This window comes from Mariniluteicoccus endophyticus (genome assembly GCF_054780035.1).
The window spans coordinates 342,483-397,719 of record NZ_BAAGXC010000016.1 but is presented as its reverse complement, the minus strand read 5'-3'; the positions used below and the strand labels follow the sequence as shown (position 1 = coordinate 397,719).

Below are 55,237 nucleotides of genomic sequence, written 5' to 3'. Positions count from 1 at the left end.
GGCGCTGGGCCGGGTCGGGGATGTGCATGTACTCGATGCCGACCTGACGGCAGTACGAGTCGCGCAGCAGACCGAGGATGTCGCGCAGCTTCATGAACGGGGCGGAGCCGCCGAACGAGCCGGTGGCGAACTCGCGGTCGAGGTCCCACAGCGACAGGCCGTAGGTCGCGACGTCGAGGTCGGGGTGCTGGCGCTGGACGTACTCCAGAGGGTCGGTGTCGGCCATGAAGTGGCCCGACGTGCGGTAGGCGTTGATCAGCTCGTGGACGCGTGCCTGCTTGCCGACCTGGGCCTCGTGGGACACCGAGCGGTCGATCGCCCAGCGGATCGGCTGGTAGGGGATGCGCAGCGAGCGGAAGATGTCGTCCCAGAACTCGTCCGAGAGGAGCAGCTCGTGGATGACCTTCAGGAACTCGCCCGACACAGCACCCTGGATGACCCGGTGGTCGTAGGTCGAGGTGAACGTCATCTGCTTCGAGACGCCGAGCTCGTTGAGGCGCTCGGGATCGGTGCCCTGGTATTCCGGCGCGTAGTCGATGTTGCCGATGCCGATGATGCAGCCCTGGCCGTTCATCAGGCGCGGGATCGAGTGGTTGGTGCCGATGCCGCCGGGGTTGGTGAGCGTGATCGTCGTTCCCTGGAAGTCGGAGACCTCGAGCTTGCCGTCGCGGGCCTTCTTCACCAGCGCCTCGTACGCGGCCCAGAACTGGGCGAAGTCGAGGTCCTCGGCGTTCTTGATCGACGGGACGACCAGCGAGCGGTTGCCGTCCTTGCCGGGGAGGTCGATCGCGAGGCCGAATCCCACGGAGTTGGGCACCACGAGGTTCGGCTTTCCGTCGACGACCTCGTAGGAGTTGTTCATCGCAGGCACGGTCTTGAGTGCCTGGACCATGGCGTAGCCGATGAGGTGGGTGTAGGAGACCTTGCCGCCACGGGCGCGCTTGAGGTGGTTGTTGATGACCACGCGCTGGTCGATGACGAGCTTCATCGGGACGGTGCGCACCGAGGTGGCCGTCGGAATCGTCAGCGACAGGTCCATGTTCTTCGCGGTACGCATGGGGGCACCGCGCATGACCGTCTTGGAGGGCTCGCCCTTGTCGGCGGACTCGCGGACCGTCGGGTTGGGCGGGTCGGCCGGCAGGCCGCCCGGGTTGCCGGGCTTCTGCGGGCGGAGGTCCTTGACCTCGTTCGGCTGCTCGACCGTGGCGCGAGGAGCGTTGGCCGGCTTGTCGGCCTTCTTGGGCTCGGCTTTCTTCGCCTCCGCGGGCTTCGACTCGGCCTTCTTGGGCTCGGTCTTCTTCGCCTCCGCGGGCTTGGCGGCCTCGGGCTTCTTCGACTCGGCCTTCGGCTTGTCCTCGGCACTGGCGGCCTCGGGCTTGTTGGGCCCGGCCTTCGGGGCGGCCGCGGCATCGCCGGCGATCCAGCCCTTCTCCTTGAAGTATGTCACCCAGCTGGCGTCCACGGAGGACGGGTCCTGCTGGTAACGATCGAACATGTCTTCGAGGAGCCAGTCGTTGGCGCCGAATTCTGACTGATCTTGGTCGGGCGCGGGGGCCACAATCGCCTTCTTCCGGGTCGGTTCTGTCAAGCCGTGCAGCAGCGGCATCGCTGCCACTGGGAAGAGTACCGAAAAATGCATACCAGCGGGATGTGTGGTCTCAAAGAGTCGTGAGTTTCCCGCCCTGCGGCACACTCAGTGCTCGCGCTGCGGCGCCGAGGCCTGAGAGGCGGGGGAGAGCGGCGGCGGCGTGAGGGCGCTGCGGGCGGGCTGGGCGGGGCGACGTACGCCCAGCGCGGCCCAGGCCGCACGCGCGGTGTCGATGGTCAGCCACACCAGCAGGATGTTGCGCACCACCAGGCACCACGTGCCCGCCACCTTGGCCACGGGGTTGTCCTCGTAGCCGATCACGCCGCCGTACAGCCACGGGTAGAGCGCGTGCGACAGGAGCGCGACGGCCAGCACGCCCACCAGCCAGGTGCGGACCGAGCCGGGGCGGATCGAGTGCCGGGCGGGACCCGAGAGCCCCACCCGGGCGACCAGCGCCGCGAGCGGGGCGCCGAGCCATGCGATGTACTGCGGGCTGAGGGTCTTGTTGGTGACGATGATGATGCAGACAGCGGCGAGCATCGTCACGGCCAGCGCGGGGCCGTCTGGACGGGCGACGGTGGCGACGCGCCACACGAGCGCGAGGCAGACGAGGCCGCCGACGATCGTGGCGGCGGTCGCCAGGGCCAGCCACAGCGGAACCCCCGGCCCGAAAACCTCGTACGCCTGCCAGCGCGAGTAGCTCAGATACCAGGTGTCGGGGGCCGACAACCGGCCCAGCATCAGTGGCGTGGCCCAGATCGACTCCACCTGCAGCCCTCGGTCGCCCTGCCACTGCAACGGGCTGAGCAGCCGCTGCGGTCCGCCGGCCACGAGCGAAAGCACCAGGAGGACGGCGCCGGTGAGCAGGAAGCCCGCGAACGCCGAGAGGCGCGTACGCCGGTGTACCAGGAATGCGACGAGGCTGCCGGGCCACACCTTGATCGCCGCGCCGACGGCCAGGAGTGCGCCCGCGAGCTCCGGGCGGGTCGTGGCGAACACCGCCGCCGCCCCGACCAGGACGGCCGGGACCATGTCGAACCTCAGCCACAGAAGTGGTCCCACGCACATCAGGAACACCGACCAGGTGATGATCGCGGCGGCGCGGTGGCGGCCGCCGCGGGCCCACAGGACCGCGCAGAACGCGAGGTCGAAGCCGATCATCAGCGCGGCGAAGGCGCCCAGGTAGGCGCCGTGGTCGGTGCCGGCCCACCGGGGCACCTGCAGGAGCCACACCACGGGGACGGGGTATTCGGTCATCGTCGCCCGCAGGCCGGCGGCGGGCAGCTCGGCGACCTTGGTCACGTAGTAGTAGGTGTCGCCCATCTCCCAGCCGCGGATGCGCCAGACGACGGCGGTCGCCAGCCGGGTCAGCAGCATGATGCCGAGGACCGCGAGGCCGCCCGGCGCCCATCCCCGGCGACTCGGCGTGGGGGAGTGGCTCCCCTGTGCGGCGGTCGGGATCAGGGGCGTGGACACGTCGGCTTTCCGGTCGAGGATCTGGCGATCGTGGGATCAGGCGTGCGAGGAGTGTTCGGGCGCCCCCAGCAGGATTCGAACCTGCGCTCCCGCCTCCGGAGGGCGGTGCTCTATCCCCTGAGCTATGGGGGCCCGGCCGCACAGTCGGCCACGAGCCACAGTAGCAGGCTGTTCGCGTCGCCACAGAATCCACGCGGTGGACGTGGGCGCGGCCCGCCGTTGTCGGTGGCCTCTGGCAAGGTGTCCGCCATGACGCACATGCACGTGGCTGGTTCCATCCATGCCGACGCCGTCACCCCGGGACCCAAGTGGCTCCAGGTCCCCGACGACGTGAACGACCTCCTTCCCAAGCTGTGGCCCTCGGGTGTCGAGCGTGGCGACGACGGCGTCCTGCGCGTCGCCGGGCTGGCCGTCAACGAGATCGCCGAGCGGCTCGGGACGCCGGTGTACGTGTTCGACGAGGTCGACTTCCGGGCGCGGGCGCGCGCGTTCGCCGAGGCGTTCGCCGGCTGGGACGTGTTCTATGCCGGCAAGTCGTTCCTGTGCACCACGTCGGTGCGCTGGGCGACCGAGGAGGGTCTGGGCATCGACACCTGCTCGCTGGGCGAGCTGATGGTCGCCCTGGCCGGGGGGGCCGATCCCGCCCGCATCGGTCTGCACGGCAACAACAAGTCGCGCGAGGAGCTCGAGCTCGCCGTGACGTCGGGCGTGGGACGCGTCATCGTCGACTCGTTCACCGAGATCGAGCGGCTCGAGGAGATCGCCGCTGCCCACGACCGGCGCGTGGGCGTCATGGTCCGCGTGACCGCGGGCGTGGAGGCCCACACCCACGAATACATCTCAACGGCTCACGAGGACCAGAAGTTCGGGCTGTCGATCGCCGGAGGCCAGGCGCTGGCGGCGCTGCAGGCCTGTCACCGCTCGCCCCACCTCGACCTGCGTGGCATCCACTCCCACATCGGCTCCCAGATCTTCGAGTCGGCGGGCTTCGAGGTCGCCGTGCGGCGCACGCTCGACCTCCACACGCGGTTCACCGCCGACACCGGTGCCACGATGCCCGAGCTCGACCTCGGCGGCGGCTTCGGCATCGCCTACACGTCGGTCGACCGGCCCATCCCTCCGGCCGAGCTCGCGGCCTCGCTGCGCGCGATCGTCGACCGGGAGTGCCGCGGGCTCGAGATCGAGCCGCCCCACCTGTCGATCGAGCCCGGCCGCGCCATCTCGGGCCCGGCCGCGTTCGCGCTCTACACCGTCGGCACGGTGAAGCCCGTCCAGGTCGACGACCGCAGCGTCCGCACCTACGTGTCGGTCGACGGGGGCATGAGCGACAACATCCGACCCGCTCTCTACGGTGCCGAATACTCGGCGACCCTGGCTTCGCGGCGCTCCGACGCGCCGCCGACGCTGGCCCGCATCGTCGGGAAGCACTGCGAGTCGGGCGACATCCTCGTCCGTGACGAGTTCCTGCCGTCCGACATCACCCCCGGTGACCTGGTCGCCGTGCCGGCGTCGGGGGCCTACAGCCGCTCGATGGCCAACAACTACAACCACGCGCTGCGTCCCCCGGTGGTTTCGGTGCGTGACGGCGAACTGACTACGCTCGTCCGCAGGGAGACCATGGACGACCTGCTGGGGCTCGACGTGGGTTACGCCCGCACCGCCCACGACCACGAGGAGAACTGAATGTCACGCCCTGACGTGTCCGCCGACGAACGGCCGCTGAAGGTGGCGTTGCTGGGCTGCGGCGTCGTGGGTTCGGCCGTCGCCCGCCAGCTGACGGCCCAGGCCGACGACCTCGAGGCCCGGATCGGCCGCCGGCTCGAGATCGCCGGCATCGCGGTGCGCCGCCTGGGCGTCGAGCGCGAGGGCATCGATCCCGCCCTGCTCACCACCGACGCCGAGGCCCTGGTCGCCCGTGACGACGTCGACCTCGTCGTCGAGGTCGTCGGCGGCATCGAGCCGGCCCGGTCGTTGATCCTGCGCGCGATGGAGCACGGTGCGTCGGTGGTGACCGCCAACAAGGCCCTGTTGGCCGATGACGGCGCCACGCTGTTCGCAGCTGCCGAGGACGCCGACGTCGACCTGTACTTCGAGGCGGCCGTAGCCGGAGCCATTCCCATCATCCGGCCGCTGCGCGAGTCGCTGGCCGGTGACGAGATCACCGCCGTCATGGGCATCGTCAACGGCACCACCAATTTCATCCTCGACAAGATGCACACCGAGGGCTCGTCCTTCGACGACGTGCTCGCCGAGGCCCAGGCGCTCGGCTACGCCGAGGCCGACCCGACGGCCGACGTCGAGGGCTTCGACGCCGCCGCCAAGGCGGCCATCCTCGCCGGCATCGCGTTCCACAGCCGCGTCAACGCCGAGGACGTCCACCGCGAGGGCATCACCGAGGTGACCCGCGCCGACATCGCCGCCGCAGAGAAGATGGGCTGCGTCGTGAAGCTGCTGGCCATCTGCGAGCTCAACGAGGGTCCCGAGGGCCAGAGTGTGTCGGCCCGCGTTCACCCGGCGATGATCCCCACGAGCCATCCGCTCGCCTCGGTGGGCGGTGCCTACAACGCGGTGTTCGTCGAGTCGCGCAACGCCGGCCAGCTGATGTTCTACGGTCCGGGCGCCGGTGGCGACCCGACGGCCAGCGCCGTGATGGGTGACCTGGTGACGATCGCGCGCAACCGCGTCGCGGGTGCCGCCGGGCCGGGCGAGTCCACCTACGCCGCCCGGCCGGTCGCGCCGGTGGCCGACGCGCTGACGCGCTACTTCATCGCCCTCGACGTCCACGACCAGCCCGGCGTGCTGGCCAACGTGGCCCGCTGCTTCGCCGAGCGGGGGGTGTCCGTACGCACGCTGCGCCAAGAGATCGGCCCGCGCCCCGATTCCGGCGCCCGTCTCGTCGTCGTGACCCACGAGGCCCGCGACGGCGACCTGAGCGCGACCGTCGAGGCGCTGCGCGCGCTGCCCGACGTCTCCGAAGTGGTGTCTGTGATGCGAGTGGAAGGCGAAGAATGACCAACGACAACCAGCCCGTCCAGCAGGGCTTGATCGAGCGCTACCGCCCGTGGCTTCCGATCGACGAGGGCGACCCCGTCGTCAGCCTCGGCGAGGGCTCGACCCCGCTGGTGCACGCCCCGGTGCTGTCGGCCGAGCTCGCCTGCGACGTGTGGGTCAAGGTCGAGGGCGCCAACCCGACGGGCTCGTTCAAGGACCGTGGCATGACGATGGCGGTGTCGAAGGCGAAGGCCGAGGGGGCTGCGGCGGTCGTCTGCGCCTCCACCGGCAACACCTCGGCCTCGGCGGCGGCGTACGCGGTCCGCGCCGGGATGAAGCCCATCGTGCTGCTGCCGCAGGGCAAGATCGCGCGCGGCAAGCTGGCCCAAGCCATCGTCTACGGTGCACAGATCGTCCAGGTCGACGGCAACTTCGACCAGTGCCTCACCGCAGCGCGAAAGCTGTCGGAGTCCTACCCGGTGGCGCTGGTGAACTCCGTCAACCCCCATCGCCTCGAGGGCCAGAAGACCGCCGCGTTCGAGATCGTCGACGCCCTGGGCGACGCCCCCGACCTCCACGTGATGCCGATCGGCAACGCGGGCAACATGCCTGCCTACTGGCGCGGCTTCAAGCAGTACGCCGAGGCCGGCAACGCCACGCACCGTCCGCGCATGTGGGCCGTCCAGGCCGAGGGCGCGGCCCCGCTGGTGCTGGGCCACCCCGTGCTGGAGCCCGAGACCATCGCGACGGCTATCCGCATCGGCAACCCGGCATCGGCCGACCTCGCCAACGCGGCCCGCGACGAGTCCGGTGGTCGCTTCATGGCCGTCTCCGACGACGAGATCCTCGCGGCCCAGCGCTGGCTGGCCAGCCACGAGGGCATCTTCGTCGAGCCGGCCTCGGCATCCGGCATCGCCGGGCTGTTCAAGTCGCGCGACGCCCGCGAGCTCGACACGGGCCTGCGCATCACCGTGACGGTGACCGGCAACGGCCTGAAGGACATCGATACCGCCCTGTCCGGGATCGACGTGTCGACGACGGTCGTCGACCCCGAGGCCAGCGCGGTGGCCCAGGCGGTCGGCCTGTCGTGACGCCCGCCATGGGGGAAGGGGCGCTCCAGCCGGGGCGCATCGCCCGGGTACGCGTACCCGCCACCAGCGCCAACCTCGGGCCGGGCTTCGACCACCTCGGGCTGGGGCTGGCCTGGTATGACGAGTGCGAGGTCGAGGTCCTGGCCGACGGCGTCCAGATCGAGGTGACGGGGGAGGGCGCCGGCTCCGTGCCGCGCGATCGCAGCCACCTGCTGGTGCAGTGCCTCGACCGGGGGCTCGCCGACCTGGGCCTCGAGGCGCCCGGCGTACGCCTCCGCGCCCACAACACCATCCCGCACAGCCGCGGGCTCGGGTCGTCGTCAGCCGCCACAGTCGCCGGCCTGGCGGCGGCCTGGGCGCTCTCCCACCCGGGGGAGCCGCTCGACCGCGAGTGGACGCTGCGCCTGGCGAACCAGATCGAGGGCCACGCCGACAACGTCGCGCCCGCGATCCATGGCGGTTTCGCCATCACCTACGTTCGCGGCGACGAGGGAGAGCGTGGGATCCGCAGCGCCGCCGGCCGGGTCCACCCCGACATCGCGGCGGTCGCCCTCGTCCCGCAGCGCCACGTCCCGACGCGTTCTGCGCGCGCCGTGCTGCCCGACGACGTGCCCCGACGTGACGCCGTGGCCGGTTCAGGTCGTGCCGCGTTGCTGGTCCACGCGATGGCCGTCGATCCTGCCGCGCTGCTCGACGCGACCCGTGACTGGCTCCATCAGCCCTACCGGGCGAACCTCATGCCCGAGTCCACCGCGCTGATCGCGCGGCTGCGGTCCCAGGGACACGGCGCGTTCGTATCCGGGGCCGGCCCGACGGTCCTGGTCCTCGGCCGCCGCGACCACCTCGCAGGGCTCGACGAGGTGGAAGGCTTCACGCTCCGCCGCCTCGAGATCGGTCACGGCGCCGAACTGTTCTGAGCGTCGGTTTGCCGTGGTCGCGCGGGCCGGTGCTATCCTTGCTCAGCAGGAGCGGCGCCCAGGCGCCTCCAGACCCCTCGCAGGTCGGGGTGGTCGGTCCCGTGCCCGCCGCGACAACTGTCGTCCGGAGCCCCCGGGTCGCCCGAGATGTTCTCCATCGTCAGCCTGCTGGTCAGACTTTCCTTGACCTTCCCAGTCGAGCGCGCCCACTCCCGGAGCCCGCGGCTGGACCTGAAAGGACACACGTGACGGAATCCACCGAAGCGACCAACTCCCTCCATGCCGACGGTGCCGCGACCACGGGTCGCCGCCGGCGGGGCACGGGCCTCGAGGCCATGGTCCTTCCCGAGCTCAAGCAGCTCGCCTCCTCGCTGGGCATCCGCGGCACGGGCGCCATGCGCAAGAGCGCGCTGATCGACGCCATCAAGGCCGCGCAGTCGGGTGGGGGTGCCGCGCGCGACGAGAAGCCGCGCGAGGACGACCGTGAGAAGGCGGAGCCGCGCACCAAGCAGCAGTCCGGCCAGACCCGTGGCGACGGGCCTCAGGACGAGGACCGCAGCGAGGGCGAGACCGCTGGCCGTCGCCGCCCGCGCTCGCGCAGCGACGACGCGCGTGGCCAGGAGCGTCAGGAGGGTCACGGCGGCACGGTCGCCGACGCCGCCGACGAGGTCGCCCGCCGGCTCGAGGTCGAGCGCGCCCGCGCCGAGGGATTGCGGTCCGACGATGACCGCGGCGAGAGTTCGCAGGGTGACAACATCCAGGGCGAAGGACGCGGGCGACGCAACCGACGCGACCGCGACCAGTCCAACGAGGGCGACGCCCAGCAGGGCCAGAAGCAGTCGAACCAGAACCGGCAGGGTGGCCAGAGCCAGCAGGGTGGCCAGAACCAGCAGGGTGGCCAGGGCCGGAACAACAACGGCACCCGCCAGCAGAACAACAACGGCGGCAACCAGAACCAGCAGAACCACAACCAGAACAACCAGGGCTTCGATGACGACGAGGAGGGCGGCGGCCGCCGCAGCCGCCGCCGTCGCAACCGCGACCGTCAGAACCGCCGCAACCGTGGCGGCGGCATGGACCGCCTCGAGGCCGAGCCGACGATCAGCGAGGACGACGTCCTGCTGAACATCTCCGGCATCCTCGACATCAAGGACAACTACGCCTTCGTGCGCACCTCGGGCTACCTGCCGGGGAGCAATGACGCGTACGTGTCGATGAACATGGTCAAGCGCTTCGGCCTGCGCCGCGGTGACGTGGTCGCGGGCGCGATCCGCCAGCCGCGCGAGGGGGAGCGCAAGGAGAAGTTCAACCCGCTGGTGCGCGTCGACTCGATCAACGGCGACGACCCGATGAAGTCGCCGGGGCGTGCCGACTTCGGCAAGCTGACGCCGCTGTACCCGCAGGAGCGGCTGCGCCTCGAGAACGCCTCCAACGACATGACGGGCCGGATCATCGACCTCGTCGCCCCCATCGGCAAGGGCCAGCGCGGTCTCATCGTGTCGCCCCCCAAGGCCGGCAAGACGATGGTCATGCAGTCCATCGCCAACGCGATCGCGGCGAACAACCCCGAGGTCCACCTCATGGTCGTGCTCGTCGACGAGCGACCCGAGGAGGTCACCGACTTCCAGCGCACGACCTCGGGCGAGGTCATCGCCTCGACGTTTGACCGGCCCGCCTCCGACCACACGATCGTCGCCGAGCTGGCCATCGAGCGCGCCAAGCGCCTCGTCGAGCTCGGCCACGACGTCGTCGTGCTGCTGGACGGCATCACCCGCCTGGGCCGGGCGTACAACATCGCGGCCCCCGCCTCGGGCAGGATCTTGTCCGGTGGTGTCGACTCGGCCGCGCTGTATCCGCCGAAGAAGTTCTTCGGTGCCGCGCGCAACATCGAGAACGGCGGCTCCCTGACGATCCTCGCCACGGCCCTCATAGAGACGGGCTCGAAGATGGATGAGGTGATCTTCGAGGAGTTCAAGGGCACAGGCAACATGGAGCTGCGCCTGCGCCGCGAGTACGCCGACAAGCGCATCTTCCCCGCCATCGACGTGACCCAGTCGGGCACGCGCCGCGAGGAGTTGCTGCTCGGCAAGACCGAGCTGTCGATCATCTGGAAGCTGCGCCGGGTGCTTGCCGGGCTCGAGGGCACACAGGGCATCGAGATGCTGCTCAAGCAGATGAGGAAGTCGCAGAACAACTCCGACTTCCTGATGCAGATCTCGAAGACCACGCCCGGGAACGACTGAGGCGCCCGAGACACATCACGGCTGGGCGGGGAATATTTGGTCCCCACGCCGCCGTTGATGCAGAATGGTCCGTCGGTCCGGTTCACCCCGTGACGGCCACCTCCCACTCGGGGAGGGGCTGGGGACCCGGCGCTATCCTAGGAGAAACCATGCAAGAGGGTATCCACCCCGACTACGTCGAGACCCAGGTCTCGTGCACGTGCGGCAACACGTTCACCACCAAGTCCACGATGACCAGCGGCACCATGCGCGCCGAGGTCTGCGCCAAGTGCCACCCGTTCTACACGGGCAAACAGAAGATCCTCGATACGGGCGGCCGCGTCGCCAAGTTCGAGAAGCGCTTCGGCGGCAAGCGCCCCGCGGGCGCAAAGAAGTCCAACTAAGACGCCGAGGGCGCCGGGAACCAGCGGGTTCCCGGCGCCTTTGCGTACGCCATCGCGGCCCAGCTGAAGGAGCGTCCCCCGTGTTCGAGTCCGCCGAACCGCTGCGCGCCGAGTTCGCCGAGCTCGAGCGACGCATGGGCGACCCCGAGGTCCATGCCGACCCCGCACTGGCCCGGCGGATCGGACGACGCTACGCCGAGCTGACCCCCGTCGTGAAGGCGCTGGCGGAGCATGAGCAGATCAGCGGGGACCTGACCGCGGCGCGCGAGCTGGCCGACGACGACGAGGCCTTCGCCGTCGAGGCCGACGAGCTGGCCGCCCGGCTGGCCGACAACGAGGAGCGGTTGACGCGCCTGCTCGCCCCGCGCGACCCCAACGACTCGGCCGACGCGATGGTCGAGATCAAGTCGGGCGAGGGCGGCGAGGAGTCGGCGCTGTTCGCCGGAGACCTGTTGCGCATGTATACCCGGTTCGCCGAGACGCGTGGCTGGAAGGTCGAGGTCCTCGACCACCAGGACACCGACCTGGGTGGGGTGAAGTCGGTGACCCTGGCCGTGAAGGCCGGCAGCGCGACCGATCCGGCCGGCATGCCCTACGGCTCGCTGAAGTTCGAGGGCGGCGTCCACCGCGTCCAGCGCGTACCCGTCACCGAGACCCAGGGGCGCATCCACACGTCGGCCGCCGGCGTACTCGTCATGCCCGAGGTCGAGGACGACGAGGTCGAGATCGACGAGAACGACCTGCGCATCGACGTGTTCCGCTCGTCGGGCAAGGGCGGCCAGGGCGTCAACACCACCGACTCGGCCGTACGCATCACCCACCTGCCCACCGGCACCGTCGTGTCCTGCCAGAACGAGCGCTCCCAGCTGCAGAACAAGGCGCAGGCGCTACGCGTCCTGCGCGCCCGTCTCGTCGCCGCCCGCGAGGAGCAGGCGGCTGCCGAGGCGTCCAGTGCGCGGCAGTCACAGGTGCGCACCGTCGACCGCTCCGAGCGCATCCGCACCTACAACTTCCCCGAGAACCGCATCGCCGACCACCGCATCGGCTACAAGGCCTACAACCTCGACCAGGTGCTCGCCGGTGACCTGGCCGCCGTCGTCGAGGCCCTGCAGGAGGCCGACCTCGCCGAGCGACTGGCGCAGGTGGGCGCATGAGCCTCGATCCCGTCCCCACGTCCGAGGCCCTGCGCGAGGCGGGCTTCGTCCTCGACGGTGCCGGCGTGCCCAGCCCGGTCAACGACGCGCGGCTCCTGCTCTCCCACACGCTCGGGGTCGAACCGGGTCGGCTCGTGCTCGTCGACTCCGTCGAGCCGAAGGCGTACGCGACGTTCCTGCGTCACATCGAGGCTCGAGCCACCGGCCTCCCGCTGCAGCACATCACCGGCGAGGCGTGGTTCCGCAACATCCGAGTCGAGGTCGGGCCGGGCGTGTTCGTGCCACGGCCTGAGACCGAGGTGATGACCGGCTGGGCCATCGATCGCCTGCGCGAGACCGACCTGGCCCACCCACGCGTGGTCGAGCTGTGCGCGGGCTCGGGGGCGATCTCGCTGTCACTGGTCGACGAGGTCCCCGGGGTGGAGGTCCACGCCGTCGAGGTCGACCACGACGCCGCCGACTGGTGCGAGCGCAACCTCGTCGGGTCGGGCGTGTCCCTGACGGTGGCCGACATGGCCGAGGCGCTGCACGACCTGGACGGGACCGTCGACCTCGTCATCGCCAACCCGCCCTACATCCCGCTGGACATGTACGAGGGCGTCCCCGAGGAGGTCCGCGTCCACGACCCGGCCGTGGCGTTGTTCTCGGGCCCGGACGGGCTTGACGCGATGCGGGTGGTGGCGCGTGCGGGGGCCCGCCTGCTGCGCCGCGGGGGGCTCATCTGTGCCGAGCACGCCGAGGTGCAGGCCGAGTCCGCCCCCACGGTGTTCGTCGACGAGGGCGACTGGACCCATGTCCGCGACCACGTCGACCTCAATGAGCGCCCGCGTTTCGTGACGGCCGTACGCCGTTGACCTCAGTCGGCGAGGGCTGCGCGCGGCTTTTCACCCGTGGGGTTCATCAGGACGCGCCCGCCGACGAGGACGGTGGGGGTGAGCTGGTCGCCCCGTCGTGGCGACGCAGCTCGGCGACTGCGGTCGCGTCGTCGCCAGCAGGGCTGCGGGGTCGTGGCAGGATGGGAGGGTGACCGACCTGCCCGCTGACGAAGTCCAGCCCGACGAGCCGGCCCCGGCCGTCGACAGCACGCCCGCGCCGCCGGCGTACGCCGTCTTCGACATCACCGGGGACGACCACGAGGCGGGGGAGTCCGCAGCCTTCGACGCCGTGACGTCCGGCCACTGCATCGTCCTGCCGACCGACACCGTGTACGGCATCGGGGCCGACGCCTTCAACCGCGGTGCGGTCCAGGCCCTGCTTGACGCCAAGAACCGCGGTCGAGACATGCCGCCGCCCGTGCTGATCGCTGACCCGGCCGTGATGATGGCACTGGCCAGTGACATCCCCGACAACGCCAAGAAGCTCGCCGAGCGCCACTGGCCGGGCGCGCTCACCCTGATCCTGAACGCCCAGCCGTCGCTGATGATGGATCTCGGCGACACGCGCGGGACGATCGCCGTACGCGTGCCCGACCACGACCGTACGCGCGCCCTGCTGCGCCGCACCGGACCTCTGGCGGTGTCCAGCGCCAACATCTCCGGCCAGCCGGCGGCGACCTCGGTCGCCGAGGCGCAGGAGATGCTGGGCGACCGGGTGAAGGTCTACCTCGACGGGGGAGCGGGAACGGGGCCCGAGCCGTCGACCATCGTCGACTTCAGCAAGTCCGAGTACGGCAAGGTCCTGCGGCTGGGACGACTGACGCTCGACGAGCTCCGCGAGCTCGTGCCCTACTTGGAGGGGCCCGACGTGACGGCGGCGGACGCAGAGGCGACCGTGGCTCCCGCCGAGCCCCTCGCGGCCTACGCCCCCGATGCCGTCAGTGGTCAGGAGGCCGCCCCGGGCTTCGTGGATGCGGCGATGGACCCCGACGACCTTCCCCGACCGCTGGGAGAGGACGGCGAGCCGGTCGAGGCTCCAGCCGCGCGCGATGGCGACAGCGACCCGTCCCACAGCTCCGGGGACCGACGCCCCGATGCGTGAATACCTGCTCGTCCTCCTTGTGGCGGCGGCCACCGCGTACCTGCTCAGCGGCCTGTGCCGGCGCATCGCGCTGCGCACCGGCGCGGTGGCGAAGGTCCGCGACCGCGACGTCCACGCCATCCCCATCCCGTACTTCGGGGGCGTGGCGATGTTCTTCGGGGTGGCCGCGGCGTTCCTGGTGGCGACACGCATGCCCTACCTGGGCCGCAACCAGCTGATCCAGCACGACTTCCGGGCGGTGCTCATCGCCGCAGGGGTGATCTGCGTGGTCGGCGTGCTCGACGACCTGTTCGAGTTGAACGCCATCGCGAAGCTCGCGGGCCAGGTGCTGGCGGCCGGACTGGTCGTGGCCAACGGCGTGAAGATGCTGTGGATCCCGCTGCCCGACACCATCATCTCGCTCGACGACTCGGTCTCCATCGCGCTGACGGTCTTCTTCATCGTGCTGTGCTCCAACGCGATCAACTACGTCGACGGGCTCGACGGGCTGGCCGCCGGGGTGGTGGCCATCGGCGCGCTCGCGTTCTTCGCGTACTGCTATCTCCTCGGCGTCGAGCAGGGCCTGCCGCGCGCGACGACGGCCAGCCTGATCTCGGTGGCGGTCGCGGGCAGCTGCATCGGCTTCCTCCCCCACAACTTCTTCCCCGCGCGCATGTTCATGGGGGACTCCGGTGCCCTGCTGCTGGGCCTGCTGCTGGCCACGTCGTCGATCACGCTGACCGGCCAGATCGACTCGGCCGTGCTCAACGAGAACGCCCGCGGCGTGGTCGCCGCCTACCTGCCGCTGGTGCTGCCGCTGGCCATTCTCGCGATCCCGTTCCTCGACTTCGCCCTGGCGTACGCCCGCCGCACGATCGCCGGCAAGTGGTTCTGGGTGGCCGACAAGCAGCACCTCCACCACCGGCTGTTGGAGCGCGGTCACTCCCACCGGCGAGCCGTGCTCATCATGTATGTGTGGACCGCCCTCATCAGCTTCGGTGCCATCGTGCTCTTCAGCGTCCAGCAGTGGTGGGTCACCATCGTCCTCACGATCCTCGTCGTGGTGCTCAGCTGGTTCACCGTCGGCCCGGGCAACCAGGCCCGACATGATGCCGAGACCCGCCGCCGGGAGCGGGCCGCGGAGGCCCGCATCCACCAGGGCTGAGCCCGGGCGGCTCAGTCGTCGTCGCTGAAGATCTGCTCGATCGGAAGGGCGAACAGCCGCGAGATCCGGAACGCCAGCGGGAGCGAGGGGTCGTAGCGACCCTTCTCCAACGAGCTGACGGTCTGGCGGGAGACGTCCAGCGCCTCGGCCAGCTGGCCCTGAGTCATGCCGCGGGCCGCGCGAAGCTCCGGGATGCGGTTGCGCATCAGTACCTCCGGCGGACGAGTGCGGTGGCGATGGCCCAAGCCCCCATGGAGACCGGCATCACGAACGTCCAGCTGAGGTCCGGCGCGCCGACGGTCTGCAGCATCCCCCACGTGAACGTGAGCACGCTGCCGGCCGCGAAGGCGATCGCCAGGGACTCCACGAGCATGCGCGCCTGCAGCTCGTCGGCCTCCCGGACGTATCGCCACAGGGCCCACACGATCACCAGGGCCGAGGGGATCACCAGCAGGACCGCCGCGAAGCGGCCGGGAGACCCCGCGAGGGGTCCTCGGGCGAGCCACATGGCGAGGGGGAGCAGCAGCACGTAGCTACCCATTCCGACGGCGAATCGGCGGAGGTAGGCCCTGTCGGCGCGGGTGGACATCGATGGCTCCTTGGTTGGAGGGATCAGGACAGGGCGAAGAAGAGCATCGGCAGACCGAGCCCGATGACGTCTAGCAGCCAGTGGGCGACGACGAGCGACCAGAGGCGGCCACGGGTGGCGTACCAGAGGCCGGCGAGCAGCAGGCCGACGAGCAAGGTCGTGATGGAGCGGGCCAGCATGGCCTGCGGCGATCCGAGGGCGAACGCGATGTGCTGGACGCCGAACAGGAGCGAGACGACGAGTACTGCGGGGATGCGACCGATCGTGGCCTCGAGGCGGGGGAGCGCGTACGCGCGGTAGAGGACCTCTTCGGCGAGGGCGACGGTGAACGGCATGACGACGACCGCCACCAGCGCGAGGGCCATGGGCACGCGCGGCGTCGGACCGACCGGTGGCGCCCCCTGGTAGGCGACCATGTTGCCCATGAACGTGCAGACGAAGAATGCGACGGTCAGGGCGACGAAGAGACCGAGACCGACGAGGGCGTCGCGACCCGGGGTCTTGGTCGCGAGGAGCTCGCGGAGGCTGGACCCCTCGGCCCGCAGGCGGGCGGCGACGTGGGCGAGGACGGCCAGGTCGACGGCGACGATCGCGGCGTTCATCCACACCTGATCGACACCCAGTGCGCGCAGGGCGACGGCGAGGGAGACAAGGAGGGCGATACGGAAGGTCATGGCCCCTGCGGCCGACCCGGCGCGGCGGCGGTCGGTCGCGTCACAGGTGCGGGGGGTGATGGGGGTGCTGGGGACGGTGCTCATGCATCGAATGTAAAGCGAGCTTGACACGTATGTCAAGGGTGCTTTACAGGTCGTGTGTCCATCGTCACGCCACGACGGGGAGCCCTCCGGTTCTCCCGGTCTGGTGAGATTGTGCTAAGTTTCACAAGCGTTCGACAGGCCCCGCCCGGGGCCGCTGACGAGACAGTGAGACCATGACCACCGTGACGGCCGATGACCGCCTGGCACCGCCTGCCGACGGCGCTCCGCGACTCAGTGTCGCAGCGTCGCGGGCCCGGCGTCTCCTCGTGGCCGGTCTTGTGGGCGCCCATGTGGGTGCGCTGACGTGTGTCGGCATCTTCGCTCTGACCGATGGGCTTCGTGGTGCCGTGAGCGGTGCGCTGGCCGGGGCGATGGTCATCCTGTTTTACACAGTCGGCCAACTGGTCCAGGTGTGGTTCGCCGACGCCCATCCCCGCGAGCTGATGAAGGTCACCATGGCCTCCTACGTCGCCCGCGTCACCTTCCTCGGCGGAGTGCTGTTCGCCTACTTCCGCTTCGGCGACGAGGCCCAGAGGCTGCTCGCTGCGCCCGTCGTGGTGACCGCGATCGTGACCGTTGTCACCTGGCTCGCGGCCGAGGCGTACGCGTACCTCCAGCTCCGTATCCCCAACTTCGACGAGCCGGATCACGGGTTCGTCACGCGGGGGCGATCGAAGTGACCGAACCCAAGCAGACTGGTAGTGTCCGCAGCGCCGGACACGAGGGTCCCACCACGTACAGCGACGGCATGGCCGTGCTGTCGTACATCATCGCCGGGATCCTCGTCTACGGAGGTCTCGGCTGGTTGGGCGACCACTTCCTGCACACGAAGTTCTTGCTGCCTGCCGGGTTGATCCTGGGCATGGTCAGCTCCATCTACCTGATCATCAAGCGTTACGGCCAGTCCGAATGAGACTGGTGGAAGGAGGAGTACGGTGAGCTTTCCGCTCCTGCCGCTGACCCCCCTGGAGGGAGGGCACGCAGAGCCCTACAAGGCTCCGTCGGTCCATGACTTCCAGTTCAACGGTGGCTTCTTCGGTCCCGACTGGCTGAACAAGCCGCTGGTCCAGGCGATCATCGGTGCGCTCGTCGTGATCGTGTTCTGGTGGCTCGCCTCCCGCCGTCTGAAGGTCGTCCCCAGCAAGGGCCAGTTCTTCGCCGAGTTCATCTACGACCTCGTCCGCAACGGCATCGCCCGCGACGCACTGGGCCACGACTACCAGCGCTACACGCCCTACCTGGTCGGACTGTTCACCTTCATCCTGCTCAACAACTGGTTCGGCGAATTCTTCCTCTTCATGTTCCCGACGTTCTCCAACATCGGGTACGCGTACGGTCTGGCGCTGCTGACGTTCATCATCTACAACGCCGCTGGCATCGCGAAGAAGGGTTTCTTCGGCTATCTCAAGGCCATGACGGTCCCGGCCGGCGTCCCGCTGTGGCTGACGCCGCTGATCATCCCGCTCGAGGTCATCTCCAACTTCATCGTCCGCCCGATCACGCTGGCCCTGCGACTCTTCGCCAACATGTTCGCCGGCCACCTCGTCATCATGGTGTTCGTCGTCGGTGGCGCCTACCTCATGACGACGACCAACCCGCAGTCGTTGGTCAACCGTGTCGCCGGAGGCGTCTCGTTCGGCTTCTCCTTCGCGATCTTCGCGCTGGAGCTTCTGGTCGGCGCGCTCCAGGCGTACGTGTTCACGGTCCTCACGGCCCAGTACGTCGCCTCCTCGCTCGCCGAAGAGCACTGATCTTTTCTCTCCCTGTCCACCCGACCACCCAATAGCTTCACCAAGAAGAAAGCTCCGAAAGGAATCGCAATGCTCCTCCCCGTTATGGAGATCAACGGCTCGATCAACATGATCGGCTACGCCCTCGCGACGCTCGGCCCGGCCCTCGGCGTGGCCTGGATCTTTGCCTCGGTCATCAACGGCACAGCCCGCCAGCCTGAGGCCCGCGGCGCCATGATGGGCACCGCCTGGATCGGCTTCGCCGTGGTCGAGGCCCTCGCCATCATCGGCATCGCCCTCGCGTTCGTCCTTTCGTGAGCCCAGCCATGGTGCCGATGGAAGGAATCGACCTCGGCCCCCTGCTGCCGCAGCACCTCTCGGAGCTCGTCGCCGGCATCGTCCTGATGCTGATCATCGCCGTCGTGATGTACACGAAGGTGGGACCGGCGTTCGAGAAGATGTACGCCGAGCGTACTGCGGCCATCCAGGGCGGCATGGAGAAGGCGGAGCGAGCCCAGGCCGAGGCCGAGGCGGCTCTGCAGGAATACCGTGCACAGCTCGCCGAAGCCCGTCAGGAGGCGGCTCGCATCCGCGAGGACGCCAAGAACGAGGGTGCTCGTATCAAGAGCGAGATGCGGGAGCAGGCCGACGCCGAGGCTGCGCGCATCGTCGGGACCGCCAAGGCCCAGATCGAGGCCGAGCGCTCGCAGGTCATGGCCCAGATGCGCAACGAGGTCGGTGGCCTGGCCACGACCCTCGCCGGTCGCATCGTGGGTGAATCGCTGGACGAGGACGATCGCGCACGCCGCACGGTCGACCGCTTCATCGCCGACCTCGAGAGCTCCTCGGCCAAGGAGGGTTCGCAGGCATGAGCATGACCAGCGCAGCCAACCAGAGCCGGCTGGGTGTCCTCGACCGCGTTCTGGACTCCCAGGAGCCGGTGTCGACCCTCGCTGGTGAGCTCTTCGCCGTCGTCGATGCGGTCGAGGGCCAGCCGGTCCTCCGCCGCAGCTTCACCGACCCGGGCGTCCCGGCCGACCAGCGCAAGGGGATGGTCTACCAGCTCCTGAACGGCAAGGTCTCCGGCTCGGCGGTGTACGTCGTCGAAGAGGCGGTCTCCCAGCGATGGACCGGCGGGCGCTCGTTCGTCGAGGCGCTCGAGCGCCAGGGCGTCCGGGCTGAGCTGCGCGCGGCCATGTCCGAGGGCAAGCTCGACGAGGTCATCGACGAGCTCTTCCGGTTCGAGCGGGCGGTTGCCGGCGACCCGGAGCTCCGTGAGGCCCTCGGCGACCGTCGGGCCCCGCTCGACGGCCGCGTCGGGCTCGTCACGCGCCTGCTCGACGGGCGCGCCCACGAGGCGACGGTCGTCCTCGCCCGTCGCGCGGTGACCGGCCACGGCGGCTCGTTCAACGAGACGGTCGAGGGCTACCTCAAGCTCGCCGCCGCACTGCGTGACCGGGGCACGGCGACCGTACGCGTGGCACGACCCCTCGACGGCGACCAGTACGAGCGCCTGCGCTCTGTGCTGAGCCGACAGGTCGGCCGCGACATCGACATGCATGTCGTGGTGGACCCCGCGGTCCTGGGCGGCGTACGCGTCGAGCTCGGCGACGAAGTGATCGAAGGAACGGTGGCCGGCCGCCTCGAGCAGGCCCGTCGCGCGTTCAACTGACACACCCCACGAACTACCCAAGAAGAAACGAGAGCAGGGACGCAACGATGGCGGAACTCACTATTCGTCCGGAGGAGATCCGGAACGCGCTGGACAGCTTCGTCCAGAACTACACCCCGGAGACCTCCTCGCGCGAAGAGGTGGGCACCGTGGTCACCTCCGGCGACGGCATCGCCCGCATCGAGGGCCTGCCGTCCTGCATGGCCAACGAGCTCCTCGAGTTCGAGGACGGCACGGTCGGTATCGCGCTGAACCTCGACGTCCGCGAGATCGGCGCTGTGGTCATGGGCAGCTCCGACGGCATCGAGGAGGGCTCGAAGGTCCGCGCGACCGGCGAGGTCCTCTCGGTCCCGGTCGGCGACGGCTTCCTCGGCCGCGTGGTCGACCCGATGGGCAACCCGATCGACGGCCTCGGTGACATCACCAACGTCGACGGTCGCCGTCAGCTCGAGCTCCAGGCCGCCGGCGTCATGGACCGTCAGGAGGTCCGCGAGCCGCTGCAGACCGGCCTGAAGGCCATCGATGCGATGATCCCGATCGGCCGCGGCCAGCGCCAGCTGATCATCGGCGACCGCAAGACCGGCAAGACCGCGATCGCGCTCGACACGATCATCAACCAGAAGGCCAACTGGGAGTCGGGTGACCCCAAGAAGCAGGTCCGCTGCATCTACGTCGCCATCGGCCAGAAGGGCTCGACGATCGCCGAGGTCCGCGGCACCCTCGAGGCCGCCGGCGCGATGGAATACACGACCATCGTGCACGCCCCGGCGTCCGACCCCGCCGGTTTCAAGTACATCGCCCCGTACGCCGGTTCGGCCATCGGCCAGCACTGGATGTACCAGGGCAAGCACGTCCTCATCGTGTTCGACGACCTCACCAAGCAGGCCGAGGCCTACCGCGCGATGTCGCTGCTCCTCCGCCGCCCGCCGGGCCGCGAGGCGTACCCCGGTGACGTCTTCTACCTCCACTCCCGCCTGCTGGAGCGCTGCGCAAAGCTCTCCGACGAGCTGGGCGGCGGCTCGATGACCGGCCTGCCGATCATCGAGACCAAGGCCAACGACGTCTCGGCGTTCATCCCGACCAACGTCATCTCGATCACCGATGGCCAGATCTTCCTGCAGTCGGACCTCTTCAACGCCAACCAGCGTCCCGCCGTCGACGTGGGCATCTCGGTGTCCCGAGTCGGTGGCGCGGCCCAGATCAAGGCCATGAAGAAGGTCTCCGGCTCGCTGAAGCTGGACCTGGCCCAGTACCGCGACATGCAGGCGTTCGCCATGTTCGCCTCCGACCTCGACGCCACCTCGCGTCGCCAGCTCGATCGCGGCGCCCGCCTCACCGAGCTGCTGCGTCAGGGCCAGTACGCGCCATACCCGGTCGAGGAGCAGGTCGTATCGGTGTGGGCCGGCACCAACGGCCACTTCGACGACGTGCCCGTCGAGGACGTGCTGCGATTCGAGCAGGAGTTGCTCGAGCACCTGCGTCACAACTCGTCGGTCCTCCAGACCATCTCGGAGACCGGCAAGTGGGACGACGACACCGCTGCCGCCGTGGAGCGTGAGATCGAGGCGTTCAAGCCGAACTTCCAGACGACCGAGGGCGGCTTCATCCAGCCCGGTCACGAGGAGTACGCCGCCACGGACGCCGACGATGTCGCTCAGGAGCAGATCGTCAAGCAGAAGCGGGGCTGACGCATGGCAGCCTCGTTGCGCGAGCTTCGACAGCGACGCAAGTCGGTGTCGACGACAAAGAAGATCACGCGCGCCATGGAGCTCATCGCTGCGTCCCGCATCATCAAGGCGCAGCAGCGTGCGAACGCTGCTGCGCCCTACGCGCGGGAGCTGACGAAGGCCGTGTCGGCCGTCGTCTCGCACGCCGACATCGAGCACCCGCTGACGACGGAGATCGAGAACCCGACCCGGGCGGCCATGCTACTGATCACCTCCGACCGCGGCCTGGCGGGCGCATACTCGTCGTCGGTGATCAAGCAGGGCGAGCAGCTCACCGAGTTCCTGCACAGCCAGGGCAAGGAGGTGCTGCCGTACCTCGCCGGGCGCAAGGCGCAGGCGTTCTATCAGTTCCGCCACCGTGAGGTGACGCAGGCCTGGGACGGTTTCTCCGACTCGCCGACGTACGCCGACGCCAAGGCGATCAGTGACGAGCTGATGAAGGCCTTCCTGACCCCGTCGGACGAGGGCGGCGTGGACGAGATCCACATCGTCTACACCCGCTTCGTGTCGATGATCAACCAGAAGCCGGAGATCATCCGTCTCCTGCCGCTGGAGGTCGTCGACGCCGACGAGGCCCGCCCCGGCGACGACGACGAGCGTCATCGTCCGACCGATGGGGAGGAGTTCCCCCTCTACGAGTTCGAGCCGAGCGCGGAGGAGGTGCTGGACGAGATCCTGCCGCTCTACGTGGCGAGCCGCATCCAGTACTGCCTGCTGCAGTCGGCTGCCTCCGAGCTCGCGGCGCGCCAGCGCGCCATGAAGTCGGCCACCGACAATGCCCAGCAACTGATCGAGCGCCTGACCCGCGAGGCCAACCAGGCCCGCCAGGCTCAGATCACCCAGGAAATCAGCGAGATCGTGGGTGGCGCTAACGCGCTGGCCGACGCAACTGCCGAGAGCGAGTGAGAAGAATGACTGCCACCATGAACGACACCTTCGAGGCGAAGACCCTCGGTGTGGGCCGGATCGCCCGAGTCATCGGCCCCGTCGTCGACGTCGAGTTCCCCGTCGACCAGATGCCCGAGATCATGAACGCGCTGCACGTCGACCTCGTGGTCGAGGGCCAGACGCGCGTCATCACGCTCGAGGTCGCGCTGCACGTCGGCGACAACATCGTGCGCGCCATCTCCATGAAGCCGACCGACGGCATGCGTCGCGGCCAGGAGGTGCGCGACACCGGTGCGCCGATCTCCGTGCCCGTCGGTGACGTCACCAAGGGCCACGTCTGGAACGTGACCGGCGACGTGCTCAACGTCGACCCCTCGTCGATCGAGATCACCGAGCGCTGGCCGATCCATCGCGAGGCGCCGAAGTTCGACCAGCTCGAGTCGAAGACCGAGATGCTCGAGACCGGCATCAAGGTGCTCGACCTGCTGACCCCGTATGTCAAGGGCGGCAAGATCGGCCTGTTCGGCGGCGCCGGCGTCGGCAAGACGGTTCTCATCCAGGAGATGATCTTCCGTATCGCCCACAACCACTCCGGCACCTCGGTGTTCGCCGGCGTGGGTGAGCGTACGCGTGAGGGCAACGACCTCATCTTCGAGATGGACGAGGCCGGGGTGTTCAAGGACACCGCCTTGGTGTTCGGCCAGATGGACGAGCCGCCGGGCACGCGTCTGCGCGTCGCGCTGTCGGCCCTGACCATGGCCGAGTACTTCCGCGACGTCCAGGGACAGGACGTGCTCCTGTTCATCGACAACATCTTCCGCTTCACCCAGGCCGGGTCCGAGGTCTCGACCCTGCTGGGTCGTATGCCCTCCGCCGTGGGCTACCAGCCCAACCTGGCCGACGAGATGGGTCAGCTCCAGGAGCGCATCACCTCCACGCGCGGTCACTCGATCACCTCGATGCAGGCGATCTACGTGCCCGCCGACGACTACACCGACCCGGCGCCGGCCACGACGTTCGCCCACCTCGACGCCACGACCGAGCTCTCGCGCGAGATCGCCTCGCGTGGTCTCTACCCGGCTGTCGACCCGCTGACCTCGACGTCGCGCATCCTCGACCCCCAGTACGTGGGCCAGGAGCACTACGACGTGGCCAACCGTGTGAAGCAGATCCTGCAGAAGAACAAGGAGCTGCAGGACATCATCGCCATCCTCGGTGTCGACGAGCTCTCCGAAGAGGACAAGATCGTCGTCTCCCGCGCCCGTCGCATCCAGCAGTTCCTGTCGCAGAACACTTACACCGCCGAGAAGTTCACCGGCATCGCGGGCTCCACGGTCCCGCTGAAGGACGCCATCGAGGGCTTCAAGATGATCTGCGACGGCGACGTGGACCACATCGCCGAGCAGGCGTTCTTCAACGTCGGTGGCATGGACATGGTCATGGAGAACTGGGACAAGATGCAGAAGGAGCAGTGAGCATGGAGTCCAAGCCGCTCCAGGTCATGGTGGTCTCGGCCGACCGCGAGGTCTGGTCGGGCGAGGCCGACCAGGTCATCGCCCGCACCAGCGAGGGTGACATCGGCATCCTGCCGAACCACATGCCGCTCCTCGCGGCGCTGGTGCCCTCCGGTGTCGAGGTCTTCGCGACCGGCGGCAACCGCGAGATCATCGCGGTGGACGGCGGCTTCATCTCGGTCGACAGCGGCCGCGTGAAGATCCTGAGCCAGTTCGCCGAGCTTGCCTCCGAGGTGTCGCTCGACCAGGCCGAGCGCGACCTGGCCGATGCGGTGCGCCGCTTCGAGGCCGGCGAGGACGAAGACGAGACCCGTAAGGAGATTCGTCGCGCGTCCGCGCAGGTCAAGGCTGGGCGCAAGCAGGCCGGGCACACCGGGCTCTGATCCCACGAAGCACCACCGACGGACCCCGGGCCATTCGGCCCGGGGTCCGTCGTCCTGTCAGGGATTTCCCCGAAGGTCATCGCTGACGTCGCCGGTGGTGTCGCGCCCCGGGGGTACGCCGGTCAGCGGCCCGGCGCACCTGACTCGGCCCGGGTGTCGTCCGGGTGATTCGGGCCACACGGGGCCATGCGGATTGGCCGCGATCGGCACGGGTCTGTAGGTTGCCTCCATGGACATGGGCGTGGCTCTGGAGGTGGTGGGCGGGGTCCTGCTCGCCCTCCTGCTGGTGCCCCTGATCATCCTGTTCGCCCGGCGCCGCTGGCTCGCGCGTCAGGGTGGGATGGTCGACTGCGGCATGCGTGTGACCGGTCCCGTGGAGACGCCTTGGAAGCTCGGAGCCGCACGCTACAACGGGGAGCACCTGGAGTTCTTCCCGGCGTTCTCGTTCGCGTTCACGCCCCGCGTACGCCTGCGTCGCACCGCCACCACGGTGCTCGGGACCCGCGAGCCGAGCCCCGAGGAGGGTGTCGTGCTCTACGGCGGCCAGCGGATCGTGCGGCTCGAGTCCGCGCCCGACTTCGGCGACACCCAGGGCTGGGAGATCGCGATGGACTCCGGCTCGGCGACCGGGCTGCTCTCGTGGCTCGAGGCGGCCCCGCCGTCAGTCGGACGCTTCCGCGCCTGAGGCGCCGTCCGACGTCTGGTCCGCCTTCGTGGAACGCTCCCCGCCGGGCACCCAGAGCACCTCGTTCTCGGCGCCGTTGAGGTAGCGGGTCAGCACGAACAACAGGTCCGACAGCCTGTTGAGGTAGCGGACGGCCACGGGGTTGACCCCGCCGGGCGTGTTCTGGTCGGTGCTCGCCTCGGTCCCGTACGCCTCCGTCGCGACCCAGGCCGAGCGCTCTGCACGGCGGCAGGCGGTGCGTGCCACGTGCAGGTGGGCGGCGGCAGGCGTACCCCCGGGGAGGATGAACGACCGCAGCGTCGGGAGGTCGTCGCCGAACTCGTCACACCAGCGCTCGAGCCGTTCCACCGACTCCGGCAGGATGCGCAGGGGCTCGTGCTTGGGCTCGGCGACCAGGGGGTTGGACAGGTCGGCACCGACGTCGAAGAGCTCGTTCTGGACCACGCGCAGCACCTCTGCCACGTCCGCCGGTACGCCGGTGGCCAGGGCGACGCCGATGTGGGAGTTCGTCTCGTCGGTGTCCCCGTACGCGGCGACGCGCGGGTCGGTCTTGCGGGTGAGCGACATGTCGGACAGGCGGGTCTCGCCCGCGTCGCCGGTTCGGGTGTAGATGCGGTTGAGAACGACCATGCACAGGAGAGTAGTTCACCGGGCCGGCGGCGGTGGGTACCCCTATGATGGGCGCTCGTGCGTACCCTTCTTCTCACCCTCTCCTGCGCCCTCGTCGCCCTCCCGCTCACCGCGTGCTCGCCCGATCAGCCCGCGCCCCAGCAGACGGCCACCGGCGGTTCCCGGTGTACCTACTCGCCGGCGGGCGAGCCCGCCAAACCTGTCGATCCGCCGTCACCCAACGAGGTCCAGACGTCGGGGACCGCCACGATGACGGTGACGATGGGGCAGGGGACCGTCAAGGTCACCATGGACCGGGCGAAGACCCCGTGCACCTCCCACTCGTTCGAGGCGCTCGCCAAGCAGAAGTACTTCGACGGCACCCAGTGCCACCGCCTCGTCGACTCGGGAATCTTCGTGCTGCAGTGCGGCGACCCCACCGGGACGGGCCGCGGCGGCCCCGGCTACCGGTTCAACGACGAGCTGACGGGCTCGGAGACCTACCCGGCCGGCACGGTCGCGATGGCCAACGCGGGCGCCAACACCAACGGCTCGCAGTTCTTCTTCGTGTACGCCGACACCCAGCTCCCGCCGAAGTATACGGCGTTCGGGAAGATGGACGCGGAGTCGCTGGCCGTGGTCGCGCGCATCGCCGCTGAGGGGCAGGACGGCTCCAACCCCGACGGCTCGGGCAAGCCCAACGGCGACGCGAAGATCACGTCGGTCACCGTCGGCTGAGCGGCGGGCTCAGGCGTCGAGGAACGCCTGGAGCGTCCGCGTGAACACCTCGGGCTGCTCCGAGTGGACCCAGTGGCCGGCGTTCTTGATCGTCACGAGGCGTACGCGCGGAAACAGCTCCCGCATGGCGTCGGCGTGCGCGGGACGGACGTAGTCGCTTTCGGCTCCGGCGATCCACAGGACCTGGCCCTCGTACGGCGGCTGCTCGGGGCGCGTCCACCCGCCGAGCACGTCCATGTTGTCGGCGATGAGTTCGAGGTTCATCTGCCAGCGCCACTGCTCGCCGGACTCGGCCTGGTGGTCGCGGCGGAGGTTCTGCATGAGGAACGACCGGACGACGGGATCGGGCACGTCGGTGGTCAGGTGGGCGTCGGCCTCGGCGCGCGACGAGAGGTGGGCAAGGTCGAGGGTACGCATGCCGTGGACGTAGTGGTGGAATGCCCGCATGCTGCCGTACTGGACGGGGGCGACGTCGACGATGCACAGCCGGTCGACGAGGTCGGGATGGCGCAGCGCGAGCTGGATGGCTGCCTTGCCGCCCATGGAATGGCCGACCAGCGCGAGCGGTCCGTCGGGTCGCAGCGTCTCGGCGACGGCGTCGGCCATCGCGGGGTAGGAGGGGTCATCGGTCCAGGGGGAACGGCCGTGGTTTGGCATGTCGACGAGGATCGACCGGTGGGGCGTGGGGGCGGCCGCCAGCGACTTGGCGATCGACGTCCAGTTCTTGCCCTGGCCGAACACGCCGTGGCAGAACGCCACGGTCGAGCCCTCGTCGCCGATACGGGTGGTGTGCAACTGCAGATCCTCGGTCACGAGGAGCCACTCTAGGCCCTAGCCCCGACGCTGCCAGCAGCTCCGGTGCCAGTGGCGTCGTTCCTCGAGACCGCTGCGGGACAGCAGCGAGCCCTCGGCGGGCCAGACCACGACGTGGGCCACTCCCGGCAGGATCACCTGGTCGCAACCGGGGCAGCGGTACGCCTTCTCCGACCGCCCCGCGGGGATGCCGCGGACCACCCACCGGCCGTCCCGCCGCTCCTGGGCCACGGGGTGGTGACCGGACAGCGGACGGTGCGGCCGGGCGTGCTTGCTCGGACGACGACCGGTGGGCATCGTCGTTCAGCCGCGGGTGGCGGCGCGCAGCTCGGCGACCGCGGTGGCGCCATCGGCAGCCTCCGCGAGCTCCTCGAGCAGGCGTGCCGGGCGGTGGCCGGGCTCGGCCGTCTCGTCGAACGTGCGGCGCTGGACCTCGAGCACATGGGCCGGGCCGAGCTCGGCCAGCACCTCGAAGGGCTTCGGCATGCGGCAGCCTTCCGCCATGCCAGTGTCGATGTCGTCGACCGAGGCGTACCCCGTCTCGACCATGCGGATGGCCTGGTTGAGGTATTCGGCCACGAGGCGGTCGGGCAGCTCGTCGGCGCGCGAGCGCCGCGGTGCGGCGACGGGGCCCTCCCACTCGGTCACGCCATCGGCGCCGTACTCGTAGAAGCCGCGGCCGGACTTGCGGCCCATCATGCCGGCGGTGACCATCTGCGTCAGCAGCGCCGGGGGAGCCATCAGGCGGTCCTTGGTCTCGTCGTACATGCGCTCGAGGACGGCGAGGCAGACGTCGTTGCCGACGAGGTCCATGAGGGTCAGTGGGCCCATCGGGTAACCGGCCTTCTCGACCATGGCGGTGTCGAGCTCGGCACGCGATGCGAAGCCGTCGGCGTACAGGCGGCAGGCCGAGCCGAGGTAGGGGACCAGCAGGGCGTTCACGATGAAGCCCGCGCGGTCGCCGCAGACGACCGGGGACTTGCCGAGCTCACGGAGCAGGCCAGTGAGGCGCTCGACGACGTCGGTGCGGGTGTGGACGGTGCGGATGACCTCGACGAGGGTCTGGACGGGGGCCGGGTTGAAGAAGTGCACGCCGAGCACGCGGCCCGGATCGGACACCGCGGCGGCGATCGCCGTGATCGACAGCGAGGAAGTGTTGGTGGCGAGGACGGCGTCGGGCTTGGCGAGGCGGTCGAGGTCGGTGAAGATCGACGTCTTGAGGTCGAGGTTCTCGTTGACGGCCTCGATGATCAGGTCGCAGTCGGCGACGTCGGCGCGGTCGGTCGAGAAGTGGAGACGGCCGATCATCGCGTCGCGGTCGGCATCGCTCAGCTTGCCCTTCGACACGGCCCGGTCGGACGACTTCGTGATGATGGAGCGTCCGCGCTCCAGCGCGGAGTCGTTGTATTCGATGCCACGCACGGTGTGTCCGGCGCGGGCGAAGACCTCCGCGATTCCGGCACCCATGGTGCCCAGTCCGATGACGGCGACGTTGCTGATCGTATTCACAGGACGCAGTCTAGGCCCCGTAGGGTGGCCCCATGAGCACCCCGTCGCCCTGGTCGAACCCCGCCAACGACAGCCAGGGTGATCCCTACGCTCACGAGGACCGCTCCGAGCCTCGGGGGATCTACGGACAGCCCCACGGTCCTCTCGACCCCGTCCAGAACCAGCAGCCGGCTCCCTACGGACAGGTAGCTCCCTACGGGCAGTCTGCTTCGTATGGGCAGACCGACCCGTATGGGCAGGCTAGACCGTACGGGCAGCCCTCGCCCTACCAGCCCTACGGACCGCCCGCAGGTCCGTACGGCGCGGGGATGCAGTACGTCGCCGCACCCCGGCACCCGTCGGCCACGACCGTGCTGATCCTGGGCATCGCCGGTTTCGTCGCGCCCATCACCGCGCCGTTCGCGTGGGCGATGGGACACAGGGCGCCGTGAGATCCGCCAGTACCCGGGCCGCTGGTCGGGGGAGGGTGAGGTCACCGTCGGTTGGATCCTCGGAATCATCGTCAGCTGTCTGGTCGGCCTCTACCTGCTGTTGGTGGTGGTGTTCGTCGTCTTAGCCCTGCTGACCAACAGGTGACCCGCGGTGTCACCGGGACACCGCCGCGGTCGGTCGGCTAGGGTGGCGGCGTGCGTCTGGTCATTGCTCGCTGTCAGGTCGACTACGCTGGCCGCCTCACAGCTCATCTCCCGCCGGCCACACGGCTGATTCTGGTCAAGGCCGACGGGTCGGTGTCGATCCACGCCGACGACAGGGCCTACAAGCCCCTCAACTGGATGAGCCCGCCGTGCACCCTGACCGTTCGTGAGCCGGAGACCGACGAGGCCGCGGTCGTGGCCGAGCTCGACGCGGAGGTTGCCGAGGTGTGGGAGGTCCGCGGCAAGGACGGCGACACCCTCCAGATCTCCCTGTTCGAGGTGCTGCACGACTCCAGCCACGAGCTCGGTGTCGACCCGGGCCTCCAGAAGGACGGCGTCGAGGCCCACCTCCAGGAGCTGCTCGCCGAGCACCCCGAGACGTTCGGCGACGGCTGGACGCTGGTGCGGCGCGAATACATGACGGCCATCGGTCCCGTGGACCTGCTGTGCCGCGACGCCCGGGGGGCGTACGTGGCCGTCGAGGTCAAGCGCCGCGGCGAGATCGACGGAGTGGAGCAGCTCACCCGCTACCTCGAGCTCATGCGCCGCGACCCGCTCCTGGGGGACGTCAAGGGCGTGTTCGCCGCCCAGCAGATCAAGCCCCAGGCCCGCGTGCTCGCCACCGATCGCGGCATCTCGTGCCTCACGGTCGACTACGACGCCCTGCGGGGCATGGACGACTCCGACACCCGCCTGTTCTGACCGTCAGCTGCGGTCGAGCTTCGGGATCAGCACCTCGCGGTAGAGGAGCAGGATGACGGCAGCGGTCGGGATCGCAAGGATCGCGCCGACGACGCCCAGCAGGATGCCGCCTGCCAGCGCCGACAGGATGACCAGCGGACCCGGCACGTCCACCGAGCGCCGGAAGACGCGCGGCTGCAGGAAGTAGGCGTCGAACTGCTGGTAGCTCTGGGAGAAGATCAGGACGGCGACGCCGTGCCAGGGTCCCAGCGTCGAGAACGCCACGACGGCGATGAGCACCATCGCGATGTTCTGGCCCACCAGCGGTATGAACGCGCAGATCGCCACGAGGACGGCCAGGGCCAGTGCATACTTCGCCATGCCGAGGATCATCAGGAAGATGTAGTAGGCCGTGCCGGCGCAGGTGACGACGATGAACATGCCGCTCAGGTAGCCGCCGATGCGGCGGAAGACCTCGTCGGCCAGGTAGCGCACCCGCGGGCGGCGCGAGGCCGGGGCCAATCGGTAGATCGTGTCCTTGATGGCCGGGAGCGACGCGAGGAAGTAGAGCGTGAGGACCAGCGTCACGACCAGTGAGAAGACGATGTTGGCCAGGAGCCTGCCGGCGCCCACGAGACCACCGAACACCTGGTCGAACATGCTGCCGCCGTTGATGTAGGTCGTGATCTTCTCGATGATCCGGAAGCGGGTGTCGAGCTCGGCGATCTGGCGGTTGCTGCGGAGGTTGGTGAGGTATTCGGGGGCATGCTTGACCAGCGTGGTGATCTGCTCGCTGAAGATCGGCACGAGTGCCCAGCCGGCACCGCCGATGATGGCGAGCAGGGCCAGCGCGACGAGGCCCACCCCCAGCCCACGTCGCAGGCCGTGGCGGGTGAGCCAGTCGACGAGTGGGTTGAGGCCGAGCGCGAAGAAAAGGGCCACGACGACGATGAGCAGGATCGGCTGGAGCGTGCCGAGCATCTGGGTGAGCCAGAACGCCACCATCGCGCCGAGGGTGCCGAAGAACCCGATCGCGAACGGGTTCATCCGCGTCAGGACGTTGCCGTCGTCGTCGGGGACCGGAGGAGGGGGCGGCGGGGTCGTCACCTCCTCGGGCTCGGGCGGGGCCTCGATGGCGCGGATCGCCCGCCGCTTCAGGGCGCGCGCGAAGCGCTTGGGGCGGTCCAGGCGTGAAGGCTTCTCCTGTGTGGTTCTCTCCGGCGTGCTCGCCTCGGGACCGCTGGGGGACTGGACCGGCAGGGGCTCGGTCGGGTCTTCCTGGGTCATCGAGTCTCTAGCCCGCCCTCAGGTGGCCTTCGCGCGGAGTCGCCGGACTGGCCCGGTCGCTGCTGCGGCGCCTGCTGAGCCCGACGCTGCTCGGGCCGGGCCGCAGACGCACCGGGCTTCGGCTGGTTCGTCGGCTCGGGCTGGTCGCCCCGGTTCTTCTGGTTGGGGCGGTTCTTCTGGTTGGACTGGGCCTGCTGGCTGGGCTGGGCCTTCTTGCTGGGCTGGTCCTGTTGACCGGGCTGGGCCTTCTGCGGCTCCGGGGCCGCCGGGGAGGGCTGGGCCTGCGGCGACTGGGTCTGCGGCGAAGGCTGGGCGGGCGGACGCGGGGCCTCTTGTGCTGCGGGGGCGCCCTGGGGTTCACCGGGCTGGGCGAGCGGCGCCACGTCGGGGAAGTCGGCGGCCGTCTGGGTCGCCATAGCGGACAGGGACGCGAGCTGGGCCATGATCGCCTGCTTGCGCTGCAGGAGCATTTCGTTCTCGCGCTTCATCTCCTCAGCGCGCCAGGCGGCCCGGTCCTCTGCCTTGCGCACGATGTCACCGGCCTGCTTCGTGGCGTGGGCGAGCATCATTTCGGCCTCGCGGGCGGCCTTGATCTTGGTGCGTTCGGCCTCGGCATGGGTGTCATTGCGCAGGCGGGTGGCGCTCTCGACCTCGGTGGAGACGAGCTTCTGCGTCTCCTCGTGGTTGCGCGTGGCGTCGGCCAGCATCTTGTTCATGCGTGCGGTCGCCTCGTCGTGCTCGGTCGCGAGCTTGGCGAGGAGCTGTTCGCGCTCGGTCGCCGAGGTCGCGCGGAGTTGGGCGGCCTCGCGCTCCGCGGCCTGGCGTACGGACGCCGCCTCGAGGCGAGCCGCCTCGAGCATGGCTGCAGCCTTGCGCTGGGCCTCCAGCTGGAGCTGTTCCGCGTGCTGACGGGCACCCTCGACCAGCTTGCGTCCCTCGGTGCGGGCCAGCTCGACCTGTTCGGCGCCCTGGCGCTCGATGGTCGAACGCATCTCGCGGAGCTCGCCCACGGACGCCATGCGGATGTCCTCGGACTCGCGCTCGGCCTGCTGGCGGGACGCGTCACCGGCGCGGCGGGCCTCCTCCTTGATGCGTTCGGCCTCAGCCTTGGCCCGCTCGGTGAGCTCGCGCGACTGGACCTGAGCGATGCGCAGGATCTCGGTGGCGTGGCCGCCGAGGTGGGTGAAGTCGTTGTCCTCAGGCTGGCGCTCGGGGCGGTTCTTCAGCTCTTCGACCTGAGCCTGGAGCCGCTGGTTGTCCTCGCGCAGCTGGGCGACCCTCGACTCGAGCCCCAGCACGTACTCGTCGACCGCGTGGCGGTCATAACCGCGGATCGCGCCCGGGAAGTTGCCGGCGGCGCTCGCGGTCTCATCGAACAGGCTCAGCCCGGACTCCTGGGACACGGCTCCTCCTTGATACGCACAGACGGCCCGTGCGTGACCGTCACCGAGGTGAACAGTACCTGCACGGGTCGTCCATTCCACGGGTCTCGCGGCCGTTTCCACGAACCCGGCCGAGACGCGAGGTCAGTGGGAGTCGGCGGGCTGGGTGATCTCCACCAGGATGCCGCGGGCGTCCTTGGGGTGGATGAAGTTGATGCGGGCGCCGCCGGTGCCGGTCTTGGGCTCGTCGTACAGCAGGCGCAGGCCGCGCTCGCGCAGCGTGGCGCACACCGAGTCGATGTCGTCGACGCGGTAGCAGACCTGCTGGACACCCTGGCCGTTCTTCGCCAGCCACTTCGCGATGGTCGACGAGTCATTCAGAGGTGCAAGCAGCTGGATCTGGGCGTTCTCGGGACCCTGCTCGCCGGTGCCGAGCATGGCCTCCTCGACACCCTGCTCCTCGTTGGTCTCGCGGTGCAGCACACGCCAGCCGAGCACCTCTGTGTGGAACTTGATGGCGTCGTCGAGGTCCGGGACGGCGTACCCGACGTGGTCGATGCAGGTGAAGAGGCTGTTGTTATCCATGGCTCCATCCTCGCGCAGGGCCGAACCGTCCGCCGATCGGGGGTACGCCTCCTGAGGCGGCAGCCCGGATACTAGGGTGTCCTCGGATACCCGTCGGACGAACATCGTTGTTGAACAGGAAGGGGCACACCCATGTCGCAGACCGGCTCGGTCATCGTCGGAGGCGCGCGTACGCCGATCGGTCGTCTCCTCGGCGGCCTCAAGGACCTCACGGGCGCCGATCTCGGCGGCATCGCGATCAAGGGCGCCCTCGAGCGTTCCGGCGTGTCGGCCGACCAGATCGACTACGTGATCATGGGTCAGGTGCTGCAGGCCGGCGCGGGCCAGATCCCCGCCCGCCAGGCCGCCGTCAAGGCCGGCATCGGCATGGACGTCCCCGCCCTGACCATCAACAAGGTCTGCCTCTCGGGTCTCAACGCCATCGCGCTCGCCGACCAGCTGATCCGCGCCGGCGTCTGCGACGTCGTCGTCGCTGGCGGCCAGGAGTCGATGACCAACGCGCCCCACCTGCTGAACAAGTCGCGCTCGGGATACAAATACGGCGACGTCACGATGAAGGACCATATGGATTTCGACGGCCTGTGGGACTCGCTCAGCGACCAGCCGATGGGTGCCCTCACCGAGGCCCACAACACCGGCGACACCGAGGTTTCCCGCGCCGACCAGGACGCCTTCTCCGCACGCTCCCACCAGCGCGCCGCCGCTGCGAAGGACGTGCTCGCCGAGGAGATCGTCGAGGTCCGCATCCCGCAGCGCAGGGGCGACGACCTGGTCGTCTCCGCCGACGAGGGTGTACGCCCCGACACGACCGCCGAGTCGCTCGGCAAGCTCCGCCCGGCCTTCAGCAAGGAGGGCACCATCACCGCCGGCTCGGCCTCTCAGATCTCCGACGGCGCCGCCGCGGTCGTCGTCATGAGCCGCGAGGCCGCCGAGCGCCTCGGCTGCGAGGTCCTGGCCGAGATCGGTGCCTGCGGCATGGTCGCCGGCCCCGACTCCTCGCTGCAGCTCCAGCCCGCCAACGCGATCCGCAAGGCCTGCGAGATCGAGGGCATCGACGTCGCCGACATCGACCTCTACGAGATCAACGAGGCCTTCGCGGCCGTCGGTGTCGCCTCCGCGCGCAACCTCGGCCTCTCCGAGGAGGACATCGACGCCAAGGTCAACGTCAACGGCGGCGCCGTGGCCCTGGGCCACCCGATCGGCGCATCCGGTGCCCGCATCGTGCTCCACCTCGCCCACGAGCTCAAGCGTCGCGGTGGCGGCACCGGTGTCGCCGCGCTGTGCGGCGGCGGCGGCCAGGGGGACGCGCTCATCGTGAAGGTGGCCCGCTGACAGTGACTGTGCCGACGCTGGAGGAACTGCTCGAGGGGGCGCGCGCCGGAAAGCCGCGCGCGATCGCCCGCCTGATCTCGAAGGTCGAGAACAACTCGCCCGACCTGCGTGAGCTGATGACGCTGCTCGCGCCCCACACGGGGCACGCGCACGTCGTCGGGCTCACCGGTTCCCCCGGCGTCGGCAAGTCCACGTCGACGACGGCCCTGGTGTCCGGCTTCCGGTCCCGCGGGCTGCGCGTCGGCGTCCTCGCCGTCGACCCGAGCTCGCCGTTCTCAGGCGGCGCGGTCCTCGGCGACCGCGTACGCATGCAGAAGCACTCCACCGACGACGGCGTCTACATCCGGTCGATGGCCTCGCGCGGCCACCTCGGCGGCCTGTCCACCGCGGCGCCGCAGGCGTTGCGCGTGTTCGACGCCGCCGGCTTCGACGTCGTGCTCGTCGAGACCGTCGGTGTCGGCCAGTCGGAGGTCGAGATCGCCTCGACCGCCGACACCACGCTGGTGCTCCTGGCGCCCGGCATGGGCGACGGCATCCAGGCCGCAAAGGCCGGCATCCTCGAGATCGGCGACATCTTCGTCGTCAACAAGGCCGACCGCGATGGTGCCCAGTCGCTCATCCGCGACCTGCGCAACATGGTCGCGCTCGACCACCACGAGCCCGACGACTGGAAGCCGCCGATCGTGCGCACCGTCGCCTCCCAGGAGGAGGGCGTCGACGATCTCGTCGCCGAGATCGAGCGCCACCGCGACCACGGCCGCGAGTCGGGGGCCTGGGACGAGCGGCGCCTCCACCGGGCGTCCGCCGAGGTCGAGGCGCTCGCCCTCGCCCAGGTGCGCCGCCAGTTCCTCACCGAGGGCCGCAAGGGCCTCGACGAGCTCGCGGCAGGTGTCCGGGACGGACGGCTCGACCCGTTCACCGCGGCCGAGCGACTGCTCGTCGACACCGGACTCTGACGACGTCACAACTTGGTCGGCCGCGGCGCGCCGCGGCGTACTGGCGCGGCCCGGTGGGGTAGACAAAGCTCGCAAGCGCTGTGCACTTCCCGCTCCCGCAGCACTCATGAAGGGTCGACCCGAATGAAGGACTGGATCAAGAAGATCTTCTGGTTTCTCGTGGTGGGCTTCTGCCTGTTCTACCTCGTGACCAGGCCTGAGGACGCCGCCAACGCCGTCAAGGGCTTCTTCGAGGCATTCGGAGCGCTGTTCCGCTTCTTCGAGACGCTGGCCAGGTGATTGGATCGCCGTGGCCAGCCTCTTCGCGCGCTTCGTCGACCCCCGCGTCGACGAGCTCCTGATCACCGACCAGGGGGAGCACGTCATCGACGAGGTGCGCCGCCACTGGGTCACGCTGGTCACGCCCGTCCTGGGGCTGTTCGGCGCGATGCTGCTGTTCGTGTGCATGCCGTACGCCGGCCGCGCCTGGTTCGTTCCCGGCGCGCTGGGCCTGGCCCTGTTCGGGTGGTGCCTGTGGCGCATCCACAGCGAGCACATGGACCGGTTCGTCGTCACCAACATGCGCGTGTTCCGCGTCCACGGCGTCTTCAGCCAGCACATGGCGACCATGCCGCTCACGCGCATCCTCGACATCGCCGTCAACAAGCCGTTCGTCGGCCGGATCCTCGGCTACGGCCACTTCGTGTTCGAGTCCGCGGCCCAGGACCAAGGCCTTCGCGACATCCGCTACGTGCCCCGTCCCGAGGAGCGTGACCTGACCATCCAGCGCGTCATCCAGCGCTCGGGTGCACGCAAGTCCTTCGCGGGGGAGTGGTGATGGCGGGGCGTACCCCGGCTCCGTTCGACCCGATCGAGCAGGCCAGCAAGCAGTGGGCCGAGCGCTACCCCGAGACCGAGCGCATGCAGGCGGTCGCGTCGCTGATGCGGGTCCACCAGCTCCTGTCGGCCCAGCTCGACGACCTGCTGCGACCGTTCGGACTGACGTTCGCGCGGTACGAGGTCCTCGTCCTGCTGTCGTTCTCCCGGCGCGGGGCGGTCTCGCTCGGCCGCATCGGTGAGCGCCTGCAGGTGCACGCGACCTCGGTGACGCCGCTGGTGCAGCGGCTGGCCGCGGCCGGGCTGATCGAGCGCCGGCGCGACCCGGACGACGGCCGTGCGGTGCTGGCCTCCCTCACCGACGAGGGCCGACGGGTGCTGGGCGAGGCGACAGAGGCCCTGGCCGCCACCCGGTTCGGCATGGGCTCGCTCAGCGTCGAGGAGTGCCACAGGTTGACCCGAGCCCTGGCACCCATCCGTCGCGATGCCGGAGACTTCGACTGACCAATGAGGATCCTCACGCTCAGCGACTCCGACTCCTACCTGAAGTGGGTCGTCAGCCTCCTGGAGGACGTCCCCGAGCACTGGCGCGTACGCCACGTCGTGGTCGCCAACGTCATCGCGCCCTCGCTCGAGCAGGTGCGTCACGTGCAGACCTCCTGGCCGCTGGAGCGCCGCAGCGTGGCCTCGGCGGCCCGTGCCGCCCTGGACGGTGAACCGGACGTGATCCTCGTGGCCTGCACCGGTCCCGGCATCGAGGCGGTCATGGACTGGCTCGACGTGGTACGCGTGCTGCGACCGCGTGGTGGCCGCGCACGCCCGGTGCTGCTGACAGGCCTGCCCGGGGTCTCCTACCCGGCCAACGATCTCGCGATCCGACACCGCCGGGACTTCGACCTCATGGTGCTCGGGTCCCATCGGGAGGTCTCCGCGTACGCGGAGGTCGTCGCCCGGCTCGGTGTGGGCCCCCGCCCGGTGCTGCAGCGTCTGCCGTTCCTTGTGTCCGCGTCCCGGACGGCCCGGGGCGAGGTGAGTGACGTCGTGTTCGCCGCTCAGGCGCTCGTCCCGCCGCGGCCGGACGACCGCTGCAGGATCCTGGGTGCGCTGGCGGGGGTCCCGGCGTCGCTCCAGCCTGTGGTGAAGGTCCGTGCGCTGGCGGGGGAGCGGCAGACGCACAACGAGGAACACCCCTACCCAGACCTGTGGGCCGCCATGGACCACCCCCGTGAGGTCGTGTTCCGGGCGGGGTCGATGCAGGACGCCCTGGCGCGGGCCGCCGGGTTCGTGACGGTGTCGTCGACCGCCGTCCTCGAGGCCGTCGCGGCGGGGGTGCCTTCACTGGTGCTGGGCGACTTCGGCGTGAGCGCAGAGATGATCAACCTGGTCTTCGACGGATCGGGGCTGATCGGTGACCTCGACGACCTCGCCGCAGGACGATTCTTCGCTCCTGACCCGGGCTGGCTGCGGGACAACTACTTCCACGACGCAGCAGACGACGAGCTGGTCGGCTCGCTGGAGGGCCTGGTGTCGCGCCGCGACGACCTGGCTCCCGTGCGGTTCCGGCCGCTGGGGTCGCCGCGGGAGCGCGTACGCCGTCACCTGCGGATGGTCAGCCCCGCGGTGCCGCGCCGCTGATCCTGCCGGCCACCTCGTCGACGATGTGCGCGTTCTCGGGACGCGCGGCCAGCACGCGCTCGCACAGCTCGCGCACGGCCCCGTGGCCACCGGGATGGGCCAGTACCACCCGGGCCGCGCCCAGGACCGCCGGGTGGGAGTCGGGCACGGCCACCGGCCAGCCGACGACCGACATCGGGCCCAGGTCGTTGACGTCGTTGCCCACGTAGGCGGCGCGTGCGGGATCGATCCCCGCCCGCTCCAGCCACTCCAGCAGGGCCGTCTTCTTGTCGTCGACGGCCTGGAGGACGTCGACCCCCATCTTCGCCGCCCGCGCGGACACGACCTGGTTGCGCTCCCGCGAGAGAATGAGGAACGGGACCCCGGCCTTCTTCAGGAACGAGACGCCCATGCCGTCGGACCTCGAGACCTGGACCAGCTCGCGCCCGTCCTGGTCGACGTACGCGGTGTCGGGCGTGTGGACGCCGTCGAAGTCGGTGATGACCGCGTCGACGTCGATGGGCCCGCGGTCCTCGTCGGCGGGCGCACGGTCGAGGACGCCGGCGAACGCGTCGGCGAGCGCGAGCTCCTCGGCGGTGTCGATCTCCAGCGACGCCAGTTCGGAGACCCGGACCACGCCGGTGCGGCCGAAGAACCGGTGCTTCGCGGACAGGAAGCCGTCGACCTTCATCACGTAGAACGCGCCGGTCTCGCGGAAGTCGGGACGGCGGTCCTGGCGGCGCGGACGGTACGCGGCGTCGTGGTTCTGGCCCACCACCGTGCCGGATCCCGGCGCATCGGACGGATCGCTGTCCCGCCAGAGGAACTCGTAGGTCTCGATGCCGGAGAACACCGAGTCGGCCTCGTCACGCTGCACCATCGCGATCGCTGCGTCGATGTCCTGGGCGCGGATGAACGGGCTGGTGCACTGGACGAAGACGAGCACGCGGGCGTCGATCCCGCGATCGGCGATCTCGGCGAGCCCGTGGATCAGCGCCGACTCCGACGAGGCCGTGTGGCCGGCGAGGTCGGCGGGCCGCCAGATGATCTCCGCACCGGCGGAACGTGCCGCGTCGGCGATTGCCTCGTCGTCGGTGGAGACGAAGATGTCGTCGATCCCACGCGCGGCGCGGCAGGCGCGTACGGCCCTTGCCACCAGCGGGATGCCGCCGATGAGGCGGAGGTTCTTCCCCGGCACTCCCTGGGACCCGCCCCTGGCGGGGATGATGGCCACGGTGCGGGGCTGCTCGCTCACAGAAGTCCTCCTCGTCGATACCTCCTCGGATCATCCCATCGCGCGGCGTCGGCTACCTCTACGACCCGCCGGGCAGGGGAGGAGGAGCCAGCAGAGTGGAAGCGGCAAGGGGTACGCCCAGCTGGCGAGCGACAGGGAGTTCGAGGGCAAGTCCTACCCCGGGGAGAACCCCAACGCGCGGTGTACGTCCACCGAGACGACCACGAAGCCGACGACCAGGTCGACGACGAAGGCCCCGCGGCGCCGACGTCCACCAAGGACGGATGGCCAAGACCGGCGTCTGCCCCGGACGCGGGGAGCCGTCCGTCCGTTGCCCAGAATCGTGGACAGGGAATAGTAGGGCCACCTACTATCTCGGGTGACGGTTGTCAGCGGGGACGGCCACGACTTCGAAGGGGAAGACATGACCCAGACCGGACGCGAGCGATGGATGCACGCCTGGCAGGCCGCAGTCGACAAGGGCCAGGTACGCGACGCCGACTTCACGACCCTGTCAGGAATGGAGCTCGACCCCGTCTACGGGCCCGCCGACGAGGCCGCCGACGACCGCATGGAACGCATCGGCTGGCCCGGCGAGTTCCCTTACACCCGCGGTCTCTACCCGACCGGCTACCGAGGCCGCCAGTGGACGATCCGCCAGTTCGCCGGCTTCGGCAACGCCGAGCAGACCAACCAGCGCTACAAGATGATCCTGCGCTCCGGCGGCGGCGGCCTGTCGGTCGCGTTCGACATGCCGACCCTGATGGGCCGCGACTCCGACGACGAGCGATCGCTCGGCGAGGTCGGCCACTGCGGCGTCGCGATCGACTCCGCCGCCGACATGGAGGTCCTCTTCGACGGCATCGACCTCGAGAAGACCACCACATCGATGACGATCTCTGGCCCCGCCGTGCCGGTGTTCTGCATGTACCTCGTCGCCGCCGAGCGCCAGGGCGCCGACATCACGAAGCTCAACGGCACGCTCCAGACCGACATCTTCAAGGAGTACATCGCCCAGAAGGAGTGGCTGTTCGCGCCCGAGCCGCACCTGCGCCTCATCGGCGACCTCATGGAATACACGTCGGCAAACATCCCGGCGTACAAGCCCCTGTCGGTGTCCGGCTACCACATCCGTGAGGCCGGCGCCACGGCTGCCCAGGAGCTCGCCTTCACCCTCGCTGACGGCTTCGGCTACGTGGAGCTCGGCCTGTCCCGCGGCCTCGACGTCAACGCCTTCGCCCCCGGCCTGTCGTTCTTCTTCGACGCCCACATCGACTTCTTCGAGGAGATCGCCAAGTTCCGCGCCGCCCGCCGCATCTGGGCTCGCTGGATGCGCGACACCTACGGCGCCACCTCGCCAAAGGCTCAGTGGCTGCGCTTCCACACCCAGACCGCCGGCGTCTCGCTGACCGCCCAGCAGCCCTACAACAACGTCGTACGCACCGCCCTGGAGGCGCTGTCCGCCGTCCTCGGCGGCACCAACTCACTCCACACCAACGCCCTCGACGAGACCCTCGCCCTGCCCACCGAGGAGAGCGCCGAGATCGCCCTGCGCACGCAGCAGGTCATCATGGAGGAGACCGGCGTCACCAACGTGGCCGACCCGCTCGGTGGCTCCTGGTACGTCGAGGCGCTCACCGACCGTATCGAGGCCGAGGCCGAGAAGATCTTCGCCCAGATCCGTGACATGGGCGAGAAGGCCCGCCCCGACGGCAACCATGAGATCGGCCCCATGACCTCCGGCCTGCTCCGCGGCATCGAGGAGGGCTGGTTCTCCGCCGAGATCGCCGACAGCGCCTTCATCCACCAGACCATGGTCGAGAAGGGCGAGAAGCGCATCGTCGGCGTGAACACCCTCACCGACACCATCACCGGCGAGCTCGAGATTCTCCGCGTCAGCCACGAGGTCGAGCGCGAGCAGGTCCGCGTCCTCACCGACCGCCGCGGCACCCGCCACGACGCACTCGTACGCGAGGCCCTCCAGCGCATGGTCGACGTCTCACGCACCGACGCCAACATGATCGAGCCCATGCTCGACGCCGTCCGCGCCGAGGCCACGCTCGGTGAGATCTGCAACGCCCTGCGCGCCGAGTGGGGTGAGTACACGGAGCCGGCACGCTTCTAGTGCGCTGGTCCGGCCCTAGGGTGACATCCATGTCCGTGCCCGAGCTGCCGAAGATCCGCGAGCACATCGTCGTCATCGGCTCGACGTCGACCGCGGTCCGGCTCGTCGAGGAGCTCGAGGAGTCCGGCGAGGAGGTCGTCTCGCTCACCGTCGGCGCCGACTCGGGCGTGACGGAGGACCTCGAACAGCTGGGTGCCTACGTCCGTCCCTGCTCCCACGTCCGCGACGCCGAGCTGCGCTGGGCACGCGTCCACCGTGCCAAGGCCGTCGTCGTGGTCGGATTCGACGACGTCGTCACCACGCGGATCGCCCTCGCGGTGGAGGAGGTCAACCCCCACGTGCGGCAGGTGCTCGAGCTGTCCAACCCCAGCTTCTCCGAGAAGCTCACCGCCCTGATCGGCGAGTGCGTCGTGCTGTCCTCGGCCCAGCTCGCCGCACCGAGCTTCGTCGCCGCCGCCGCCTCGGAGGGTGACGTCCACACCTTCGAGCTCGGCGGACGCGTCGTGACCGCAGGACCCGTCGAGCGCGTCTCCGGGCCCACCCTCGCGGTCCTCGGCGACTCGCGCACCCACGGCGCGGAGGCGCTCCTGCCCGGCCGTGGCGACATCGTCCTCGGTACCGGTGCCGTGGGCGGCGCCAAGCGGGGCGTACGCCGCTCCGGCGTCTGGGGGGCCATCGTCTCGGTCTTCGACCGCCGCCTGCGCTGGGTGCTGGCCGGGCTCGTCGTGCTGATGGTCGCGTCTGTCGTCTACTTCCACGAGGTCGGTCGGCAGGACTGGTGGATGTCGATCTACCTCGCCCTCACCGCCGCCACGCTCACCGACCTCGGCGACACCGACCTGCCGCTCATGGCAAAGTTCGGCGGCATCGTCATCCAGCTCTCGGGTCTCGTGCTGTCGTCCGGCATCACCGCCGTCATCGTCGACGCCCTCATCAAGTCGCGCATCGGCGAGCTCACCGGCGGCGTACGCGGCCGTCCCAGCCACCACACCGTCGTCTGCGGGCTCGGCCGCATCGGCACGTCCGTGGTCACCCACCTGCACTCGCTCGGCGTCCCCGTCGTCGCCATCGAACGCGACCAGGACGCCCCCGGCGTGCTGCGCGCCCGACGGCTGAAGATCCCCGTCATCATCGCCGAGGCCACCGACCCCGACGCTCTGGAGCAGGCCGGGCTGTCGCGCGCGGACGCCGTGCTGGCCATCACCGACAACGACGCCGCGAACCTCGAGATCGGGCTCGTCGCCAAGCAGACCCAACCCGAGGTGCGCGTCGTCACCCGCCTGTTCGACCACGACCTCGCAGGCCGCGTCGAGCGCCGTCTCGAGCTCGGCCCCACACGCTCGGTGTCGATGGTCGCCGCTCCCGCATTCGCCGCCGCAGCGCTCGGCCGGCGCAAGGAGGTCGTCCTGTCGGTCGGCCGCCGCGTCGTCATCCTCACCGACCTGCAGGTGAAGGAGGGGTCGGCCGCCGCCGGTGGGCTCGCCTGGCAGTCGCTCGTCCAGCCCGGTGAGGTGCGCGTGCTCGCCGTGCGGTACGCCGACGGCGAGTGGACCTGGACACCGGGCGACCGGCCGCTGCACGCGGGCGACCAGCTCGCCATCGCGGCGACGCGTGCCGGCCTCGCGTCGGTCCTGCAGGTCATCAAGGAGCCGACGCACGTGCTGCCCGGCCACCCCGACCCGTCCCGCATCCCCGGCCTTGGCAGCCCCTCGATGAGGTTGCCGCAGCCGCAGTGGCCATCGAGCCGTCAGTCGTCCTCGGAGCCCGACGACTGACGCCGCAGCCGCTCGCCCTCCTCGACGAGCTCTTCCTGGGTCGCCAGGGCGTCCTCGCTCGCGCGCACGTCGTGCGGTGGGAGCTGCAGCTCGTCCTCGGCGACGATGCCACCCTCGAGCTGGCGTACGCGTTCCAACCCCGCGTCGAGCTCGGCACCTGCCAGGAGTGCGACGTTCGCCAGCCACAGCCACAGCAGGAAGACGATGACCCCGCCCAGCGTGCCGTAGGTCTTGTTGAAGTTGCCGAAGTTGGCGACGTAGACCATGAAGGCCGCGGACATGATCACCCAGGCGACGATGGCCAGCACGGCACCGGGGGAGACCCAGCGCAGGTGCGGTTGGCGCACGTTCGGGGTTCCGTAGTAGATGGCGGCCACCAGAAGCACCATGATGACCAGCAGCAGCGGCCAGCGGACGACCTCGATGACCAGCGCCGCCTGGTGGCCGAAGCCGAGGTAGAACATCACCGACCGGGCCAGGGGGCCGCCCAGCACGAGCCCCAGCAGGGCGAGCGCCATGAGCAGGATGACGAGCAGGCCGATCGCGAGCTGCTGGGGCCGCAGGATCCACCAGCGGCGGCCCTCGTCGATGTCGTAGATGCGGTTCAGTGCGCGACCGGTCGCGCCGATGTACGCCGAGCTCGACCACGCCGCCCCGAACAGGCCGAGGACCAGCGTCCACGTCGACCCGCTCGACTGCTGCAACTGCACGAGCAGGTCGCGCAGCATGCCGATCGTGGCGCCGGGGATGATGCCGGAGAAGATCTCGACCAGCACGGTGCTCAGCGACTCCGCCTCACCGACGAGGCCCAGGAGCGACACGATCGCCAACAGACCCGGGAAGATCGCGAGCACGCCGTAGTAGGTCAGGCCAGCCGCGAGGTCGAGGCACTGGTCGTCGAGGAACTCGTTGGCAGCACGCCGGACGGCGTACACCACGTCGCGACGGCTCAGCTGTCCGGGCCGTGACGGTTTGGCCGGGTCGTCGGGATCGGGTGCGTCCTGACGGGTGAGGGACGAGCCGGTGCGGGGCGACATACCGCCATTATCGGTCTTGGTGGCGGAAGTCTCCGAGCTCCACGCCGTGGAACGGCGCGGGTGCCTCGCCGTGGGCCGTCAGCAGCGGACGACGCCATCGAGCGCGTCCATGCGGTGTCCACCGAAGTGGACGGCGGTCACTCGCCGTCGTCCCTGGTCGCGTCGGCCGGGCGGTCGAAGTCGTCCTCGCCGCGGGCCTCGGCCTCCTCGCGGATCTCGCGTCCCTGCGCCACGAGCTTCTCCCGCTTGTCGGCGGCCTTGTCGCTGGCCCTCGTGTCCCGGGGCGGGAGCTGCAGCGAGCGTTCCGCCTCGATGCCGGCCTGGAGCTCGCGGCTGCGCTCCATCTCCGAGTCGACCTCGGCGCCGAACAGGAGCGCGTTGTTGGTGATCCAGATCCACAGCAGGAAGATGATCACGCCACCCAGCGCGCCGTAGGTCTTGTTGTAGTTGCCGAAGTTCGCGACATAGAAGCCGAAGGCGACCGACAGCACGACCCAGATGCCGATGGCCAGCAGCGAGCCGACGCTGACCCAGCGGAACCGCGGCTGCCTCACGTTGGGGGTCCAGTAGTAGAGCAGCGCGACGAGGGCGACGACGATCGCGAGGATGAGCGGCCACTTGACGACGTTGAAGACGGTCAGGCCGAACGAGCCCAGCCCCAGCATGCGGCCGACCTGGTCGGCGATCGGGCCGCTGACGACCAGCCCGACGAGCACGAGCGCGACGAGCAGCACGCAGGCCAGGGTGATGAGCAGCTGGACCGGCTTGAGCTTCCAGACCGGGCGTCCCTCGTCGATCTCGTAGATGCGGTTCATGGCGCGGCCAAAGGCGCCGACGTATCCCGACGCCGACCATACGGCGCCGAGGACGCCGATCACCAGGCCCAGTCCCGAGCCCTTCGACTGCGCCATCTGCTCGATGGGCGCGCGCAACTGGTCGGCGGCCTCGCCGGGGGCGATGCCCCGGATCAGGTCGAGCATCGCCGTGGTCGTCTGGTCGGCCTGGCCGACGACGCCCAGCAGAGACACGACGGCCACGAGCCCGGGGAACAGCGCGAGCACCGAGTAGTAGGTCAGCCCGGCGGCGAGGTCGGTGCACTGGTCCTTGGTGAACTCGTTGAGGGCCTTCTTGCCCGTGAACCTCCAACTGGTCGGGTGGAGGTCGTCGGGGGAGGAGGGCTTGCGCGGGTCGTCCGGGGCGGGTGCGTCGGACTTCTTCTCTGCGGTGCCTTCAGTTGTCATGACCGCTACTTTATCGACATATGACGACGGCTCCCCCGGCGCGGCGTGCGCCGGGGGAGCCGTGGTGGTCGGGTGGGCGTACCTGGTCGCCGCCGGGCCTCAGCCCAGGACCGAGGAGACCAGGTCCTTGGCCTCCTCCTGGACCTTCGCGAGATGGTCGGCGCCGGTGAGCGACTCGGCGTAGATCTTGTACTTGTCCTCCGTGCCGGACGGGCGGGCGGCGAACCAGGCGCTCTCGGTGGCGACCTTCAGCCCGCCGATGGCGGCCCCGTTGCCGGGCGCCTCGGTGAGGACAGCGGTGATCTTCTCGCCCGCCAGCTCGGTGGCCCTCACGTCGGACGCGCTGAGCGCGGACAGGGCCGCCTTCTGCTCGCGGTTCGCCTCGTTGTCGATGCGCGCGTAGTACGACTTCCCGTGGCGCTCCTCGATCTTGGCGTACCGCTGCGAGGGGGACTCGCCGGTGACGGCCTGGATCTCCGAGGCCAGCAGCGCCAGCAGGATTCCGTCCTTGTCGGTGGTCCACGTCGAGCCGTCGAGGGCGAGGAACGACGCGCCCGCGGATTCCTCGCCGCCGAAGCCGAGGTCGCCCGAGATCAGGCCGGGCACGAACCACTTGAAGCCGACGGGCACCTCGACGAGGCGACGGCCGAGCTCGCCGGCGACCTTGTCGATGAGGCTCGAGGAGACCAGGGTCTTGCCGACGCCGGCGTCGGCCGACCAGCCCTCGCGGTGGGCGAACAGGTATTCGATGGCGGTGGCCAGATAGGCGTTTGGGTTCATGAGGCCGAAGTCGGGGGTGACGATGCCGTGACGGTCGGAGTCGGCGTCGTTGCCGGTGGCGATCTGGAATTTCTTCCGGTTGGCGATCAGCGAGGCCATCGCGTTCGGCGAGGAGCAGTCCATGCGGATCTTGCCGTCGGTGTCGAGGGTCATGAAGCGCCACGTCGGGTCGACCTCTGGGTTCACCACGGTCAGGTCGAGACCGAGGCGCTCGGCGATGTGGCCCCAGTAGGCCACCGACGCGCCGCCCATCGGGTCGGCGCCGATGCGTACGCCGGCCTCGCGGACCGCGTCCAGGTTCAGTGCGTTCTTCAGGTCGTCGCAGTAGGCCGACATGTAGTCGAACACCTGCGCATCGGCGAACGCCTTCTCGAACGGCGTACGCCGGATCGCGGAGCGATCGCGCATGAGCTCGTTGGCGCGGGCGGCGATCCACTTCGTGGCATCGGTGTCGGCGGGGCCGCCGTTCGGCGGGTTGTACTTGAAGCCGCCGTCGCGGGGCGGGTTGTGCGACGGCGTCACGACGATGCCGTCCGCATCGGCCTGGGCCTTCGTGGCGTTGTGGACGATGATGGCGCGGCTCACCGCGGGCGTCGGTGTGTATTCGTCCTCGCGTTCGCAGCGGATGTCGACGCCGTTGGCGTGGAGCACCTCGATGGCGGTCTTCCAGGCGGGCAGGGACAGGGCGTGGGTGTCCTTGCCGAGGAACAGCGGGCCGGTGGTGCCCTGCTGGGCGCGGTATTCCACGATGGCCTGTGTGGTCGCCGCGATGTGGAGCTCGTTGAACTTCGTGTCGAGGCTCGACCCGCGGTGGCCCGATGTGCCAAACACGACCTGCTGGTCGATGTCATCGGGGTCGGGGGTGAGGTCGTAGTAGGCGCCGATGACGGCGTCGACGTCGATGAGATCTTCCGTACGGGCCGGCTGCCCTGCGCGCTCGTGTGCCATGTCCCGATCGTATTGCGGCGGGCCCGGATCAGGCCGGGCGGGGTGCGTACATGATCACCGCCACGCCGACGAGCGCGATGAGGGCCCCCACCACGTCGTACCGGTCGGGCCGGAACCCGTCCAGGGCCATGCCCCACAGCAGGGAACCGGCGATGAAGACACCCCCGTACGCGGCCAGGATGCGACCGAAGCTCGCGTCGGGCTGCAGCGTGGCGACGAACCCGTACGCGCCCAGCGCGACCACGCCCGCTCCCATCCAGAGCCAGCCGCGGTGCTCACGCACGCCCTGCCAGACGAGCCACGCACCGCCGATCTCGCAGACGGCGGCGAGGAGGAACAGCATGACCGAGCGAAGGATCTCCATGGCGGTCATTGTGCCGGTGCCGTTGCGGTGCAGGCCGCGGATGCTGGAACAATGGCGCCCATGACGTCTGCGAACTTCGGCCGTGCCATGGACCTGTCCGCCCTCAAGAGCTCCGCACCCGCCGGGGGTGGGGGTGCGCCCGCGGGTGGTGCCCGCTATGTCGTCGAGGTGGCCGACGTCAAGGAGTTCGAGGGCCTGCTCCGCAAGTCGCTGCAGCACCCCGTCGTGGTCGAGTTCACGTCCGCGCGTGCCGAGGGCGCGGCCCAGCTGTCGAAGGACCTCGCCGACCTGGCCAACGCGGCCGGCGGCAAGTACCTCTTGGCACGCGTCGACTGCGACCAGCACCTCGAGATCGCGCAGGCGCTGCGCATTCAGGCCGTGCCGACCGCCGTGGCGTTCATCGGCGGCCAGCCGCTCCCGCTGTTCGAGGGCGCCTACTCGAAGGACCAGATCTCCGCCGTGCTCGATCAGGTCGTCCAGACCGCGGCCGCCAACGGGGTCATCGGCCAGGCCGAGCCTGTCGCCGGCGGCGCCCCGCAGGGCGACGACGAGGGGGAGTCCGAGGCCGCGCCCGACCCGCGCTACGCGGCCGCGTACGACGCCATGGAGGCGGGCGACTTTGCGAAGGCCGTCGAGGAGTTCGACAAGCTCCTGGCCGAGACCCCCGGCGACTCCGAGGCCCAGGCCGGCCGCGCGCAGGCCGGGCTGCTGGCCCGCTCGATGGGCCTGACCGGCGACGAGGTCGCGAAGGCCGACGCCGCACCCGACGACCTCGACGCCCAGCTCGCCGCGGCGGACGCCCAGCTCGTGCAGGGCGACTCCGCCGGCGCGTTCGCCCGTCTCATCGATGTGGTGCGCCGCACCTCCGGTGACGACCGCGACAGGGTCCGCAAGCACCTCATCGAGCTGTTCGAGACCATCGGCAACAGCGACCCGGCGGTGCTCAAGGCCCGTCGCGACCTGATGACGGCGCTGTTCTGACCCTCAGTTCTCGAAGTAGCGGGCGTCCACGAAGAAGCGCACCGCCACCCGGTGGTCGCGCAGCAACCCGACGGCATACTCGGGAGGCTTCGGCTCGCCGTCGCCGGCCACGGAGATCTCCATGCGCTCGCGGTGGTTGTCTCGCTCATAGGAGGCTCCGGGCATGCCCGAGAGGGGATAGCCCTCGGGGAAGGCGCCCGGTGGCTTCGGCGAGTTGTACCAGCGGTCGTAGTAGTTGGTCTTGATGTCCCTCAGCGACCACTGGCCGCCGGGCGCCCATCCCTGCGCGTCGACCTTGGGGGAGAGGGAGTCGACCACCCCCGGGTAGTCGGAGTGGACGCCGAAGACCTTCGAGACCGTCACGCTGCACCGGTTGTCCCACGGATCGTCGATCTTCCAGTTGTGCTGGCCCTGCTCGCAGCGGTGGGAGATCGACGCCTCGCCTGCGGGCGCCCATCCCGCGCCCAGGTCGTCGATGCGGCGCACGAGGTCAGCCGTGGCCTGTTCCCGCGCCTGCGCGACCTTCGGGGACTGCGGGTCGACCGGAGGGTCGTGGAACAGGCCACATCCGGAGGCAGCGACCACGAGACAGAGCGCTCCGGCGATGGCTGCTCGGCGGGGCTGGTTCATCGGGTCTCCTCCTTCGGGTCACCGGTCAGCGTAGGGCGCGCAGGGCCCACGGTCGACGCCCCGGCCCCGTCGATAGGCTCGCGGCATGGAAATGATGCCCACCGCCATCGACATCGCCGACGGGGTCCGCTCGGGGAGGGTCACCGCCACCCAGGTCGTCGAGGAGTCGCTGGCCCGCATCGCCGCCCATGACCCCGAGGTCAACGCCTTCACCACGGTCCTCGCCGACGAGGCCCGCGCCGAGGCGGCGGCGCTCGATGCCGGCGACACACGCCGCGAGGGACCGCTGGCTGGTGTGCCGGTTGCGGTCAAGGCACAGCTCGACGTGGCCGGGCATGTCACCACCCACGGCGGGCGCGCCAACTCGCGTCCGGCAGACGCCGACTGCGAGGTCGTACGCCGGCTCCGCGCCGCCGGTGCCGTGGTCGTGGGCATGACGAACATGCCCGAGTTCGGACAGTTCCCGTTCACCGAGTCGGCGCGCTACGGCATGACGCTCAACCCCGTCGCCCCGGGGCGTACGCCGGGTGGGTCGAGCGGCGGCTCGGCCGCGGCCGTCGCGGCAGGGATGGTGCCCGTCGCGATCGGCACCGACGGCGGCGGCTCCATCCGCATCCCCGCCTCGTGCTGCGGGCTCGTCGGGCTGAAGGCCAGCCGCGGCCGCGTCTCGCCCGCCCCGGCCCGCGACTCGTGGGGCACGCTCGGCATCGCCGGTCCGATCACGACGACGGTCGCCGACCAGGCGCTCGTCCACGAGGTCGTCAACGGCAACGTGCCGACCGACCGCTTCACCCTCGATGTCCCGCAGGTGTCCCCGGCCCAGGCCGTGACGACTCCGCCGCAGTCTCTGCGCGTCGGCCTGCTGCTGCGTACGACCGCCCCGGGCGTCGTGGTCGACCCCGAGGTCGCCGCAGCCCTCGAGGCGTACGCCCAGCGCCTGCGCGCGCTCGGTCATCAGGTGGTCTCGATCGGTGCCCGCATCCCGAACCAGACCGCGGCCTTCGTCCCGCAGATGTACGCCGGTATGCGCGACGTCGCCGCGGGCGTGCAGCACCCGGAGCTGCTCGAGGCGCGCACCCGCACGACCATCGCCCGATCGCGCGTCGTCGGCTCGCCGCTCGCCGTGCGGCGCGCGCTGGCCGAGGCCGGGCGCGTGACCGCGGCGGTGGATGCCGTGCTCGACGACGTGGACGTCCTGCTCACGCCGACGCTGGCCTGCCTGCCCCGGTCCCTGGGCCAGCTCGACGCCGTCGGCGCCGCGGTGGCCACCGCACGGGCGGTGCCGATGGTCGCGTTCACCTCGCTCTTCAACGTCTCCGGCCATCCCGCGATGTCGGTTCCCGCGGGAACCGCGGGCGACGGCACGCCCATCGGCGCCCAGCTCGTCGCACCTGTGGGCCGCGAGGACCTGCTGTACGCGCTGGCCGCGCAGGCCTCGCGCTGAGCGTCAGGCGCGCAGCACGTCGACGACGAACCAGATCGCGAGCAGCAGGTAGACCGCGGCGGCGACGCCGTTGAGCACGGTCGTCGTGCGGCGCGAGCGCGTCAGCAGGCCGCCGAGCGTGCCCGCCGCCTGACCGATCGCACCGTAGAGCACGACCTCGGTCGCCACGTTGACCGCGCCCAGCATCGCCAGCTGCAGGCCGGGTGAGGTCGCGTTCCCGAGGAAGCCGGGCAGGACCGCCAGGAAGAACAGGATGATCTTCGGGTTCGTGAGGCTGATGAGCAATCCGCGCCCGAACCACCGGCGTCCGCCCGCCTCGACCTGCGGGGCGTCCGACGCGGACCGCAGGGTGCGCAGGGTCGACCAGGCCAGCCAGACGAGATAGGCGGCGCCGAGGAGCCGGATGGCGTCAATCAGCCACGGGTAGGCCTGGGCCACGCCTGCCACGCCCAGGGCCACCGCCGCGGCGTACACGGCCATGCCGGTCCCGATGCCGAGGATGGCTCGCAGCGCTGCTCGGCGGCCTCCCTCGATGCCCACGGCCAGCATGTAGAGCATGTCCGGCCCGGGCGGGAGCAGGAAGAGAAGGATCACTGCCAAGAACGCTGGCAGCACCGTGGGGTCGACCACTGTCATCTCCTGTCATGAGCGCGGACACTGTCTCCGCAGGCCTACCAGACCTCGAAGTCGCTGAACCCGTCGGGGGTGACGTCGCTGACCTGGACCTCGTCGACTCGGGCGGCGTCCGGGCCGTCGTGGCACCACGCCACGAACTCGTCGACCGCGGTGTCGTCGCCCTCGGCGTGGAGGCGCACCGACCCGTCGGTCTCGTTGCGCACCCACCCCGCCAGCCCCAGCCGCTGGGCGACCTCCACGGTGGTGGCGCGGTAGAACACGCCTTGGACACGCCCGGTCACGCGGGCCTCGATCGCTCTCACATCGGCCTGCTCAGTCGTCGGGACCGAGCGTACGCCGCCACACCGCCGGCGTCGTCGTGGTGATGGCCAGCAGCCCCGCGCGCTCCAGGATGGGCCGGGAGTACGCCGTGCAGTCTGACTGGACGAACCGTTTGCCGCGGGCGAGCGCCGAACGGGCACGGGCTGCCGTCAGTGCGCGGTAGAGGCCGCGGCCGCGGTGCTCTGCGGCGCACGCCCCGCCCCAGATCGTCGCGAAGTCGGTGTCGTCGACGAAGTCGACGCGGCCGGAGCAGACGACCACGCCGGCCCGGTCGCGGACGGCCCACATTTCGAAGGAGTCGGGGGCGGTCGCGAACCGGTGGGCGAGCTCGTCGGCCTGCTGGCGGCACTGCTCGGGGGTGTCGCCGAACACGGCACCCGCCAACGACTCGGCCTCGCGGATCTCCGCCTCGGTCCCGGCGCGGTGGAGCGTGTGGCCGGCTGGGAGCCCGGGGTCGGCGGCGACGACCGCGGAGATCTCGCCGGCCATGACCGTCTCGACCTCCTCGTGTGCGAACCCGTACGTGGGCAGCACCGTGGCCGGGTTGGGGGAGTCGTGGCCACGGGTCTTCCACTCGAAGTGGCTGACGCGCTCGTCGGCCGCGAAATAGGCGACAGCCTGCTCGACGAGCGGCTTGAGATCGGTGCCCGGCGGCAGCGGTCGGTGGGTCAGGAACCCGCGCTGACGCCCCGGGAACGTCGCCAGCCACAGCGGACCGATCGGGGTGACCTCGTCGGCGTCGGCGATCTCGGTCTCGCCCCGCAGCTCGTCGTCGTACGCCCGCAACAACCCTGCAGCATCCATGCGTGCACTATCGCAGCGGGGACGCGCCGACGGCAACGGATTTCCCGGGGGGGAGCGACCCTCGACTCAGGGCCGTGGGCCCGGCGTACCGTCCTCGGTGTAGAGGATCTCGCCCTCGGCCAGGGCGAGCGCCTCGGTCAGCCGACGGGCCGACAGCTCGGAGACGTGGTCGCCGAGGTCGGCGGGCTCGACCCAGTGCAGGGCGACGATCTCCGACTCCTGCTTGACCATGGACGCGATGGTGTCGCCGTCCAGCACGCCGCCGTCGAAGATGAACTCCATGGCGTCGTCCCAGCCCAGGTAGGGCGGCATCCAGTCGACCAGCACCAGGCGCAGGTCGGCGACGTCGATGCCGAGTTCTTCCTTCACCTCGCGGTGTGCGCCCACCCGCGGCGACTCGTGGTTCTCGACCACGCCACCGGGCAGCTCGTAGTCGTCCTTGTAGTGGGTGTCGCACAGCAGGATGCGCCCCGCCTCGTCACGCAGCACCACGTGGCCGATCACGCGCTTGGTCGGCAGCACCGAGTTCATCACGCCCGAGAAGCCGCCCGGACCGTAGACGATGTCGTCGGCCAGCCGCGCATACAGGTGCACGTCGACCAGGCTGCCATCGGGCATGGTGAACGCCTTGCGCCGCGTGCCCTCCAGCCGGAACCCCGCCCGGTGCACGGCCCGGCGCGCCATCGAGTCGACCGCTGGCAGCGACACCTCGACCCGGTGCAGGCCCTGGGCCATCAGCGAGTCGTCGGCGGCCAACGAGACAGCCTTCTCGAGCGTGGCCGGGTCGGTGGCCCCCGACCACTGGAGCTCACCGATCCCAGGCTGGCTGACGTTGACCTTGATCTGGAACTCGTCGGGGGCCACGGGGCTCAGTGCCCCTCGCGCTCGGCGTGCCCCTCGGCGGCCGCGAGGCCGATCGCCCGGGCCTCGGCGCGGTGGGCGGCCTCGACCTCGGGGGCGACCCGCTGGGCGTCGTTCTCGACCGGCTCGTCGGCCCCGATGCCGGTCGGGTCGTAGCGCAGCCAGACGGTCGACAGCGACGGCACGTTCAGCGAGGCGCTGGCCGGCTTGTCGTTCCACGGCATGTCGGTGGCGACGACCTGGCCGTTGTGCCACTGGCCCGAACCGTCGAACTCGGCGTCGTCGGTGTTGAGGATCTCGGTCCACGCGCCGGCCACGGGCAGGCCGATGCGGTAGCCCTCACGGGTCACCGGCGAGAAGTTCACCACGGCGGCCACCAGGTCGCCCTGGCCGTCGGAACGGACGAACGAGAAGACGTTGCCGCCGGTGTCGTCGGCGTTGATCCACTGGAAACCGGCAGGGTCGTTGTCGAGCCGCCACAGCGCCGGCGTCTGCTTGTAGACCTCGTTGAGGCGGCGGAACAGCAGCTGCAGGCCGCGGTGGCCCCACAGGTCGGAGACCCACCACTCGAGGCCCTTGGTCTCGCTGAACTCCGAGCGTTGCCCGAACTCGTTGCCCATGAACGTGAGCATCTTGCCGGGGTGGGACCACATGAACGAGTAGTAGGCGCGCAGGGTGGCGAACTTATGCCAGTCGTCGCCGGGCACCTTGTTGACCATGGAGCCCTTGCCGTGCACGACCTCGTCGTGGCTGATCGGCAGCACGAAGTTCTCGGAGAACGCGTACACCATCGAGAACGTCATGTCGTGGTGGTGGTACTGGCGGTGCACCGGCTCGCGCGAGATGTAGGACAGAGTGTCGTTCATCCAACCCATGTTCCACTTGAAGCCGAAGCCTAGGCCGTCGTGGTCGACGCGTCGGGTGACGCCCGGCCATGAGGTCGACTCCTCGGCGATCGTCATGACGCCGGGCACACGCTCGTAGAGGTGGGAGTTCACGTAGCGCAAGAAGTCGACCGCCTCGAGGTTCTCGCGACCGCCGTACTGGTTCGGCACCCAGTCGTCGCCGCGTGAGTAGTCGAGGTAGAGCATCGAGGCCACGGCGTCGACACGCAGCGCGTCGATGTGGAACTCCTGGCACCAGTACAGCGCGTTCGACACGAGGAACGACTTGACCTCGTTGCGACCGAAGTTGAACACGTACGTGCCCCAGTCGGGCTGCTCGCCCTGGCGCGGGTCGGCGTGCTCGTAGAGCGCCGTGCCGTCGAAGCGGCCCAGCGCCCACTCGTCCTTCGGGAAGTGTCCGGGCACCCAGTCCATGATCACACCGATGCCCGCCTGATGGAGGCAGTCGATCAGGTAGCGCAGCTCATCGGGCGTGCCGAACGGCGACATGGGCGCGAAGTAGCCCGTCACCTGGTAGCCCCACGACGGCGCGTACGGGTGTTGCGCCAGCGGCAGGAACTCGACGTGGGTGTAGCCCTGCCACGACACGTACTCGACGAGCTCGTGGGCGAGCTCCACGTACGTCTTGCCGGGACGCCAGCCACCGAGGTGGACTTCATAGATCGATATCGGCTCAGCGTGCGGCTGAGCTTGGGCGCGGCGCTCCAGCCACTCGGCGTCGTTCCACTCGTGGCGCGAGACCGTGACGATCGAACCGGTCTCGGGCGGGCCCTGCGCGAAGCGGGCCATCGGGTCGGCACGGTCGATCCAGCGGCCGTCGGCGCCGTGGACCTTGTATTTGTAGACATGGCCCTCGGCGGCCTCCCGCACGAACAGGCCCCACACGCCGGAGCCCGGGATGAGCTCCATCGGGTGCGACTCGCCGTTCCAGCCGTTGAAGTCACCGATGAGGCGTACCTCACGCGCGTTGGGGGCCCAGACGGCGAAGCGTACGCCGGTCACCTGCCCACCCTCGCCGTCGTCGACGGTCACGACGTGGGCGCCGAGGCGCTTCCAGACCTCGGTGTCGCCACCGGAGTGGAAGCCCTCGAAGTCCCAGCCCTTCAGGCCTGCGAACTTGTCCATGGTCATCGGTTGTCCTCCGTGGTCGGGGTCGTGGGGTCAGGATCGGGGGCGGTGCTGAGCGCGGCGAGCGCGGACAGCGGGAAGGGGAGCCAGTCGGGGCGGTTGCGGGCCTCGTACATGACCTCGTAGACGGCCTTGTCGGCCATGTACGCCCGCAGC

Annotated in this window: 58 protein-coding genes and 1 tRNA gene (2 of these 59 only partly in view); 34 read left to right on the top strand and 25 right to left on the bottom strand. The window is 69.9% G+C overall.

What is annotated here, in order from left to right; translation table 11 throughout:
- The 3 genes from ACYVGD_RS07180 to ACYVGD_RS07170 form a co-directional block, all read right to left on the bottom strand.
- A protein-coding gene (locus ACYVGD_RS07180; protein ID WP_460742489.1) for a multifunctional oxoglutarate decarboxylase/oxoglutarate dehydrogenase thiamine pyrophosphate-binding subunit/dihydrolipoyllysine-residue succinyltransferase subunit crosses the window boundary here: on the bottom strand, nt 1–1,606 show its beginning. Its footprint begins 2,282 nt before the window's first position; only the first 1,606 of its 3,888 coding nucleotides appear in the window; the start codon lies at nt 1,604–1,606; its stop codon lies off the left edge, out of view.
- Nucleotides 1,607–1,693: 87 nt separating this feature from the next.
- Entirely contained in the window at nt 1,694–3,064 is a 1,371-nt protein-coding gene (locus ACYVGD_RS07175) for a glycosyltransferase 87 family protein (protein WP_460742441.1), read from the bottom strand.
- A gap of 60 nt (nt 3,065–3,124) precedes the next feature.
- Nucleotides 3,125–3,196 (bottom strand) — tRNA-Arg (locus ACYVGD_RS07170).
- 117 nt (nt 3,197–3,313) lie between these two features.
- On the opposite strand from ACYVGD_RS07170, the gene lysA reads away from it, so the two are divergent.
- From lysA to ACYVGD_RS07120, 10 genes are all read left to right on the top strand, one after another.
- Nucleotides 3,314–4,747 carry a diaminopimelate decarboxylase gene (lysA, locus tag ACYVGD_RS07165; RefSeq protein WP_460742439.1) on the top strand — a complete coding sequence of 478 codons (1,434 nt, stop codon included), beginning with the start codon at nt 3,314–3,316 and terminating at the stop codon, nt 4,745–4,747.
- Nucleotides 4,748–6,076 carry a homoserine dehydrogenase gene (locus ACYVGD_RS07160; RefSeq protein ID WP_460742438.1) on the top strand — a complete coding sequence of 443 codons (1,329 nt, stop codon included), beginning with the start codon at nt 4,748–4,750 and terminating at the stop codon, nt 6,074–6,076.
- Nucleotides 6,073–7,146, top strand: coding sequence for a threonine synthase (gene thrC, locus ACYVGD_RS07155; RefSeq protein ID WP_460742436.1), 1,074 nt, complete (start codon nt 6,073–6,075; stop codon nt 7,144–7,146). Before ACYVGD_RS07160 ends, thrC begins: the two co-directional genes overlap by 4 nt.
- Nucleotides 7,147–7,154: 8 nt before the next feature.
- On the top strand, nt 7,155–8,063 hold the full coding sequence (gene thrB, locus ACYVGD_RS07150) for a homoserine kinase (protein WP_460742487.1): 909 nt from the start codon (nt 7,155–7,157) through the stop codon (nt 8,061–8,063).
- A 245-nt stretch (nt 8,064–8,308) separates the two neighbouring features.
- Complete coding sequence (rho, locus tag ACYVGD_RS07145; RefSeq protein ID WP_460742434.1) at nt 8,309–10,306, top strand: transcription termination factor Rho; 1,998 nt, start codon at nt 8,309–8,311, stop codon at nt 10,304–10,306.
- Between the two features lie 149 nt (nt 10,307–10,455).
- Nucleotides 10,456–10,689 carry a 50S ribosomal protein L31 gene (gene rpmE, locus ACYVGD_RS07140; RefSeq protein WP_460742432.1) on the top strand — a complete coding sequence of 78 codons (234 nt, stop codon included), beginning with the start codon at nt 10,456–10,458 and terminating at the stop codon, nt 10,687–10,689.
- 80 nt (nt 10,690–10,769) lie between these two features.
- Entirely contained in the window at nt 10,770–11,843 is a 1,074-nt protein-coding gene (prfA, locus tag ACYVGD_RS07135; protein WP_460742430.1) for a peptide chain release factor 1, read from the top strand.
- Nucleotides 11,840–12,697 (top strand): peptide chain release factor N(5)-glutamine methyltransferase, encoded by an 858-nt coding sequence (gene prmC, locus ACYVGD_RS07130; RefSeq protein WP_460742428.1) that lies wholly within the window; start codon nt 11,840–11,842, stop codon nt 12,695–12,697. The genes prfA and prmC overlap by 4 nt, the downstream gene beginning before the upstream one ends.
- A gap of 169 nt (nt 12,698–12,866) precedes the next feature.
- A complete protein-coding gene (locus ACYVGD_RS07125) occupies nt 12,867–13,820 on the top strand; it encodes an L-threonylcarbamoyladenylate synthase (RefSeq protein ID WP_460742426.1) in 954 nt (317 codons plus the stop codon).
- Nucleotides 13,813–14,964 (top strand): MraY family glycosyltransferase, encoded by a 1,152-nt coding sequence (locus tag ACYVGD_RS07120; RefSeq protein ID WP_460742424.1) that lies wholly within the window; start codon nt 13,813–13,815, stop codon nt 14,962–14,964. Before ACYVGD_RS07125 ends, ACYVGD_RS07120 begins: the two co-directional genes overlap by 8 nt.
- An 11-nt stretch (nt 14,965–14,975) precedes the next feature.
- Here ACYVGD_RS07120 and ACYVGD_RS07115 read toward each other — a convergent pair whose 3' ends face one another.
- From ACYVGD_RS07115 to ACYVGD_RS07105, 3 genes are read right to left on the bottom strand one after another with little or no spacing between them, the layout of a single operon-like run.
- Entirely contained in the window at nt 14,976–15,170 is a 195-nt protein-coding gene (locus ACYVGD_RS07115) for a helix-turn-helix transcriptional regulator (RefSeq protein ID WP_460742422.1), read from the bottom strand.
- The gene (locus ACYVGD_RS07110; protein ID WP_460742420.1) at nt 15,170–15,553 is read right to left on the bottom strand and encodes a hypothetical protein; all 384 of its coding nucleotides are present in this window, start codon (nt 15,551–15,553) and stop codon (nt 15,170–15,172) included. Before ACYVGD_RS07110 ends, ACYVGD_RS07115 begins: the two co-directional genes overlap by 1 nt.
- A gap of 23 nt (nt 15,554–15,576) precedes the next feature.
- Nucleotides 15,577–16,311 (bottom strand): CPBP family intramembrane glutamic endopeptidase, encoded by a 735-nt coding sequence (locus ACYVGD_RS07105; RefSeq protein WP_460742418.1) that lies wholly within the window; start codon nt 16,309–16,311, stop codon nt 15,577–15,579.
- Nucleotides 16,312–16,484: 173 nt separating this feature from the next.
- Between ACYVGD_RS07105 and ACYVGD_RS07100 the strand changes: the two genes are divergently transcribed.
- From ACYVGD_RS07100 to ACYVGD_RS07050, 11 genes are all read left to right on the top strand, one after another.
- The gene (locus ACYVGD_RS07100; RefSeq protein WP_460742416.1) at nt 16,485–16,991 is read left to right on the top strand and encodes a hypothetical protein; all 507 of its coding nucleotides are present in this window, start codon (nt 16,485–16,487) and stop codon (nt 16,989–16,991) included.
- 68 nt (nt 16,992–17,059) lie between these two features.
- Nucleotides 17,060–17,224: a hypothetical protein gene (locus ACYVGD_RS07095; protein WP_460742415.1), complete on the top strand. Its 165-nt coding sequence runs from the start codon at nt 17,060–17,062 to the stop codon at nt 17,222–17,224.
- Nucleotides 17,225–17,246: 22 nt separating this feature from the next.
- On the top strand, nt 17,247–18,062 hold the full coding sequence (atpB, locus tag ACYVGD_RS07090; RefSeq protein ID WP_460742413.1) for a F0F1 ATP synthase subunit A: 816 nt from the start codon (nt 17,247–17,249) through the stop codon (nt 18,060–18,062).
- A gap of 84 nt (nt 18,063–18,146) precedes the next feature.
- A complete protein-coding gene (locus ACYVGD_RS07085) occupies nt 18,147–18,359 on the top strand; it encodes a F0F1 ATP synthase subunit C (RefSeq protein WP_460742485.1) in 213 nt (70 codons plus the stop codon).
- A gap of 17 nt (nt 18,360–18,376) precedes the next feature.
- Complete coding sequence (locus ACYVGD_RS07080; protein ID WP_460742411.1) at nt 18,377–18,913, top strand: F0F1 ATP synthase subunit B; 537 nt, start codon at nt 18,377–18,379, stop codon at nt 18,911–18,913.
- Complete coding sequence (locus ACYVGD_RS07075; RefSeq protein WP_460742409.1) at nt 18,910–19,713, top strand: F0F1 ATP synthase subunit delta; 804 nt, start codon at nt 18,910–18,912, stop codon at nt 19,711–19,713. Before ACYVGD_RS07080 ends, ACYVGD_RS07075 begins: the two co-directional genes overlap by 4 nt.
- Before the next feature lie 47 nt (nt 19,714–19,760).
- The gene (gene atpA / locus ACYVGD_RS07070) at nt 19,761–21,401 is read left to right on the top strand and encodes a F0F1 ATP synthase subunit alpha (RefSeq protein ID WP_460742407.1); all 1,641 of its coding nucleotides are present in this window, start codon (nt 19,761–19,763) and stop codon (nt 21,399–21,401) included.
- A gap of 3 nt (nt 21,402–21,404) precedes the next feature.
- Nucleotides 21,405–22,346 carry a F0F1 ATP synthase subunit gamma gene (locus ACYVGD_RS07065; protein ID WP_460742405.1) on the top strand — a complete coding sequence of 314 codons (942 nt, stop codon included), beginning with the start codon at nt 21,405–21,407 and terminating at the stop codon, nt 22,344–22,346.
- A 5-nt stretch (nt 22,347–22,351) separates the two neighbouring features.
- Entirely contained in the window at nt 22,352–23,803 is a 1,452-nt protein-coding gene (atpD, locus tag ACYVGD_RS07060; RefSeq protein WP_460742403.1) for a F0F1 ATP synthase subunit beta, read from the top strand.
- Between the two features lie 2 nt (nt 23,804–23,805).
- A complete protein-coding gene (locus ACYVGD_RS07055; protein WP_460742401.1) occupies nt 23,806–24,225 on the top strand; it encodes a F0F1 ATP synthase subunit epsilon in 420 nt (139 codons plus the stop codon).
- A 229-nt stretch (nt 24,226–24,454) separates the two neighbouring features.
- Nucleotides 24,455–24,910: a DUF2550 domain-containing protein gene (locus ACYVGD_RS07050; protein WP_460742399.1), complete on the top strand. Its 456-nt coding sequence runs from the start codon at nt 24,455–24,457 to the stop codon at nt 24,908–24,910.
- Here ACYVGD_RS07050 and ACYVGD_RS07045 read toward each other — a convergent pair.
- Nucleotides 24,887–25,540 carry a cob(I)yrinic acid a,c-diamide adenosyltransferase gene (locus tag ACYVGD_RS07045; RefSeq protein ID WP_460742397.1) on the bottom strand — a complete coding sequence of 218 codons (654 nt, stop codon included), beginning with the start codon at nt 25,538–25,540 and terminating at the stop codon, nt 24,887–24,889. The two genes, ACYVGD_RS07050 and ACYVGD_RS07045, sit on opposite strands and share 24 nt — an antisense overlap.
- A gap of 57 nt (nt 25,541–25,597) precedes the next feature.
- Between ACYVGD_RS07045 and ACYVGD_RS07040 the strand changes: the two genes are divergently transcribed.
- A complete protein-coding gene (locus ACYVGD_RS07040; protein WP_460742395.1) occupies nt 25,598–26,257 on the top strand; it encodes a peptidylprolyl isomerase in 660 nt (219 codons plus the stop codon).
- 9 nt (nt 26,258–26,266) lie between these two features.
- On the opposite strand, the gene ACYVGD_RS07035 is transcribed toward ACYVGD_RS07040, so the two are convergent.
- From ACYVGD_RS07035 to ACYVGD_RS07025, 3 genes are read right to left on the bottom strand one after another with little or no spacing between them, the layout of a single operon-like run.
- On the bottom strand, nt 26,267–27,070 hold the full coding sequence (locus tag ACYVGD_RS07035) for an alpha/beta fold hydrolase (RefSeq protein ID WP_460742393.1): 804 nt from the start codon (nt 27,068–27,070) through the stop codon (nt 26,267–26,269).
- Between the two features lie 18 nt (nt 27,071–27,088).
- On the bottom strand, nt 27,089–27,367 hold the full coding sequence (locus tag ACYVGD_RS07030; protein WP_460742391.1) for a hypothetical protein: 279 nt from the start codon (nt 27,365–27,367) through the stop codon (nt 27,089–27,091).
- A gap of 6 nt (nt 27,368–27,373) precedes the next feature.
- Complete coding sequence (locus tag ACYVGD_RS07025) at nt 27,374–28,579, bottom strand: 3-hydroxyacyl-CoA dehydrogenase (RefSeq protein WP_460742389.1); 1,206 nt, start codon at nt 28,577–28,579, stop codon at nt 27,374–27,376.
- A 308-nt stretch (nt 28,580–28,887) separates the two neighbouring features.
- Between ACYVGD_RS07025 and ACYVGD_RS07020 the strand changes: the two genes are divergently transcribed.
- Together ACYVGD_RS07020 and nucS are read left to right on the top strand one after the other, a co-directional pair.
- Nucleotides 28,888–29,010 carry a hypothetical protein gene (locus ACYVGD_RS07020; RefSeq protein WP_460742387.1) on the top strand — a complete coding sequence of 41 codons (123 nt, stop codon included), beginning with the start codon at nt 28,888–28,890 and terminating at the stop codon, nt 29,008–29,010.
- A gap of 195 nt (nt 29,011–29,205) precedes the next feature.
- Nucleotides 29,206–29,916 carry an endonuclease NucS gene (gene nucS, locus ACYVGD_RS07015; protein WP_460742385.1) on the top strand — a complete coding sequence of 237 codons (711 nt, stop codon included), beginning with the start codon at nt 29,206–29,208 and terminating at the stop codon, nt 29,914–29,916.
- A 3-nt stretch (nt 29,917–29,919) separates the two neighbouring features.
- Here the strand turns inward: nucS and ACYVGD_RS07010 are convergent, their stop codons facing one another.
- From ACYVGD_RS07010 to mce, 3 genes are all read right to left on the bottom strand, one after another.
- A complete protein-coding gene (locus ACYVGD_RS07010; protein WP_460742383.1) occupies nt 29,920–31,182 on the bottom strand; it encodes an AI-2E family transporter in 1,263 nt (420 codons plus the stop codon).
- Entirely contained in the window at nt 31,179–32,585 is a 1,407-nt protein-coding gene (locus tag ACYVGD_RS07005; protein WP_460742381.1) for a DivIVA domain-containing protein, read from the bottom strand. The genes ACYVGD_RS07010 and ACYVGD_RS07005 overlap by 4 nt, the downstream gene beginning before the upstream one ends.
- 123 nt (nt 32,586–32,708) lie before the next feature.
- Entirely contained in the window at nt 32,709–33,149 is a 441-nt protein-coding gene (mce, locus tag ACYVGD_RS07000; RefSeq protein WP_460742379.1) for a methylmalonyl-CoA epimerase, read from the bottom strand.
- A 132-nt stretch (nt 33,150–33,281) separates the two neighbouring features.
- On the opposite strand from mce, the gene ACYVGD_RS06995 reads away from it, so the two are divergent.
- From ACYVGD_RS06995 to ACYVGD_RS06970, 6 genes are all read left to right on the top strand, one after another.
- Nucleotides 33,282–34,481, top strand: a complete 1,200-nt coding sequence (locus ACYVGD_RS06995) for an acetyl-CoA C-acetyltransferase (protein WP_460742377.1) — start codon at nt 33,282–33,284, stop codon at nt 34,479–34,481.
- Between the two features lie 2 nt (nt 34,482–34,483).
- Nucleotides 34,484–35,437, top strand: a complete 954-nt coding sequence (gene meaB, locus ACYVGD_RS06990; RefSeq protein ID WP_460742375.1) for a methylmalonyl Co-A mutase-associated GTPase MeaB — start codon at nt 34,484–34,486, stop codon at nt 35,435–35,437.
- A gap of 123 nt (nt 35,438–35,560) precedes the next feature.
- Nucleotides 35,561–35,716, top strand: a complete 156-nt coding sequence (locus ACYVGD_RS06985) for a hypothetical protein (RefSeq protein ID WP_460742373.1) — start codon at nt 35,561–35,563, stop codon at nt 35,714–35,716.
- 10 nt (nt 35,717–35,726) lie between these two features.
- On the top strand, nt 35,727–36,254 hold the full coding sequence (locus tag ACYVGD_RS06980) for a PH domain-containing protein (RefSeq protein WP_460742371.1): 528 nt from the start codon (nt 35,727–35,729) through the stop codon (nt 36,252–36,254).
- Nucleotides 36,254–36,757, top strand: coding sequence for a MarR family winged helix-turn-helix transcriptional regulator (locus ACYVGD_RS06975; RefSeq protein WP_460742370.1), 504 nt, complete (start codon nt 36,254–36,256; stop codon nt 36,755–36,757). The genes ACYVGD_RS06980 and ACYVGD_RS06975 overlap by 1 nt, the downstream gene beginning before the upstream one ends.
- A gap of 3 nt (nt 36,758–36,760) precedes the next feature.
- A complete protein-coding gene (locus tag ACYVGD_RS06970) occupies nt 36,761–37,888 on the top strand; it encodes a DUF6716 putative glycosyltransferase (protein WP_460742368.1) in 1,128 nt (375 codons plus the stop codon).
- Here ACYVGD_RS06970 and ACYVGD_RS06965 read toward each other — a convergent pair.
- On the bottom strand, nt 37,863–39,122 hold the full coding sequence (locus tag ACYVGD_RS06965; protein ID WP_460742366.1) for a cytidylyltransferase domain-containing protein: 1,260 nt from the start codon (nt 39,120–39,122) through the stop codon (nt 37,863–37,865). The two genes, ACYVGD_RS06970 and ACYVGD_RS06965, sit on opposite strands and share 26 nt — an antisense overlap.
- A gap of 403 nt (nt 39,123–39,525) precedes the next feature.
- On the opposite strand from ACYVGD_RS06965, the gene ACYVGD_RS06960 reads away from it, so the two are divergent.
- On the top strand, nt 39,526–41,226 hold the full coding sequence (locus tag ACYVGD_RS06960; protein WP_460742364.1) for an acyl-CoA mutase large subunit family protein: 1,701 nt from the start codon (nt 39,526–39,528) through the stop codon (nt 41,224–41,226).
- A 29-nt stretch (nt 41,227–41,255) separates the two neighbouring features.
- Nucleotides 41,256–43,001, top strand: a complete 1,746-nt coding sequence (locus tag ACYVGD_RS06955; protein WP_460742362.1) for a potassium channel family protein — start codon at nt 41,256–41,258, stop codon at nt 42,999–43,001.
- Here ACYVGD_RS06955 and ACYVGD_RS06950 read toward each other — a convergent pair.
- From ACYVGD_RS06950 to ACYVGD_RS06935, 4 genes are all read right to left on the bottom strand, one after another.
- On the bottom strand, nt 42,974–44,038 hold the full coding sequence (locus tag ACYVGD_RS06950; protein ID WP_460742360.1) for a YihY/virulence factor BrkB family protein: 1,065 nt from the start codon (nt 44,036–44,038) through the stop codon (nt 42,974–42,976). The genes ACYVGD_RS06955 and ACYVGD_RS06950 overlap by 28 nt on opposite strands.
- 137 nt (nt 44,039–44,175) lie before the next feature.
- Nucleotides 44,176–45,279 carry a YihY/virulence factor BrkB family protein gene (locus ACYVGD_RS06945; protein ID WP_460742359.1) on the bottom strand — a complete coding sequence of 368 codons (1,104 nt, stop codon included), beginning with the start codon at nt 45,277–45,279 and terminating at the stop codon, nt 44,176–44,178.
- Between the two features lie 99 nt (nt 45,280–45,378).
- Nucleotides 45,379–47,007: a phosphoglucomutase (alpha-D-glucose-1,6-bisphosphate-dependent) gene (gene pgm / locus ACYVGD_RS06940; RefSeq protein WP_460742357.1), complete on the bottom strand. Its 1,629-nt coding sequence runs from the start codon at nt 47,005–47,007 to the stop codon at nt 45,379–45,381.
- Between the two features lie 28 nt (nt 47,008–47,035).
- The gene (locus ACYVGD_RS06935; protein WP_460742355.1) at nt 47,036–47,371 is read right to left on the bottom strand and encodes a YnfA family protein; all 336 of its coding nucleotides are present in this window, start codon (nt 47,369–47,371) and stop codon (nt 47,036–47,038) included.
- A 60-nt stretch (nt 47,372–47,431) separates the two neighbouring features.
- On the opposite strand from ACYVGD_RS06935, the gene ACYVGD_RS06930 reads away from it, so the two are divergent.
- Nucleotides 47,432–48,352 (top strand): tetratricopeptide repeat protein, encoded by a 921-nt coding sequence (locus ACYVGD_RS06930; protein WP_460742354.1) that lies wholly within the window; start codon nt 47,432–47,434, stop codon nt 48,350–48,352.
- A gap of 3 nt (nt 48,353–48,355) precedes the next feature.
- On the opposite strand, the gene ACYVGD_RS06925 is transcribed toward ACYVGD_RS06930, so the two are convergent.
- Complete coding sequence (locus ACYVGD_RS06925) at nt 48,356–48,982, bottom strand: hypothetical protein (RefSeq protein ID WP_460742352.1); 627 nt, start codon at nt 48,980–48,982, stop codon at nt 48,356–48,358.
- Between the two features lie 85 nt (nt 48,983–49,067).
- On the opposite strand from ACYVGD_RS06925, the gene ACYVGD_RS06920 reads away from it, so the two are divergent.
- Entirely contained in the window at nt 49,068–50,426 is a 1,359-nt protein-coding gene (locus ACYVGD_RS06920; RefSeq protein WP_460742350.1) for an amidase, read from the top strand.
- A gap of 3 nt (nt 50,427–50,429) precedes the next feature.
- On the opposite strand, the gene ACYVGD_RS06915 is transcribed toward ACYVGD_RS06920, so the two are convergent.
- From ACYVGD_RS06915 to ACYVGD_RS06890, 6 genes are all read right to left on the bottom strand, one after another.
- Nucleotides 50,430–51,056 carry a LysE family translocator gene (locus ACYVGD_RS06915; RefSeq protein WP_460742348.1) on the bottom strand — a complete coding sequence of 209 codons (627 nt, stop codon included), beginning with the start codon at nt 51,054–51,056 and terminating at the stop codon, nt 50,430–50,432.
- Nucleotides 51,057–51,097: 41 nt separating this feature from the next.
- Entirely contained in the window at nt 51,098–51,364 is a 267-nt protein-coding gene (locus ACYVGD_RS06910) for an acylphosphatase (RefSeq protein ID WP_460742347.1), read from the bottom strand.
- Between the two features lie 10 nt (nt 51,365–51,374).
- The gene (locus ACYVGD_RS06905; RefSeq protein ID WP_460742346.1) at nt 51,375–52,187 is read right to left on the bottom strand and encodes a GNAT family N-acetyltransferase; all 813 of its coding nucleotides are present in this window, start codon (nt 52,185–52,187) and stop codon (nt 51,375–51,377) included.
- A gap of 66 nt (nt 52,188–52,253) precedes the next feature.
- A complete protein-coding gene (locus tag ACYVGD_RS06900; protein WP_460742345.1) occupies nt 52,254–53,051 on the bottom strand; it encodes an NUDIX hydrolase in 798 nt (265 codons plus the stop codon).
- 5 nt (nt 53,052–53,056) lie between these two features.
- Nucleotides 53,057–55,084: a 1,4-alpha-glucan branching protein GlgB gene (gene glgB, locus ACYVGD_RS06895; RefSeq protein WP_460742344.1), complete on the bottom strand. Its 2,028-nt coding sequence runs from the start codon at nt 55,082–55,084 to the stop codon at nt 53,057–53,059.
- Nucleotides 55,081–55,237 carry the end of a maltokinase N-terminal cap-like domain-containing protein gene (locus tag ACYVGD_RS06890; RefSeq protein ID WP_460742343.1) on the bottom strand. 1,289 nt of this gene lie beyond the right edge of the window, so the window shows 157 of its 1,446 coding nt (coding positions 1,290–1,446); the start codon falls outside the window, past its right edge — the gene reads right to left on this strand; the stop codon is at nt 55,081–55,083. Before ACYVGD_RS06890 ends, glgB begins: the two co-directional genes overlap by 4 nt.

What these genes read in the sequence shown, in the direction of transcription:
- lysA (WP_460742439.1), top strand. Translation starts at nt 3,314, where the DNA reads ATGACGCACATGCACGTGGCTGGTTCCATCCATGCCGACGCCGTCACC.
- ACYVGD_RS07160 (WP_460742438.1), top strand. Translation starts at nt 4,748, where the DNA reads ATGTCACGCCCTGACGTGTCCGCCGACGAACGGCCGCTGAAGGTGGCG.
- thrC (WP_460742436.1), top strand. Translation starts at nt 6,073, where the DNA reads ATGACCAACGACAACCAGCCCGTCCAGCAGGGCTTGATCGAGCGCTAC.
- thrB (WP_460742487.1), top strand. Translation starts at nt 7,155, where the DNA reads ATGGGGGAAGGGGCGCTCCAGCCGGGGCGCATCGCCCGGGTACGCGTA.
- rpmE (WP_460742432.1), top strand. Translation starts at nt 10,456, where the DNA reads ATGCAAGAGGGTATCCACCCCGACTACGTCGAGACCCAGGTCTCGTGC.
- prmC (WP_460742428.1), top strand. Translation starts at nt 11,840, where the DNA reads ATGAGCCTCGATCCCGTCCCCACGTCCGAGGCCCTGCGCGAGGCGGGC.
- ACYVGD_RS07120 (WP_460742424.1), top strand. Translation starts at nt 13,813, where the DNA reads ATGCGTGAATACCTGCTCGTCCTCCTTGTGGCGGCGGCCACCGCGTAC.
- ACYVGD_RS07115 (WP_460742422.1), bottom strand. Translation starts at nt 15,170, where the DNA reads ATGCGCAACCGCATCCCGGAGCTTCGCGCGGCCCGCGGCATGACTCAG.
- ACYVGD_RS07110 (WP_460742420.1), bottom strand. Translation starts at nt 15,553, where the DNA reads ATGTCCACCCGCGCCGACAGGGCCTACCTCCGCCGATTCGCCGTCGGA.
- ACYVGD_RS07105 (WP_460742418.1), bottom strand. Translation starts at nt 16,311, where the DNA reads ATGAGCACCGTCCCCAGCACCCCCATCACCCCCCGCACCTGTGACGCG.
- ACYVGD_RS07100 (WP_460742416.1), top strand. Translation starts at nt 16,485, where the DNA reads ATGACCACCGTGACGGCCGATGACCGCCTGGCACCGCCTGCCGACGGC.
- ACYVGD_RS07095 (WP_460742415.1), top strand. Translation starts at nt 17,060, where the DNA reads ATGGCCGTGCTGTCGTACATCATCGCCGGGATCCTCGTCTACGGAGGT.
- ACYVGD_RS07085 (WP_460742485.1), top strand. Translation starts at nt 18,147, where the DNA reads ATGGAGATCAACGGCTCGATCAACATGATCGGCTACGCCCTCGCGACG.
- ACYVGD_RS07080 (WP_460742411.1), top strand. Translation starts at nt 18,377, where the DNA reads ATGGAAGGAATCGACCTCGGCCCCCTGCTGCCGCAGCACCTCTCGGAG.
- ACYVGD_RS07075 (WP_460742409.1), top strand. Translation starts at nt 18,910, where the DNA reads ATGAGCATGACCAGCGCAGCCAACCAGAGCCGGCTGGGTGTCCTCGAC.
- atpA (WP_460742407.1), top strand. Translation starts at nt 19,761, where the DNA reads ATGGCGGAACTCACTATTCGTCCGGAGGAGATCCGGAACGCGCTGGAC.
- ACYVGD_RS07065 (WP_460742405.1), top strand. Translation starts at nt 21,405, where the DNA reads ATGGCAGCCTCGTTGCGCGAGCTTCGACAGCGACGCAAGTCGGTGTCG.
- atpD (WP_460742403.1), top strand. Translation starts at nt 22,352, where the DNA reads ATGACTGCCACCATGAACGACACCTTCGAGGCGAAGACCCTCGGTGTG.
- ACYVGD_RS07055 (WP_460742401.1), top strand. Translation starts at nt 23,806, where the DNA reads ATGGAGTCCAAGCCGCTCCAGGTCATGGTGGTCTCGGCCGACCGCGAG.
- ACYVGD_RS07050 (WP_460742399.1), top strand. Translation starts at nt 24,455, where the DNA reads ATGGACATGGGCGTGGCTCTGGAGGTGGTGGGCGGGGTCCTGCTCGCC.
- ACYVGD_RS07045 (WP_460742397.1), bottom strand. Translation starts at nt 25,540, where the DNA reads ATGGTCGTTCTCAACCGCATCTACACCCGAACCGGCGACGCGGGCGAG.
- ACYVGD_RS07030 (WP_460742391.1), bottom strand. Translation starts at nt 27,367, where the DNA reads ATGCCCACCGGTCGTCGTCCGAGCAAGCACGCCCGGCCGCACCGTCCG.
- ACYVGD_RS07020 (WP_460742387.1), top strand. Translation starts at nt 28,888, where the DNA reads ATGCAGTACGTCGCCGCACCCCGGCACCCGTCGGCCACGACCGTGCTG.
- ACYVGD_RS07010 (WP_460742383.1), bottom strand. Translation starts at nt 31,182, where the DNA reads ATGACCCAGGAAGACCCGACCGAGCCCCTGCCGGTCCAGTCCCCCAGC.
- mce (WP_460742379.1), bottom strand. Translation starts at nt 33,149, where the DNA reads ATGGATAACAACAGCCTCTTCACCTGCATCGACCACGTCGGGTACGCC.
- ACYVGD_RS06995 (WP_460742377.1), top strand. Translation starts at nt 33,282, where the DNA reads ATGTCGCAGACCGGCTCGGTCATCGTCGGAGGCGCGCGTACGCCGATC.
- ACYVGD_RS06985 (WP_460742373.1), top strand. Translation starts at nt 35,561, where the DNA reads ATGAAGGACTGGATCAAGAAGATCTTCTGGTTTCTCGTGGTGGGCTTC.
- ACYVGD_RS06975 (WP_460742370.1), top strand. Translation starts at nt 36,254, where the DNA reads ATGGCGGGGCGTACCCCGGCTCCGTTCGACCCGATCGAGCAGGCCAGC.
- ACYVGD_RS06970 (WP_460742368.1), top strand. Translation starts at nt 36,761, where the DNA reads ATGAGGATCCTCACGCTCAGCGACTCCGACTCCTACCTGAAGTGGGTC.
- ACYVGD_RS06960 (WP_460742364.1), top strand. Translation starts at nt 39,526, where the DNA reads ATGACCCAGACCGGACGCGAGCGATGGATGCACGCCTGGCAGGCCGCA.
- ACYVGD_RS06955 (WP_460742362.1), top strand. Translation starts at nt 41,256, where the DNA reads ATGTCCGTGCCCGAGCTGCCGAAGATCCGCGAGCACATCGTCGTCATC.
- ACYVGD_RS06950 (WP_460742360.1), bottom strand. Translation starts at nt 44,038, where the DNA reads ATGTCGCCCCGCACCGGCTCGTCCCTCACCCGTCAGGACGCACCCGAT.
- ACYVGD_RS06945 (WP_460742359.1), bottom strand. Translation starts at nt 45,279, where the DNA reads ATGACAACTGAAGGCACCGCAGAGAAGAAGTCCGACGCACCCGCCCCG.
- pgm (WP_460742357.1), bottom strand. Translation starts at nt 47,007, where the DNA reads ATGGCACACGAGCGCGCAGGGCAGCCGGCCCGTACGGAAGATCTCATC.
- ACYVGD_RS06935 (WP_460742355.1), bottom strand. Translation starts at nt 47,371, where the DNA reads ATGGAGATCCTTCGCTCGGTCATGCTGTTCCTCCTCGCCGCCGTCTGC.
- ACYVGD_RS06930 (WP_460742354.1), top strand. Translation starts at nt 47,432, where the DNA reads ATGACGTCTGCGAACTTCGGCCGTGCCATGGACCTGTCCGCCCTCAAG.
- ACYVGD_RS06925 (WP_460742352.1), bottom strand. Translation starts at nt 48,982, where the DNA reads ATGAACCAGCCCCGCCGAGCAGCCATCGCCGGAGCGCTCTGTCTCGTG.
- ACYVGD_RS06920 (WP_460742350.1), top strand. Translation starts at nt 49,068, where the DNA reads ATGGAAATGATGCCCACCGCCATCGACATCGCCGACGGGGTCCGCTCG.
- ACYVGD_RS06905 (WP_460742346.1), bottom strand. Translation starts at nt 52,187, where the DNA reads ATGGATGCTGCAGGGTTGTTGCGGGCGTACGACGACGAGCTGCGGGGC.
- glgB (WP_460742344.1), bottom strand. Translation starts at nt 55,084, where the DNA reads ATGACCATGGACAAGTTCGCAGGCCTGAAGGGCTGGGACTTCGAGGGC.